Source organism: Micromonospora qiuiae (assembly GCF_016863555.1).
Classification (GTDB): domain Bacteria; phylum Actinomycetota; class Actinomycetes; order Mycobacteriales; family Micromonosporaceae; genus Micromonospora; species Micromonospora qiuiae.
This window is the reverse complement of the sequence record NZ_BOPC01000047.1, coordinates 1-56,331: the sequence shown is the minus strand read 5'-3', so window position 1 is coordinate 56,331 and position 56,331 is coordinate 1. Positions and strand designations below refer to the sequence as shown.

The following is a 56,331-nucleotide window of genomic DNA, read 5'->3' as shown; positions in this document are numbered from 1 at the left end:
GTCGACCACCACCCGGCCACCGGCGAGATCGACCTCGGGAACGATCGCCTTGACGAACGGGATCAGCGCGGTACGCCCCTCGGGGCGACGCAGCACCAGCAGGTCGGAGGCGGGAGCGTGGTCGATCCGGGCCACCTCGCCGAGGCGTTCGCCGTCCGGGGTGACCACCGCCAGCCCGATCAGCTGGTGGTCGTGGAACTCCTCCGGATCCTCCGGCGGAGTCACGTCAGCGCTGTTCACCGCGACCAGGGTGCCGCGCAGCGCCTCCGCGACGTCGCGGTCCAGCACCCCCTCGAAGGCGACCAGCATCCGCCCCTGGTGCCAGCGGGCGGCCTCCACGGTCAACTCGTCGGGCACCTGGAACGGCACGCCGGGACCGGCGGCCGGGGGTGGTGCGCCGCGTCCGGCGTTCGCCCCCGACATGGTGCGCAACACCATGCCGGGGGCGAACCGCGCCTCGGGCTCGTCGGTACGCACCTCCACGGTGACTTCACCGCGGATGCCGTGCGGCTTGCCGATCCGGCCGACGATGAGCAGCATCAGTACGAGTCGACGATGTCGACGCGTACGCCGCGCCCACCGATGGAGCCGATCACCTGGCGCAACGCCTTGGCGGTCCGGCCGGACCGCCCGATCACGGTGCCCAGGTCCTCGGGGTGCACCCGGACCTCCAGCCGCTTGCCCCGCCGCGAGTCGACCATCCGGACGCGTACGTCGTCGGGGTGATCGACGATGCCCTTGACCAGGTGCTCCAGCGCCGGCCGCAGTTCCATGTCAGGCCTGCTCGCCGGAGTCCGCGGCCGGCTCCTCGGCCTTCGGCGCCTCGGCCTCGACCTTGGCGGCCTTCTTCGCCGGCTTGGCCGGGGTGTCGGCCACGCCCGCGGCGGCCTTCGCCTCGGCCTCGTAGGCGGCCGTGCGGTCGGCCCGCTCGGGTGCCACCTTCAGCGGCGGCGGAGCCGGCAGGCCCTTGAACTTCTGCCAGTCACCGGTCAGCTCCAGCAGCCGCTGCACCGCCTCGCTCGGCTGGGCGCCGACGGACAGCCAGTACTGGACCCGCTCCGACTTGACCTCGATCACCGAAGGATCTTCCTTCGGCTGGTAGATCCCGACGAACTCGATCGCCCGGCCGTCGCGCTTGGTGCGCGAGTCGGCGACGACGATACGGTACTGCGGGTTGCGGATCTTGCCCATCCGCAGGAGCCGGATCTTTACGGCCACAGTTGTTTCGCTCCTGTTGCGATCTCACCAGCCCGACAGGGGCGGTGTGCACGGGTGAGCGCCAACCGGCACAGTGGGGTTGGGCCGGAGACCACTCGGGTGGACTGGCGACGTGCCCGGGTTAGAGGGCGCCGGGCACACGCCGGATACCAGCGAGCCATTCTGCCAGATCCACCCGAGATCTCTCACACCGGACCGGCGGCGGTTCATCCGATGTCCTCAGTTGCAGGCGTGGAAGAGCTCGTGATGACCGGAAGGTGAGCGCGGACACAACCGGCTTCAGCGTACGGGCGGGCGGTCCCAGCCCTCCGGCAGCCGCTCGGGCGTGGTCCACTCCGCTGGTGGGACGAACTCGCACCAGGTGCCGTCGAACGGGAACTCGCCGGCCTCCACGAGGGCGATCACCCGCTTTCCCTCGGACCACACGGCGGCCTCGTCGGTCACCCAGTAGTGCTCCGGAAAGGCCAGCCGCTCGACGAACTCCTCCTCGTCCTTCCACTCCCAGCTGCGGTCCGGTCGCACCCACACGTCGAGGTCCTGATCCACCATGTCGACCCCGGCCAGCTCGCCGTCGTCCCACCGGACGCCGGGTTCCTCCAGGTTGACGTACCAGCCGGCGAAGTGCCCCCGCGCGTCCCGGAACCACCAGACGGAATGAGGCGCGTCGGCGGGCAGGAACTTCAGCAACGGGGGGCCGTGCCACCGGCCCTCGGCGAGGCGGTAGGTCGACGTGATCCATTCGCTGAATGGAACGGCACGCATGCCCAACCCGGCCTCGGTCACCTCACTGGCCACCGGTGACCCCTCGGCCACCCAGAGCAGCAGGCCGCGCTCGTCGTCGCTGACCACCCGGGCCGATCGGACCCAACCGATGCGTCCCTGCCGCACGTTGCGGTGCACGATCAACCGCCCCGGCTCGAATCTCACGCACCGACCCTACCGGTCCGCGAACACCGCGCGGCCTCGCGGCATCTCGCCGCCGCAGGTGTTAAGAAGGGGCCCTTTCTCTACCGGAGGCGTTAAGAAGGGGCCCTTCCTTGCATCTCAGTAGGCGCGGGCGAGGATGGCGGTGAGGTCAGGCTCGTCCTCGGTGTCGGGAACCGAGCCGTCGGCGCGCAGCAGGCAGCGGACGCTGACGCCCTGGCCGTTGGCCTTCGCCTCGCCCTCGACGCCGACTGCCGACCACGGCACCCGGGCCCAGCCGGTGGCCGCCGCCTCGATCGCCTCGTCCAGGGTCGCCACGTCGACCGTACGCGACTGGCGGAAGGCGAGCGCCTGGTCGTGCAGGGCCCGCTGGTCGGCGTCCAGGGCGGCGAGCACCGCGCCCACCACGTCGGCCACCGGCGTGGGGGCCTTCGAGCCGTCGGTACGCCGGACCACGACCGCGTTGCCGGTGGCCAGGTCGCGGGGGCCGACCTCGACGCGTACCGGGTAGCCGCGCAGCTCGGCGTCGACGGCCCGGCGGCCGAACGGGGTGTCGGTGCGGTCGTCGAGCGCGACCCGGACCCCGGCGTCCCGCAGCGCGTCGCGCAGCTTGGCCGCCGCCTCGGTGACGCCCTCGCCGTCCTTGACCACCATGACGTACGCCTGCACCGGCGCCAGCTTCGGCGGCACCCGCAGCCCGTTGTCGTCGCCGTGGCACATGATCAGGCCGCCGAGCATCCGGGTCGAGGTGCCCCAGGAGGTGGTCCAGGCATGCTCCCGGCCGCCCTCGGCGGAGGAATAGCTGATGTCGAACGCCTTGGCGAAGTTCTGCCCCAGCTCGTGGCTGGTGCCGAGCTGGAGCGCCTTGCCGTCACCCATCATGCCTTCGCAGGTGTAGGTGGCGGTCGCCCCGGCGAAACGCTCCCGGGCGGTCTTGAGCCCGACCACCACCGGGATGCCGAGCACGCCCACCATCAGGTCCTCGTACGCCTCGTGCAGAATCTTGCGGGCGTAGGCACGGGCGTCTTCGCGGGTGGCGTGCGCGGTGTGTCCCTCCTGCCAGAGGAACTCGCTGGTGCGCAGGAACACCCGCGGGCGCAGCTCCCAGCGGACCACGTTGGCCCACTGGTTGAGCAGCAGCGGCAGGTCGCGGTACGAGTCGATCCACTTGGCCATGAACTCGCCGATGACCGTCTCGCTGGTGGGGCGCACCACGACCGGCTCGGCCAACTGCTTGCCGCCGCCGTGGGTGACCACCGCCAGCTCCGGCGAGAAGCCCTCGACGTGCTCGGCCTCACGCTTGAGGTAGCTCTCCGGAATGAACAGCGGGAAGTACGCGTTCTCCGCGCCGGCCGCCTTGATCCGGTCGTCCATCTCGGCCTGCATCCGCTCCCAGATGGCATAGCCGGCCGGTCGGATCACCATGGTCCCCCGCACCGGCCCGTTGTCGGCCAGCTTCGCCTTGGCGATCAGATCCTGGTACCAGCGGGGAAAGTCCTCCGCCCGGGGAGTGAGCACGCGCGCCATGACCGCACATCCTATGCCCACTCCCCTCCCCCGCCCCTGCCCACCCCGCCCACCCCGCCCGCCGCCCCACCGCGCCGATCTTGCAGTTCTGGTCGCCGAAAAGACACTTGTGGGGTGATTTGCGGCGACGAAAAGTGCAAGATCGCGGGGCGGTCACGGGGTGGGCGGGGCGGTCAGGGGGTGGGCCGGGGCGGCGCGGGCGGGTGGGGCAGCACTAGCATCCGCTGCCATGTATTCCGATGACCCGGGCTCGGGGTCGGATCTGGCCGAGCTGGTCGTCCGCTGGGTGCGCTGGGTGGCCGCCCACCGGCAGCCGAACAACCCGATCGAGGACCGCACCGGTCGGCACGCGGGGCGCCACCAGCCCGACGACGTCTGGTTCCTGGCCGGCACATTGGGCGGCGCGGTGACCCGGCAGTGCGTGGCGCCGGCCGGGCGGCCGCTGTTCTTCCCGGCCTTCTGCTGGTGGGAGGCGGGTCGCACCGCGGAGCCGGCCGAGCCGTGGGCGAAGGCCACCGGATTCGCTCAGCTCGACGGCGCGCAGCTGCCGCTGCACTCGGTGGGTTCACCCGCCTCGTTCCCGGTCCGGGGCTTCTTCAACAACGTCGTCACCGCCTGGCCGTGGCCGATGCAGGTCTCCTGCTGGGGCCTGTGGTGCCTGGTGCCACCACCATCGCCCGGAGCGCATCAACTCAGCTTCGGCGGCACCGACGATCAGCAACTCTGGGTCGAAGCGCAGTACCAGCTCGACGTACGCCAGGTCAGCGGATGACCCGTCCGCGCAGGACGATGCGGGCCGGCTCGCGGACCAGCCGCAGGTCCCGGCGGGGGTCGTCGGGATAGATGGCCAGGTCGGCCAGGCCGCCCTCGACCAGGCCGGGGAGGCCCAGCCACTCTCGGGCGCGCCAGGAGGCGGCGGCGAGCACGTCCATCCGGGACATGCCGGCCTGCTCGTGCAGCAGGAGCATCTCCTCGGCGGCGAGGCCGTGGTCGATGCCGCCGCCGGCGTCCGTTCCGACGTAGATGGGCACTCCGGCCTCGTACGCGGCCCGCACCACCTCGGGGAAGCGGTCGCGCAGGGCGAGCATGTGGTCGGCGTACCCGGGGAACTTGGCTCGGGCCTGATCGGCGATATGACCGAAGGTACGGATGTTGATCATCGTGGGGATCAACGCGGTGCCCTGCCGGGCCATCAGGTCGATCAGGTCCAGGCTCAGCCCGGTGCCGTGCTCGACCGAGTCCACCCCGGCCCGCACCATGATCTCCACAGCCGACTCGCTGAAGGTGTGCACGGCGGCGCGTACCCCGGCGGCGTGCGCGGCGGCGACGGCAGCGCTCATCGTGTCGGCGTCCCAGGCCGGCGCCAGGTCACCGACGCCCCGGTCGATCCAGTCCCCGACCAACTTCACCCAGCCGTTGCCGGCGGCGGCCTGCTCCGCCACGGTCGCCGCCACCTCGGCCGCGCCGACCTCCACACCGATGTTGCGCAGGTACCGCTTCGGCGGGGCGACGTGCCGCCCGGCGCGGAGCAGGCGCGGCAGGTCGGCTTCGTCGTCCAGTTCGGGGTACGGGAAGGGCGAGCCGGCGTCCCGGATCGCGAGTACGCCCGCGTCCCGGTCGGTACGGGCCAACGCGCGCGCCTGGTCCAGCGAGGTGATCGGGGCACCGCCCCGGGCGATGCCGATGTGGCAGTGCGCGTCGACCAGGCCGGGCAGGACGAACCCGCCGTCCGCGACCGTCTCGGCGCCGGGTACCGGTTCGAAGGTGACCCGGTCGCCGACCAACCACAGATCCCGGACCTCGTCGTCCGGCAGAAGCACACCGCGCACATGCAGAGCCATGCGCACAGTCCTACCCGATCACTGCCCGTCGCGCGCGAGAAGCCCGGCCCGCCGTGCGGTCAGCGCCGGCAGGTCGACCGACACCTTCCAGGGCCGCTCGGTGACGAAGAGATCCTCGGTGTGGGTGGCCACCTCGTACTCGCCGGAGGGGCTGAGCGCGTACTCGGTCAGGGTCATCTTCTCGTGCAGCGGGTCGACCACCCAGTAGGTGCGTACGCCGGCATGGGCGTAGACCTTGGCCTTGTCGTACAGGTCGCGGAAGGTCGACGTGGGCGAGATGACCTCGACGGCCAGCAGCGCGTCCTCGACCGGAACCGGCGAGCGGTCAGCGTGCTCACGCCGGATGGCCACCACGTCGGGCCGCGGCTCGTTACGCCGGTCCACCCGCATTGACAGGTCGATACTGACCAGATATTCCGCCGGGCAGTTGACGCGGAGGGCGAGCAGGATCTCGACACAAAGATCTTGGTGCAGTGCGGTGGGGGACGGCACGATCAACCTTCCGTTGATCAGTTCGTACGGAAGGTCCTCCGGCAGGTCGCCGAGGTCGTCGACCGTCCACTCCGACCGCTCGGGCAGGATGGGCGCCACGGTCATGACTCCTCCTTCCAGGGGCAGCATCACCCTAAGCGCCGACGACACCACCCGCCGTCACCGACACGCTCAGCGGGGCTTGTCGCCCTTGCCGAGCTTGTTGAAGTCGATCTTCGGAAGCTTGAAGCCCGGCGGGAGGCCCTGACCGGCCGCCAGGTCCTCCGGGCTCAGCCCCGGTGGCAGCTGCGGCATGCCGCCCGGGAAGCCACCGGGCAGCCCGCCCTGCGCCGCCCGGGTGCCGGCGCCGCTGCGCGGCCGGCCGCCCTTCGTGCCCTTGCGCTTGTTCTTCGGGCTCTTGGTGGCCTTGCGTCGGCCGCCGCCCGGAAGGCCCATCATGCCGCCCATCTGCTTCATCATCTTCTGCGCGTCGGTGAAGCGGTTGAGCAGCTGGTTGACGTCCATCACGGTGACGCCGGAGCCGTTGGCGATGCGGGCCCGCCGGGAACCGTTGATGATCTTCGGGTTGGTGCGTTCGGCCGGGGTCATCGACCGGATGATCGCGGTGATCCGGTCGAAGTGCTTGTCGTCCAGCTCGGCGAGCTGGTCCTTGACCTGCCCCATGCCCGGCATCATGGCCAGCACGTTGGCGATCGGCCCCATCCGGCGTACCGCGATGAGCTGATCGAGGAAGTCCTCCAGGGTGAACTGCTCGCCGCCCATCAGCTTGGCGGTCATCTTCTCCTTCTGATCGGTGTCGAAGGCCGCCTCGGCCTGCTCGATCAGAGTGAGGACGTCGCCCATGCCGAGGATCCGGCTGGCCATCCGGTCGGGGTGGAAGACGTCGAAGTCCTCCAGCTTCTCGCCGGTGGAGGCGAACAGGATCGGCTGCCCGGTCACCTGCCGGACCGACAGCGCCGCACCGCCCCGGGCGTCGCCGTCGAGCTTGGAGAGCACCACGCCGGTGATGCCGACGCCGTCGCGGAACGCCTCGGCGGTGCGTACCGCGTCCTGCCCGACCATCGCGTCGATGACGAAGATGACCTCGTCCGGGTCGACCGCGTCGCGGATGTCGGCGGCCTGCTGCATCATCTCGGTGTCGACACCGAGCCGGCCGGCGGTGTCGACGATGACGACGTCCCGAGCTGTCCGGCGGGCGTGCTCGATCGAGGACTTCGCCACCTGCACCGGATCGCCGACGCCGTTGCCGGGCTCCGGGGCGTACACCTCGACGCCGGCGCGGCCACCGAGCACCTGGAGCTGCCCGACGGCATTGGGACGTTGGAGGTCGGCGGCGACCAGCATCGGCTGGTGCCCCTGGGCCTTGAGCCAGCGGGCCAGCTTGCCGGCGAGGGTGGTCTTGCCGGAGCCCTGGAGGCCGGCAAGCATGATCACGGTCGGCGGCTGCTTGGCGAACTGGAGCCGGCGCCACTCGCCGCCGAGAACGGCGACCAGCTCCTCGTTGACGATCTTGATGATCTGCTGGGCCGGGTTGAGCGCCTGGGAGACCTCCGCGCCGCGGGCGCGTTCCTTGACGTTGGTGATGAAGCCCTTGACGACCGGCAGCGCGACGTCGGCCTCCAGCAGCGCGAGGCGGATCTCGCGCGCCGTGGCGTCGATGTCGGCGTCGGTGAGGCGCCCCTTGCCGCGGAGCTTTGTGAAGATCCCGGAGAGGCGGTCACTCAAGGTGTCAAACACACGAACATCCCGTTTGTCAGTGTCCCGGCGAGCACGAACGCGGCCGGACAGAGGTGTCCAGCCATCGCTAGCGTAGCCCGCCGCACCCAGCCGCGCTCCGCGCCAGCCGCCCGAAAAACTCGGGCACCTGCAGCACCACCTGCCGTACGGTCAGGCCCCGGTCACGGAGACCGTCGAGGATTTCCGCGCGGTGCGCGGGTCCGGGCCTGGAGGGTGCGCGCGGGCCGGCTGTTAAAAGGGGGCCCTTCCTCTACCGCAGGCGTTAAAAGGGTGCCCTTCCTTACACTGGTTCCTACAGGGCGTCCAGGCCGCGCTCGCCGGTGCGGACCCGGACGACCTGTTCGACTCCGGTCACCCAGACCTTGCCGTCACCGATCTTGCCGGTTCGGGCGGCACCGACGATGGCGCTGACGATCTTCTCGACGTCCATCTCGTCGGTGAGCACCTCCACCCGGATCTTGGGCAGGAACTCGACGGTGTACTCGGCGCCCCGGTAGACCTCGGTGTGGCCCTTCTGCCGCCCGTACCCCTGGACCTCGCTCACGGTCAGCCCGGCCACGCCGAGCGTGTGCAGGGCCTCCTTGACGGCGTCCAACTGGTGCGGCTTGATGACGGCGGTCACCAGCTTCATGTCCAACCCCTCCATTCGCGAAACGTTAGCCGGCGACCTTCTCGCCCACCGGTTCGGTGGGCTCCGACTTCGGCGCCGCCGTGGCAGCGATGCCCGCTGCGGCGAACGCGCCGCCGCCACCGGTGGAGCTGAACTCGTACGCGCTCTCCGCGTGCTCGGCGTTGTCGATGCCCTCGACCTCGGCGTCGGTGCTGGTCCGGAAGCCGATCGTCTTCTCGATCGCGAAGCCGATGACGTACGCGACCACGAACGAGTAGACCAGCACCGCGACCACGCCGACCGCCTGAAGGCCGAGCAGCTCGATGCCGCCGCCGTAGAACAGGCCGTCGTTGCCCGCGCCGGCCAGCACCTCGACGGCCAGGAAGCCGATGAGCAGCGAGCCGATGATGCCGCCGACCATGTGCACGGCCACCACGTCGAGCGAGTCGTCGTACTTGAACGTGTACTTCAGGCCGACCGCGAGCGCGCAGACCGCACCGGTGATCGCACCGAGGGCGATCGCGCCCAGTGGCTCCAGGAAGGCGCAGGCCGGGGTGATGCCGACCAGGCCGGCGATGGCGCCGGAGGCCGCACCGAGGGTGGTCGGCCTGCCGTCGCGGAGCCGCTCGACCACGATCCAGCCGAGCACGGCGGCGGCTGCGGCGACCTGCGTGTTGATCAGCGAGACGGCGGCGGCGCCGTCGGCCGCACCCGCCGAGCCGGCGTTGAAGCCGAACCAGCCGAACCACAGCAGCGCCGCGCCGAGCAGCATCATCGGCAGGTTGTGCGGCTTGAACTTGTCCTTCGGCCAGCCCACCCGGCGGCCGAGCACGAGCGCCAGGGCGAGCGCGGCGGCACCGGCGTTGATGTGCACCGCGGTGCCGCCGGCGAAGTCGAGCACACCCAGCTCGCCGATCCAGCCGCCGCCCCAGACCCAGTGCGCGACCGGGAAGTAGACCAGGGTGGCCCACAGGCCGGCGAAGAGCAGCCACGGCCCGAACCTGGCCCGGTCGGCGATCGCGCCGCTGATCAGCGCGACGGTGATCACGGCGAACATCAGCTGGAAGCCGGCGAACAGCAGGTCGGGGAGACCGCCCTCGGTGCCGCTTTCCAGCATGCCGCGCAGACCCAGGGCCGCCAGATCACCGGTGACCCCGCCGAGGTCCCCGCTGAAGGCGATGCTGTAGCCGTAGAACACCCACAGCAGGCTGACCAGACCGATCGCCCCGAAACTCATCATCATCATGTTGAGCACGGACTTCGATCGCGTCATGCCGCCGTAGAACAGCGCCAGGCCGGGCGTCATGAGCAACACCAGCGCGGCAGAAGTCAAAATCCAGGCGGTGGCACCAGAATCCAGCTCCGGCACGCTGCCTCCTCTCGGGTTGTCTTCCCTCCCTCCCGGCCTCGCGCGGCATCGCCCGTACGCCGGTTGCGCGAAGCCTGCTCGGCGGCTGTTTCACCCAGGGTCCCCGGTCGGTTTCCAGACCGTGATGGGTTGTTTCGGACGTGTGAAAAAAGTGGTTCAGCGCAGGGCGTCCTCGAGGACCTGCCGTTCGTAGTCGAGCAGCCGAAGGTCGCGCATCGGCCGGCGCAGGTGCCCCTTGTGCACGATTCGGACGAAGGCCGGTTCCCCGGCGGCGGCCATCCGCCGGATGCCCTCCACGTGGTCCACGATCCGTTTCCGGATGGTCCGGATCAGCCGGTGCCGGTCGCGCGGAATCAGCCCGTACGCGTCGGCGAAGAGACGCAGCCGACGCGGGCGGTCCGGACGCTTCCAACCCAGAGTGATCGAGTCCCGGTCGGAGAAGATCGGCACCCAGGTCCAGGCCGCGTACGCCACGTCGTAGATCCGCGCCCCGGGTGAGGCCAGGTCGAAGTCGATCAGCCCGAGGGTGCCGTCCGGCCGCCAGATGACGTTGTGCGGTGCGGCGTCGTGGTGACAGATGACCTCGGTGTCCGGCGGCGGCGGCCCGAACGAGCGCCACACCGCCTGGGGTGGTGGGGCGAAGCCGTACTGGGCGTCGTGGAACATCCGCAGCATGGTGGCGACGGTGACCAGCGCCTCGTCGGTCACCCAGTGCGGGGCCAGCGGGTATTCCCCGCACTCACCCTCGAGGTACGACAGCACCTCGCGGTTGCGCTCGTCCATGCCGAGCGCGCGGGGAGCGCCGGTGAACCCGACGTACTCCAGGTGGCGGAGCAGGGCGTGCACCGACGGGGTCCAGGGTCCGGCGTTGCGCCGGACCGTGTCGCCCACCCGGACGACGGTGCTGACGTTCCCGCCGTGCAGGGGGATCTCCTGCGAAGTCACGTACGGTCTCCCGAGGCGCTGCGACGGGTGGCTCGGGTCGCGCCAGCCCGCGTACGCGCGGTCTTCTCTGGTCACGCGAGGTTACGCGGTCGGTCCGGGGGCTTCGGTACCCAGTAGCGCGTCGACGAACTGCGCGGCGTCGAACGGCGCCAGGTCGTCCGGCCCCTCGCCGAGGCCGACCAGCTTGACCGGGATGCCGAGCTTGCGCTGCACGGCGATCACGATGCCGCCCTTGGCGGTGCCGTCGAGTTTGGTGAGCACCACCCCGGTGACGTTGACCACCTCGGTGAAGACGCGGGCCTGCTCCAGGCCGTTCTGGCCGGTGGTGGCGTCGAGCACCAGCAGTGTCTCGTCGATCGGGCCGTGCTTCTCCACCACCCGCTTGACCTTGCCCAGCTCGTCCATCAGGCCGACCTTGTTCTGCAGCCGGCCGGCGGTGTCGACGAGCACCGTGTCCACGCCGGTGTCGATGCCGCGCCGGACCGCGTCGAACGCGACACTGGCCGGGTCGGCGCCCTCCGGGCCACGGACGGTCTCCGCGCCGACCCGCCCGGCCCAGGTCTCCAACTGATCGGCGGCGGCGGCCCGGAACGTGTCGGCTGCGCCGAGCAGCACGCTGCGACCGTCGGCGATGAGCACCCGGGCGATCTTGCCGCAGGTGGTGGTCTTGCCGGCGCCGTTGATTCCGACCACCAGCAGCACCGCCGGCACGCCCTCCTTGGGCGCGGTGCGCAGCGAGCGGTCCAGCCCCGGGTCGAGCGCGTTGACCAGCTCGGCGGCGAGCAGGGCGCGCAGCTCCGCGGCCGACCGGGTGCCCAGCACCCTGGTCCGCTCCCGCAGCCGGTCGACGATCTCGCGGGTAGCGTCGATCCCCACGTCCGCGGTGATCAGGTTGTCCTCGATCTCCTCCCAGACGTCCTCGTCGAGCCGGTCGCGGCTGAGCAGGCCGAGCAGCCCCTGACCGAAGACGTTCTGCGAGCGCGCCAGCCGGGACCGCAGCCGCACCAGTCGGCCGGCGGTGGGCTCGGGCACCTCGACGGTCGGTGCGGGTGCCTCGATGACCGGCGGCGGCTCCACCAGGACGCCGGTGGACAGATCGGCCTCCGGTGCCTGCACCGGCGGCCCGGCGAGCTCCTCCTCCGCCCGGGTGTCCACCTCGGTACGCGGCAGCCGTGGCTCCGGCCGCCGGCGCAACCGCGGCACGACCAGCCCGATGCCGCCGAGGATCAGCACGCCGAGCAGGGCGAGAGCGATGAGGAGGTATTCCGTCATGCCGAAATCCTGTCAGATGCCGGCGATCCCGTCTCAGCCACCGCTCCCGCCACGCCAGCCGGCAGTAGTTTCGACCACAGCCAGCGGTGGTGCGACCCGGCGGCTGGGTAGTACAGGATGAAGCTCTTTCGTCTGGAGGTTCGACATGCCCGCGCAGCTGCTCATCGGCCCCCTGCTGCGCCGGGTCGTCGGCACCCGGGCCACCGTGTGGGTCGAGACCACGGCACCCGCGGTGGTCACCGTCCGCACGGCCGGCGGCGCCACCGGCACGGCACCCACCTTCTGCGCGTACGACCACCACTACGCGCTCGTGGTGGTGACGGGACTCACCCCCGAAAGCGCCACGACCTACCAGGTGCTGATCGACGACGAGGTGACCTGGCCGCTGCCCGACGGCCGCTTCCCGCCCAGCGTGATCCGGACCCGCGCCGCCGACGACCGGGACCAGCCGGTGCGGCTGCTCTTCGGGTCCTGCCGGGAGACCACCCAGCACGCCACCACCCGCAGGTTGCCCCCGGACGCGCTCGACGCGTACGCCCGGCGGATCCTGGCCGACCCCGACCCGGCCGGCCTGCCGGACCTGCTGGTGATGCTCGGGGACCAGGTCTACGCCGACGAGACCTCGCCCACCGTGAAACGGCTGCTGCGCCGGCGCCGGCGGCGGCCCGCTGGCGCGCCCAGCGACCAGGTGGTCAGTTTCGACGAGTACACCAAGCTCTACCTGGAATCCTGGGGCGACCCGGAGATCCGGTGGCTGCTCTCCACCGTGCCGAGCGTCATGATCTTCGACGATCACGAGATCATCGACGACTGGAACACCTCGGCCTCCTGGCGAACCGAGATGCGCGCACAGCCGTGGTGGGCCGAGCGGATCGCCAGCGGGCTGGCCTCCTACTGGGTGTACCAGCACCTGGGCAACCTCGACCCGGACGAGATCGCCGCCGACCCGGTCTTCGTCAAGGTACGCGCGGCCGAGGACGCCACCGAGGTGCTGCGCGAGTTCGGCGCGCGGGTCGACACCGAGAGCGGCCCGGCGCACGGCACCGAAGTGAGCAGGTCATCGGCGGATGTGGACTCGTCGCGACCCCCTGAGCGCGCGGACAGCTACCAGTGGAGCTACTCGCTCGACCTCGGCCGCACCCGGCTGGTGATGCTGGACACCCGGTGCAGCCGGGTGTTGCAGCCGGGCCGGCGGGCGATGCTGCCGGCCGGTGAGTGGTCCTGGTTCGTCGACCGCGCTCACGGCGACTACGACCATCTGGTGATCGGCTCGTCGCTGCCCTGGCTGCTGCCGCCCGGCATCCATCACGTGGAGGCGTGGAACGAGCAGCTGGCCGACTCGCCCCGATCGTGGGTGGTCGCGTTGGCGGAGTGGCTGCGCCGCGGGCTCGACCTGGAGCACTGGGGCGCCTTCCGCCGCTCCTTCGACGGGCTCGGCGCACTGTTCGCCCGCATCGGCAGCGGCGCACCGGGTACGCCCGGCGACCGTAAGGGCGCCGGTCCGGCGTACCCCCCACCGGCGTCGATCAACGTGCTCTCCGGGGACGTGCACCACTCGTACGTGGCCCGGGTCCGGTTCGCCGACCCCGGCGTACGCACGCCGGTGCATCAACTCACCTGCTCGCCGTTCCACAACCAGGTGCCGGCCGGGCTGCGCCCGCTGATGCGACTCGGCTGGGCACGCGGGCCGGCCGGGGCGGCCCGGGCACTCGCCCGCGCCGTCGGGGTGCCCCGACCCGCAGTGAAGTGGCGCAAGTTGGCCGGCCCGTACTTCGGCAACGCGGTGGCCACGCTCACCCACGCCGGCCGCGACGCCGAGGTGGTCATGGAGGGCACCACCAGCGACGGCCACCTACGCAAAGTGGCCCACCACCACCTCACCCCCTGATCAGGTGTAAGGAAGGGCCCCTTTTTAACGCCTCGCGTAGTAAAAGGGCCCCTTGTTAACACGCGCCATCCGTTCGCGGAGCGGGACGGCCCGGCGTCGGCGACCAGCGCGGCGCTGCGACCGGCCCGGCGTCGGCGACCGGCCCGGCATCGCGACCGGCCCGGCATCGTGATCGGCGCGGCATCGCGACCGGCCCGGCATCGCGACCGGCCCGGCGTCGCGACCGGCCCGGCGTCGCGACCGGCCCGGCATCGGCAACGGGCTCGGCATCGACCGGCCAGACGCCGACCGGCCGGCGGGTCGGCAGCCCTGCTTCGTACCCTCGTCGGGTGGACGAACAGCTGCCGGAGAGCCTGCGCGAGGTCGAGCACGAGCTGACCGCGCTGCTGCGTCGCGGCCGGGCCATCTCCTGGGAGATCGCCAGCGAGGTGCATCCCAACCTGGAACCGAACGCGTACGGGCTGCTGCTCTGGCTGCGTCGCTCCGGCTCGATCCGGCTCACCGACCTTGCCGCTCGGCTCGGCGTGGGCAAGGGCACACTCAGCCGGCAGATCCAGAGCCTGGAAGGCCTTGGGCTGGTCCGGCGAGACCCGGATCCGAGTGACCGGCGGGCCGCTCAGCTCAGCCTGACCGAGGAGGGCCAGCGTCGGTTCGACGCTGCCCGGGCGTCCCGACTCCGCCAGATCCGGCGAGCCCTCGAGAGCTGGCCGCGCCAGGACGTCGAGGACTTCGCCCGCCTGATGCGCCGGTTCAACGACGCTTGGGGGTGACCCGACGAAGTGGCGGCATCCACGCCAGGTTGATCATGCCCTTTCGGCGGACCGGTGCCGGATGACCAGCGGGCGGCCCGCCGGACGGGCTTAACTCGAAGCGGAACAAGACCACCGCCACACCAGGTTGTTGCTTGAGGCAACCAAGCTTTACGGTTGCCTGCGGCAACACTTTCACTCCGCTTGGAGGCACCCCCGCATGACTCAGGCGAGCCGCCCCGCCCGAGCGATCCCCGTCGCGATGACCCACCGGCAGATCCTGGAGGCTCTCTCCGGCCTGCTGCTGGGCATGTTCGTCGCCATCCTCTCCGGCACGGTCGTGGCGAACGCGCTGCCGAGGATCATCACCGAGTTGCACGGCACCCAGTCCGCGTACACCTGGGTGGTCACCTCGACGCTGCTGGCGACCACCGCGACCACCCCGCTCTGGGGCAAGCTCGCCGACCTCACCAGCAAGAAGGTGCTGGTCCAGGTCGCCCTCGTGATCTTCGTGCTCGGGTCCGTGCTGGCCGGGCTCTCGCAGTCCACCGGGCAACTGATCGCCTGCCGGGTGCTCCAGGGCATCGGCGCCGGCGGCCTCACCGCGCTGGCTCAGGTGATCATGGCGACGATGATCGCGCCCCGCGAGCGCGGACGGTACAGCGGCTATCTCGGGGCGGTCATGGCCGTCGGCACCATCGGCGGTCCGCTGATCGGCGGCGTCCTCGTCGACACCCCCTGGCTGGGCTGGCGCTGGTGCTTCTACGTCGGAGTGCCGTTCGCGCTGCTCACCCTGGTCGTGCTCCAGAAGACCCTCGACCTGCCGGTGGTCAAGCGCAAGGTGCAGATCGACTGGTGGGGCGCCACACTGATCACCGCCGCCGTGTCCCTGCTGCTGATCTGGGTTTCGCTCGCCGGCAGCCGGTACGGCTGGCTCTCCTGGCAGAGCGCGGTCATGGTGCCTGGCGCGCTGCTGCTCGGTGCCGCCGCCGTCCGGGTGGAGACCCGGGCCAGCGAACCACTGATCCCGCCGCGGCTGTTCCGCAACCGCACCATCACCCTCTCGGTGCTGGCCAGCATCGCGGTGGGCGTGGGCATGTTCGGCGCCTCGATCTTCCTCAGCCAGTACTTCCAGATCAGCCGTGGCGTCACCCCCACCATGTCCGGCCTGATGACCCTGCCGATGATCCTCGGCCTGCTGGTCGCCTCCACCACCGTCGGCCGGATCATCACCAACACCGGCCGCTGGAAGCGCTACCTGGTCGCCGGCTCGGCCCTGCTCACCGTCGGTTTCGCGCTGATGGGCACCCTGCGGGCGGACACGCCGTACTGGCGGGTCGGCGTCTTCATGGCGCTGATCGGTGTCGGCGTCGGGATGACCATGCAGAACCTGGTGCTCGCCGTGCAAAACACCGTGGGCGCGCACGAACTCGGCGCGGCCAGCTCCGTGGTGGCCTTCTTCCGCAGCCTCGGCGGCGCCATCGGGGTCAGCGTGCTGGGCGCCCTGCTCGCACACAACGTGAGGCGTTATCTCGCCGACGGGCTGGCCGCGCTCGGCATACCGGCGCCGTCCGGCAGCGGCGACACCCTGCCGGACGTGCACACGCTGCCCGCGCCCATCCGGGCCGTGGTGGAGTCGGCGTACGGCCACGGGGCCGGGGACATCTTCCTGGCCGCCACCCCGTTCGGGCTGATCGCCCTGATCGCCGTCCTGTTCATCAAGGAGGTACCGCTGCTGCGGCACACCGGCGGCCCGCTCGCCGACGAGGTCGAGCAGGAATCGACGGTGGCGGCGGGCGGAGCGACCGCCGTGATCCGTACCGAGAACCGGGACTGACCGACGGCAACTCCGACCGGGTCAGTCGCCACCTGCCTGATCCGCACCGATCCCTGGCGGCGTGCCCTGAGGACGGAAAACGTGTCGCCGGTTGTCGGGGGCACGGGCCAGGATGGCGGGCATGATCTGGAGAGCGCCGGAAATCACCCGAACCCCCGAGCCGTACGTCGGTGACGAGCGCACCATGCTGGAGGGCTGGCTCGACTACCACCGGCAGACCCTGTTGCTCAAGTGCGCCGGCCTGACCGCCGAGCAACTCAAGACCGCGAGTGTCGAGCCGTCCGGGCTGACCCTGCTCGGTCTGGTTCGGCACATGGCCGAGGTGGAGGCCTGGTGGTTCCGGGAGAACTTCCTCGGTGAACGGGTCGACTACCCCTACTTCACCGAGGACGATCCCGACGCGGACTTCGACATCAGCGCGGCCGACGCCGAGGCGGACTTCGCCACCTTCCAGCACCAGGTGGAGCTGGCCCGTGCCGCAGTCGCCGGTCGGTCCCTCGACGAGACGTTCACCTCGGTCGGCCGGAAGGGACGGACGTGCAACCTGCGCTGGATCTACGTTCACATGATCGAGGAGTACGCGCGCCACAACGGGCACGCCGACCTGATCCGGGAACGCATCGACGGGGTGGTCGGCTCGTGACGGCTACGGCCGGACGTCCTCAGTAGGCCAGGGCCGCGCGCAGGTAACGCAGGTCGGCCGGGCCGTTCCAGCGGTACGCGGACAGCCCCGCCACCCGGGCGCCGCTGACGGCCCGATCCTCGTCGTCGATGAAGAGCACCCGGTCCGGCGGAGTCTCCAGCGCCACGCAGGCGGCCTGGAAGTACTCGCGGGCCGGCTTGTGCACCCCGATGGCCGAGGAGTTGACCACCACGTCCAGTTCGTCGGTGAGTTCCAGCGCGGCCAGGTCGGCGTCGAGCAGGTCGGTGGCGTTGGTGCCCAGCCCGACCCGGATGCCGGCGGCCCGCGCCTCGCGGATGAACGCCAGCACCTCCGGGACGACCTCGCCGCGATAGCGCTGCCACTCCTGCACGGCGGCGCGGGCCCTGCTCGGGTCGCCCACCGAGGGAGTCAACGCGTCGGCGACACTCGACACCCACTCGGCATGGCTGACCCGGCCGGTGAGCACCGGCTGGAGCAGCCCCCAGGACATGGCGATCTCACCGAGCACGCCGGTGGAAAGGCCGTACTCCCGTTCCACTTTCGCGGCGACCGCCGGGTCCCACCGGCGCAGTACGCCGTCGAAGTCCACCAGGAGCGCCGTCGCGCGTTCCCGAGCCACTACCCGTTCTCCTCGCCGCGGCCTGGCCGCTCGTCGTCCCCCTCGGCCCGGTTGAGCCGCTGGCTGATCACCTGGGTCACCCCGCCGCGCATGGTCACGCCGTACAGCGCGTCGGCGATTTCCATGGTCCGCTTCTGGTGCGTGATGACGATGAGCTGGCTTTTCTCCCGCAGCTGCGCGAGCAGCGTGATCAGCCGGCCCAGGTTCACGTCGTCGAGGGCGGCCTCGACCTCGTCCATGATGTAGAACGGACTGGGCCGGGCGCGGAAGATCGCCACCAGCATCGCCACCGCGGTCAGCGACCGTTCACCGCCGGAGAGCAGCGACAACCGCTTGATCTTCTTGCCGGGCGGCCGGGCCTCGACCTCGACGCCGGTGGTCAGCAGGTCGTCCGGTTCGGTGAGCACCAGCCGGCCTTCCCCACCGGGGAAGAGGACGGTGAAGACCTGCTCGAACTCCCGGGCGGTGTCGGCGAAGGCGCTGGCGAAGACCTCCAGGATCCGCTCGTCGACATCCTTGACCACGGTCAGCAGGTCCCGCCGGGTCGCCTTGAGGTCCTCCAGCTGCTCGGAGAGGAATTTGTACCGTTCCTCCAGCGCGGCGAACTCCTCCAGGGCCAACGGGTTGACCTTGCCGAGCAGGGCCAGCTCCCGTTCGGCCTTGGCGGCCCGCTTCTCCTGTACCGGCCGTTCGTAGCGGACCGGCTCGGGCACCGGAAGGCCGTCGCGCTCGGCGGCGGCCACCTCGGCCTCGGTGGGCGGCACCGGTTGGCTCGGCCCGTACTCCGCGATGAGGGTCTCCACGGTCAGCCCGAAGTCCTCGGCGGCCTTCGCCTCCAGTTGCTCGATGCGCAGCCGCTGCTCGGCGCGGGCGACCTCGTCGCGGTGCACCTGGCTGGTCAGTCGTTCCAGTTCCGCACCGAGCCGCTTGGCGGCGGCCCGCACCTCCTGCAGTTCCGCCTCGCGGGTGGCCCGCTCGCGGGCCACCGCGTCCCGATGTTCCTCCGCCCGGGCGATGCTGGTGGCCAGCCGGGTCAGCGCCTCCCGCGCACCACCGGCGACGGCCCGGGCGATGCCCGCGCCACGGGTCCGCGCGGCCCGCCGGGCCGCGGCCCGCTCCCGCGCCGCGCGTTCGGCGGTGGCCTGCCGGTGCAGCGAGTCGGCCCGCCCGGCGATGGAGGCCACCCGCTCCTCCGCGGTACGCACCGCGAGCCGGACCTCCATCTCGTTCTGCCGGGCCTGCGGCACCATCGCGGCGAGTTGGTCGCGTTCGTCGGTCGAGGGCTCGGCGTCGATCGGGGTCGCCTCGGCCAGCCGCAGCCGCTCCTCCAGCTCGGCCAGCGCGGTCAGGTCCCGTTCCCGGGCGGCCTCGGCACGCGCCCGGGACTCGCCCAGTCGGTCGGTTTCCGCCTTTGCCGACCGGGCGGCGGCACCCAGCTCGGCCAGCCGGCGGGCGGCGGCGTTGCGGTGGCTCTCCGCCTCCCGTTTGGCGGCGGCGGCGTGCTGTACGCGCTCCTTGGCCTCGGCCACGGCCGCTCGGGCGTCGACCAGTTGTTCGCGCAGCTCGGCGCTGGTCCGCTCGGCGGTGAGCCGGTTGGTGCGGGCCTCCTCGACAGCCGCCTGCACCTCGATGTGGCTGGGTGCCTTGGCCGACCCGCCCGCCGCCGCGTACGCGCCGATGATGTCTCCATCGCGGGTGACCGCCCGCAGCTCGGGGTTGCCGGCGACCACCTCGGCGGCGGCGGCGAGGTCCTCGACCAGCACCACGTCACGCAGCGCACGGTGTACCGCCGGGCGCAGCTGCGCGTCGCAGTCGACCAGGTCGGGAGCCCACTGGGCGCGGTCGGGCAGCTTGGGGCGCAGCGCGTCGGCGGAGCCGGCCATCCCCGGACCGGTGGGGCCGCCGACCAGCAGCTCGGCGCGGCCGGCGTCGGAGATCTTCAGCAGCCGCATCGCCTCCACAGCCTCGTCCACCCCGGTGACCGCGACCGCGTCAGCCAGCCCGCCGAGCGCTGCGGCGAGCGCCGCCTCGTGACCGGGGGCGACCGTGAGCAGGCTGGCGAGGCTCCCCAGCAGGCCGGGCACCTGATCGGCGCGGCCCAGCAGCGCACCGGCACCGTCCTTACGGCGCAGGCCGAGCGCGAGCGCCTCCTCGCGGGCCTTCCAGGTGGCCGCGTCCTTCTCCGCGGCCCGCTCGGCGTCGGACAGCGAACGGACCGTCGCCTGCGCCTGCTCCTGGGCGGCGACCGCCTCGGCGTGCCGGGCGTCCAGGTCGGCGTTGTCCCGGTCGGCCTCGGTGGACTGCTCGGCGACCGCGTCCAGCTCGGCCTGGGCCCGCTCGGCCCGGGCCAGCGCGTCGGCGTGCGCGGCGGCGAGCCGCTCGATCTCCTCACCGGCGCTGGTGGTCCTCGCCTGGGCGGAGTTGACCTGACCGGTCAGCCGGGCCAGCCCTTCCCGCCGGTCGGCGATCGCCTTCGCGGCGGCGACCAGTTCCCGTTCGGCCGCGGCGAGCTGCCGCTCCAGTTCCTGGCGGTGCTCCACCGCCTCGGCGAGGCGGATCTGGTCGTCGGTGAGCGCCGCGCGCAGCTCCTCCTCCTGCTCGCGGACCCGTTCGGCCTCGGCCTCCAACTGCTCCGGGTCCCGGCCCGGGCGCTCGTCGTCCGGCGTGGCGCTCAGGTGCCGCAGCCGCTCCATCGCGAGTTGCTCGATCGAGCGGAACCGCTCCTGCAGGGCGGAGAGCTTGTACCAGGTGTCCTGTGCGGCGGCCAACAGCGGCGCGTCGGAGGCCAGCGCCTCCTCCAGCTCGCCGAGGCGGGACTGCACCTCGGCGTGCTCGGCCTCCGCCTGTTCGCGGCGCTGCCGCAACGCGGTCTCGTCGGCGATCTCCCGGTCCAGCGTGGCACGCAGGGTGGCCAGGTCGTCGGCGAGCAGCCGCAGTCGTGCGTCGCGCAGGCTGGCCTGGATCACGGCGGCCCGCCGGGCCACCTCGGCCTGCCGGCCGAGCGGCTTGAGCTGGCGGCGCAGCTCGGCGGTGAGGTCGGTCAGGCGATTGAGGTTCACCTGCATCGCGTCGAGCTTGCGCAGCGCCTTTTCCTTGCGCTTGCGGTGCTTGAGGACGCCGGCCGCCTCCTCGATGAACGCCCGCCGGTCCTCCGGCTTGGCGTGCAGCATGCCGTCGAGCCGGCCCTGCCCGACGATGATGTGCATCTCCCGGCCGATGCCGGAGTCGGAGAGCAGTTCCTGGATGTCGAGCAGGCGGCAGCCGTCACCGTTGATCTCGTACTCGCTTTCGCCGGAGCGGAACATCCGGCGGGTGATGGAGACCTCGGTGTACTCGATCGGCAGGGCGCCATCGGTGTTGTCGATGGTGAGGGTCACCTCGGCGCGGCCCAGCGGGGCCCGGCCGGCGGTGCCGGCGAAGATGACGTCTTCCATCTTGCCGCCCCGCAGCGCCTTTGCGCCCTGCTCGCCGAGCACCCAGGCGATGGCGTCGACGACGTTGGACTTGCCGGAGCCGTTCGGGCCCACCACGCAGGTGATCCCCGGCTCCAGCTTGAGCGTCGTCGCGGAGGCGAAGGACTTGAAGCCCTTCACCGTCAGGCTCTTGAGATGCACCTTCTCGATCCTCGTCCGGTGGCCGCCGTACCGTCGCCCGGCTGCGCGGACCCTGGTGAACCCGCAGACTAACCCGGAACCGGACCGGTCGCGCCACGCGACCCACCTGCAGCTCACCGCGCGCCGTCCGGTCCGGTTCGCGCGCCGATCGGCCAGACCGAGGGGGTACGCACAGAATCGCGCGCCGGCACATTGTGTCGGCGCGCTCTGGGTGCGGTGGTGCTATTCGGTTGTGGCGGCCAGGTGGGTCAGGTCAAGGCTGGCTCGGTCAGACGGAGCAGATCGTCCGCCTCCGCCGCAGCCGCCGCGAGCCGATCGTTCTCAGCGCGCAGCCGTGTGACCTCGAACTGCAGTGATTGAACCCTGGCACGCAGTCGGGTGACCTCGTCGAGCAGGCGCCGATCGGGCGCCGCACCTACGTGGCCGAAGAGGGCCTTCGCCATGTTGACTCCTTGAATTGCGCTGCCGGAGAGGCCGGCCAACGCGCGCCCATGTGTACGCGACTACCATTCCCACGAAAATCTGGGCATGGCTGGGCGCGACTGGCGACTTCTCCATATTGGGCCGGCAGCCCCTGCTTCGTCAAGTTCACGCAGGCCGTAGATCATCCCGGCGTCGACCCCGACCCGTCGCCGGGGGCCACCACCAAGGCGCGGACACGCTCTGTCCGGACACCCTGACTCTACGCTCGCGAATCGCCGGAACACCTCACCCGGATGGGCAGGGTCCTCTTAACTCTTCCTTAGCCGCATTGCTGCAGGTCAGCCCGGAACGTAGCGTCACCCCGGCCCATACCCGACCCCGTGGAGGCGACAGGCGTGCACGGCTGGAACGATCCGATCGACCCGACGAACGGCCCTCGACGGCCGGAACCGGTCGATGACCCGGCCTGGTTGACCGACCGACCGGCACCACGATCGGCGTACCTGTTCGGCGACGAGCCGGACCGCCCCTCCGACGGGTGGTACCGCGACCAGCCGACCGAGCAGTGGCAGGCCACCACCTCGGAGGCCTCCTGGCGGACGGGCGCGGGCCGGCATCGCGACGATCGGGATGACCACTACGGCGTACCGACTCCCGGCTGGCACGGTGAGACGGGCAGCGAGCATCAGGATCCGGCCGCGATCGACCGGCAGGTTGCCGACCCGGCCCGCAGCGGTCGCCGCCGCCGGCGCTCGCGCCCCCTGGTGATGGGTGGTGCCGCAGCAGTGGCCACCCTCGTGGTGAGCGTCGGCGTCGCCGCTCTCGCCCTGCCCGGCAACGACACCCCCACCAGTACCAGCGCCGGCGAGCTGCCCGTCGCCACCGCGCCGGCGCTGCCCGACGAGGAGCCGGCGATTCCCCTCGACACGATCGAGAGCCCGAGCCCCAGCCCGAGCGTCTTCCCCAGCACTGCCGCGCCCTCCCCGGCGCCGAGCCGGACGGCCAGGACCAGGACGCTGCCCACGCCCGCTCAGTCGCGCAGCACGGCGGCTTCCCGGCAGGGCGCCGAGCGCCAGGGCAGCCTGAACCGGGAAACCACCGCCTCGGCCACGCCGTCGGGTGGCACGACCTCCGAGGCGGCCGAGATCCTCAAACTGGTCAACGCGGAACGGGCCAGGGCGGGTTGCGATGCCTTGAGCATCGACGAGCAGTTGATGACCGTGGCTCAGCGGCACAGCCAGGACCAGGCGGACCACCGGAACATGTCGCACACCGGCAGTGACGGCAGCGATCCCGGCGAGCGGATCGACCGGGTCGGGTACAGGTGGCGTACGTACGGCGAGAACGTGGCCTGGAACCAGCAATCGCCGGCCGCGGTGATGGACGCGTGGATGAACAGCGTCGGGCACCGGGCCAACATCCTGAACTGCAACTTCACCGAGATCGGCGTCGGCGTGGCGAGTAGCAACGGCCCCTACTGGACGCAGGTTTTCGCCACCCCACGCTAGCCCGGCCCTCCGCGTCGTTGACCGCGAGTCCTTGTCGGGTCTGCGCTCGTTTGACCCATTGGGGTACGCCGGGCACACCGGGGTACGGCTCGGGCGGCGCGGACGCCGCCCCGCGACCTGCGGAGCTGGGCCATGCGGAACGGGCTGGACGAGCGGCCCGCGCGCGGGGCGCGCCGGGCACTGCCGGCCTGCCTTGCGCTCGCGGTGCTCGCCACGATGGCGTCCTGCGGGCCCGAACCCCGCCCCGCCCGGCACGCCGTGGCCGGGCGCCTCGGCTCGCCATTGGCAGTGGCAGTGGCAGCTGACCGGCGTGCTGGACCCGACGGTCGAAGCGGACGTGTTCGTGCTCGATCCGGTGGCCACCACCGCGGCGCAGACCACCGAGCTGCGTTCCCGGGGCCGTCGGTTGATCTGCCAGGTGTACGTCGGATCGGTGCACCCCGACGACCCGGACGCCGGCCGCTATCCGGGGCCGGTACGCGGCACCACATCGTCCCGGACCAGTCGCACCTGGCTGGACGTACGCCGCTGGGAAACGCTGCGGCCGGTGCTGGCCGACCGGTTCCGACTCTGTCGCGGCAAGGGGTTCGGCGCGGTGCTGCTCGCCGACGCCGACGGCTACGACCACGGCAGTGGCTTCCCGCTGACGTTCGACGACCAACTGGAGTTCAACCGACGGGTCGCCGCCCTGGCCCGCTCGCTCTCCCTCTCCCCCGGTCTGTTGGGTGCCCTGGCGCAGGTCGCCGCGTTGGCGCCGAACTTCGACTTCGCGGTCAACGAGGAGTGCGTACGGCTCAAGCGGTGCGCCAAGTTGCTGCCCTTCGCCGACGCCAACAAGCCGGTGTTCCACGTCGAGTACACGGGCAGCACCACGGACTTCTGCGTCACCAGCGTCGGGTACGGCTTCGCCTCCATCCGCAAAAACCGCACCCTCGACGCGTGGCGGCAACCCTGCCCACCCCCGCCATAACCCCCCGACACTCCCCGCCGAGGCGGGGAGGGGTCAGCCGCGCGCGGTGGCTCGGGGGCGCGGCTGGCAGCGTGGGCAGCTGTACGAGGACCGGTTCATGAACGCCTCGCGGCGGATCGGTGCGGCACAGCGGCGGCAGGGCTGCCCTTCGCGACCATAGACGTTCAGGGACCGGTCGAAGTAGCCGCTCTCGCCGTTGACGTTGACGTAGAGAGCATCGAAGCTGGTGCCACCCGCGGTGATCGCCTCGCCGAGCACGTCCCGAACATGGCCGAGCAGTCGCCGAGCAGCCGGGCCGGTCAGCGCGTCGGTCGGCCGGGCCCCGTGCAGCCCCGCCCGCCACAGCGCCTCGTCCGCGTAGATGTTGCCCACCCCGGAGATCAGCGTCTGGTCGAGCAACGCGCGCTTGACCTCGGTACGACGCCGGCGCAGCGCAACGCCGAACTGCGCGTCGGAGAACTCCGGGTCCAGCGGGTCCCGGGCAATGTGCGCGATCTCCGAGGGCAGGGTCGCGCCGCCCTCGCTCACCGACAGCCCGCCGAACGTACGCTGGTCGACGAAGCGCAGCTCCGGCCCTTCGTCGGCGAAGCGGAAGCGCACCCGCAGGTGCGTCTCGTCGGGCGCGGCCGCCGGTTGCAGGAGCAGCTGTCCGGACATCCCGAGGTGCCCGATCACCGCGTCCCCGCTGTCCAGCGGCAGCCACAGGTACTTGCCACGCCGGCGTACGTCGAGCACGGTCCGGCCGGCCAGAACGTCGGCGAAGTGGGCGCCACCGAGAAGGTGCCGACGCACCGCCCGGGGATGGCGCACCTCGACCCAGTCGATCCGCCGGCCGGTGACCCAGCGGGCCAACCCCTGCCGAACGGTCTCCACCTCGGGCAGCTCAGGCACGGTGCGCCTGCGCTTCGGCCGGCTCGCCGGTCGGGCCGGGTTGCGCGATTTCGATCGCGGTCGGCTCGGCGGTTCGGCCAGGCTGGGCGGTCGCAATCGCAGGCCGCCCGTCCGTCGTTTCGGGCTGCTCGGTCGTGGTCGGAGGCGACGCGGCCGTCGCCTCGGGCGGCGCGGTCGTTGTCGCGGGCGGCGCGGTCGTCGCCTCCGCCTGGTCGGTCAGCGTGCGCCACGCGGACTCCGCCGCCCGCTGCTCGGCTTCCTTCTTGCTGCGCCCCTCGGCGCCGCCGTACCGGTTGCCGGCGACCACCACCCAGGCGGTGAAGGTTTTCAGATGGTCCGGACCGGTGCCCTCGATCCGGTACTCCGGGACACCGAGACCGAGCGCGGCCGTCAACTCCTGCAGGCTGGTCTTCCAATCCAGCGCGGCACCACGACCGGCCGACTCGGCCATCAGCGGATCGAACAGCCGGTGGATGACGTTGGCGGCGGTGTCCAGCCCGTACTGGAGATAGATCGCGCCGAGCAACGCCTCCAGGGTGTCGGCGAGGATGCTCGCCTTGTCCCGCCCCCCGGTGGTCTCCTCGCCCTTGCCCAGCAGCAGGTAGGGGCCGAGCCCCTCCGGGCCCAGGCCACGGGCCACGTCGGCGAGGGCACGCATGTTGACCACGCTGGCCCGCAACTTGGCCAACTGTCCCTCGGGCAGGTCGGGATGGTTGTGGAACAGCGCCGTGGTGATCACCACGCCGAGCACCGAGTCGCCGAGGAACTCCAGCCGCTCGTTGGTGGGCAGGCCGCCGTTCTCGTACGCGTACGAGCGGTGGGTCAGCGCCCGCTCCAGCAGTTCCGGATCCATTGACACGCCGAAGGCGGCCTCGAGGTGGCCGATGGAGGGCTGCCGCCGCTTGTCGTTGCTCATGATGTGCGTACCTCTATGTCGGTGGTGCAGAGGGTGCGGTTCTCGGCGAGCAGCGCGGCCACCCGCTCGACGGCATCCTGCCGCCAGAGTCGGGCGGCGAGCGCGATGCCGGAGGCGATGTCGTCGGTTCGGGCCGCTCCGTGGCACACCACCACGGTTCCGGCCACGCCGAGCAGGGTGGCGGCCCGGGGTGCGGCCCCGCCGGGCGGCGGTCCGCCGGCCATCGCGTAAGCGCTCTCGACGGCCTTGAGCAGCACGTTACCGGTAAAGCCGTCGGTGACCACCACGTCGGCGCGGGCGCCGAGGCAGATGTCGTACCCCTCGACCAGTCCGACGTAGCGGGCGTCGCCGGGCAGCTCCGCGGCGCTGAGCACCGGGTCGGTCAGCCGGCGGACCCGGTCGCCCTTGCCGGGCTCGGTACCGACGGAAAGCAGCCCCACCCGGGGCGCGGCGAGGCCGTGCGCGACCGCGGCGTAGGCGGCACCGAGCACAGCGTGCCGGGCGAGGGTCGCCGCGCTCGGCTCGAGCGTGCCACCGACATCGAGGAGTACGACCGCTCCGGCGACGGCGGGTAGCGCGGCGACGAGTGCGGGGCGGCGGACCTCGGGCCAACGGCCGAGACCAAGGGCGGCGGCGGTGACGGTGGCGCCGGTGGAGCCGGCGGAGACCAACGCGTCGGCCTGCCCGGATCGGACGGCGGCGACGGCGGCTCGGATGGTGGTGTCGGCCCGGGCCGCAGTGAGATCGTCGGCCATGTCGACGGCGGCCTCTGCCGGACGCACGGTGACCCGGGCGCGTTCGGCCGGGTCGAGGGCGTCGAACAGCGCGCCGGCCGCTTCCGTCGGGCCGACGAGCAGGAGGTGCAGGTCGGGGTCGGCACGCACCGCCTGTAGAGCGCCGCCCACCACGACGGCGGGAGCCTCGTCCCCGCCGAGGAGGTCAACGGCGATCCGTGCGGTGCCCGGCTGCTTCGCGACGCCGGCCGGGAAGGGCCGGCCGGCGTCGGCGGGAGCAGCGGGCGATCGCCGGGGTGTGTGCGTCGCTCGACCCGTGGTCGGAGACGTCACTCGGCGTCCAGGTCAGACCTCGAGGACCTGGCGGCCGTTGTAGGTGCCGCAGACGGAGCAGGCGGTGTGCGGCAGCTTCGGGGACTTGCACTGCGGGCAGGCCACGGTCGCGACCGCCGCGGCCTTCCAGTTCGCCCGGCGCGACCGGGTGTTGCTGCGCGACATCTTGCGCTTGGGGACGGCCACGGTTCTTACTCCTCTTTACGGGTCAGTTGCGACAGGCCCGCCCAACGCGGGTCGATCTGCTGGTGGCTGTGGTCGGCCGGCAGATCGTCCCGGTGCACCCCGCATTCGGGGCACAGGCCAGGGCAGTCCTGCCGGCAGAGCGGGTTGGTCGGCAGCGCCAGCACCACCGCGTCCCGCACCGCCGGTTCCAGGTCGATCAGGTCTCCCTGCATCCGACCGACCTCATCGGGCTCGGTGGTGACGTCCGTGGTGCTGTTCTCGTACGCGTACAGCTCCTGGATCCTCACCGTCACCGAGTCGTTGATCTCGCGCAGGCAGCGACCGCACTCGCCGCGGACCGGACCGCTGACAGTCCCCGAGACGAGCACGCCCTCGGACACCGACTCCATCCGCAGATCGAGGTCGAGGCCCGCGCCCTCCGGCACGCCGATCAACTCCACGCCGAGGTCCGACGGAGCCGGAACCACCCGTTTGACGGCACGCCACACACCAGGCCGGCGCGGAAGTTCCCTCGTGTCGAGGACCAGCGGTGACCTGGGATCGGGTGCGGTGAGTGAGTGTTTGGGCATAGTCAGACTCCGGCCGGTAGAGGGGCCGACAAATGAGGTTACCTGGGTGAGCAGGCCAGCGTCGAACCGGGGGCCTGCCCGTTGCGCCTGCTGGCCTGTTCAGAACGGCAGTGGGCGTTCCGCCTCGTCGCCACCGAAAGTACCGATTTCTCGCAACGCGTGCATCTTGTCCCGCCCGCGCTCGATGGAGGCCAGCGCCCGGGTGAGGAACTGCTCGAAGTTGGCCAGTGCGGTGTCGACGTAGTCATCGACCTCCTCGCGTAGGCGCTGCGCCTCGGCCCGCGCCTCGGCGATGATCCGGGCACCCTCGTGCTCGGCGGAGACGGTGATCTCGTTCACCGACACCAGGCGTGCGTGTTCCGCCTCACCCTCGCTGATGATCCGGTCGGCCTCCCGCTTGCCGGCTTCCATGATCTTGTCCCGCTCCTCTAGCAGGACGGCGGCCCGACGCAGGTCGGCGGGGAGTTCGGCGCGCAGTTCGTCGAGGGCCGCGATCATTTCGCCCCGATCGACCATGCAGTTGTTGCGCGACATCGGGACGGAGCGCGCCTGCTCCACCATGGCGATCAGTTCGTCGATGCGGTCGAGCGGGTCCACTGGTACCTCACTCCTGTCGTTCGTCGGGCCGACCTACATCATGCGGGCTGCGGCCGGGTTCCCGCTTCACCCAATGATGTCGTCCCCACCCCACCCCGGCCCCACCCCTCCCCCCGGCGCGTCGCCCTCACCCCACGCCGCCCGCCCCACCGCGCCCCGGCGAGCCCCGCCCCGCCCTGCCCCACCCTGCCCTGCCCCACCCTGCCCTGCCCCACCCTGCCCTGCCCCACCCTGCCCTGCCCCACCCTGCCCCACCCTGCCCTGCCCCACCCTGCCCCACCCTGCCCTGCCCTGCCCTGCCCTGCCCTGCCCTGCCGATCTTGCACTTTTCGTCGTCAAAAACGTGGATGAGAAGGGCAAAAGGGCGACCGAAAGTGCAAGATCGCGGGATGGTTGCGGGTGGCTGCGGGGCGGGCGGGGTCGGGCGGGCGGGGTCAGGCGGGCGGGGTCAGGCGGGCCTTCAGGGCGTCGCGGACGACGTCGGGGACGTGGGGGGTGACGTCGCCGCCCCACTTGGCCACATCCTTGACGAGGCTGGAGGAGAGGAAGGAATAGAGCGGATTGGTCGGCATGAACAGCGTCTCGACCCCGGCGAGGCCGATGTTCATCTGGGCCATCTGCAACTCGTAGTCGAAGTCGCTGACCGCCCGGATGCCCTTGATCAGCACGGTCGCCTGCTGGGCCCGGCAGAAATCCACCAGCAGGCCGCGGAACGATTCCAGCCGGACGTTGTCGTAGGAGGCGGTCACCTCGCGGAGCATGTCGATGCGCTCCTCGATGCTGAACAGGCCGGTCTTCGATTGATTGATCAATACGCCGACGATCACCTCGTCGAACAGCCGGCTGGCCCGGCCGATGATATCGAGGTGACCGTTGGTGACCGGGTCGAACGAGCCGGGGCACACCGCACGTCTCATGAGCGGCGACCGTACCAAAGGGTGGTCTCGCCATACCGGCGACTGCGCTGGCCAGTGATGCTTTCCACCCATCTGACGGGTGCACCGCGACTGGAGCGCTCCACCACCACCAGCGCCTCGGGCGCCAGCCAGCCGCCGTCGACAAGTGCGGCGAGCATGGCGGCCACCGCGTCGTCCGACACCGTGTACGGCGGATCGGCGAAGACCACGTGGTACGGATCGCCGTCGGGGCCGGCCGCCAGGATCGTGGCGACCTTTCCGGTGACCAGCCGAGCGGCCGGCGCCGCCCGCAGGGCTGCCAGGTTCTCCCGGATCACCCGGGCGGCACGCGGGTCGGATTCCACCAGCAGCACATGTGCTGCCCCTCGGGACAGCGCCTCGAGGCCGACCGCGCCCGACCCGGCATACAGGTCGGCGAAGCGCGCGCCGTCCAGGTCGATCTCCGACTCGAGGGAACTGAAGAGCGCCTCGCGCACCCGGTCGGAGGTCGGTCGGGTGGCGGCCCCCGGGGGTGCGGTGATCCGCCGGCCCCCGAGGCTGCCCGCGACGATCCGGGTCACCGGGCACCCCCGCTCATACCTCGCCCCGTCTTCTTCAGCTCCGCGTGCCGGAGTGGGTTGCCCGCTCGCTGCCGCTCGCTCATGCCCCGACGCTACGCGATGCCCAGCGGGCTGCCGCACAACCGGCGCACGACCACCCCGCAACCATGCGACGACTTTCCGTATACCGAAGATCACGGATTGGCAACATCATTCTTAGGTTTTGCTGAAGACTATGGCGCAACGCCATGGATCGATAATCTCTGCCGGGTGTCGGATGCGGTGTGCGGTTCTTCCCCCGCTCCGACCTAATCTCCGGTTTCCCCTTACAGGAGTAGACGTGAACCGTCTGAACTTCCGGCGTGTCGCGGCGGCTGCCGCTGGTGCGCTGATCGGCCTGGCTGGCGTCGCCGTCGTCGCCTCCCCGGCCAGCGCCCACCACCCGATCATCACGGGTGAGTACTGCAAGCTCGAGAACGGCAACAAGAAGGTCACCTGGACCGTCTCGAACAGCGAGCGAGACCTGACCGGCAAGATCACCCACGTCTCGACGCCAGCGCGCACCGCGATCACCAACATCATCCGCCACGCCGTGCTACCCAAGGCTGGCGAGGGATCGCTGGTCGGCGAGCAGATCGTGCCGAAAAACGTCCCCGACGAGAAGATCACTCTCGCCGTGACGGCCGAGTGGATCAGGCACCGGAAGACGCACACGAGGACCGCGAACGAAAAGGCGACGGACACCGGCGACTGCAAGGAGACGCCGGCGCCGACCACCTCGCCAGAGCCCGAGCCGAGCACCTCGCCAGAGCCCGAGCCGAGCACCTCGCCAGAGCCGGAGCCGAGCACCTCGCCGGAGCCGGAGCCGAGCCCGACGGAGGAGCCGACCACCGAGCCGACTCCGGCACCGGAGCCGACCGACGAGCCGACCACCGAGCCGGTGGTACCGGAGCCGGGCGAGCCGACCTTCGAGCTCATCGAGACCTGCGACGAGCTGATTTTCCAGATCGACAACCCGGCCGACGGCGTTGCCTTCTCGATCACGCTGACCTCGGAGAAGGGCGTGGTCAAGACGCTGGAGGCCGTTCCGGGCAAGACCACCTCGGTCTCCTTCGAGGCGTACGAGGGCCTGGCCGTCACCCCGAGCTTCGAGGGCGAGAAGGGTGACCCGATCGCCTGGGAGCGGCCGGAGGACTGCGAGACCGGTGGGGGCGGCGGCGGCCTGCCGGTCACCGGTGCGGCGACCGGCGGCATCATCGCCGGTGCGGTCGTGCTGCTGGCCGCGGGTGCGGCCCTGTTCGTGGTGACCCGCCGTCGTCGACTGCGCTTCACCGCCTGATCTGACCTGAACGGGTCCTGAAACCGAGGGCGCGTCGACCACCCGGTCGGCGCGCCCTCGGCGCATTTGTCCACGAGGACTTTCACTTCGATACACGGGCCGACACCTTCGATACACGGGCCGACAACTTCGATACAGGGGCCGGGCAAATTCGATGCACGGGCCGACAACGCGGCGCGGCCGCCCCACCCGAGTGACGCAAACCGGACAGAGGCACAGACGGCCCTCGATCGGTGACGATCGGTATATCAATGATCTCGCATTAATAACATCATTCTTAAGCCCGTTTGAAGGCTGTATCGACACTCACGATCTCGCTAAGGTCGGCCCGGTGCCGGCATATGCCGCCGGTTCAACGGCACGGTGGACATTCCCTCTGGCGCGGCGAACTTCGCCGATGCCGTCCGTTGCCACCCACGCCGAACAGACGCTTCTTCACCCCGGGAGTACGCGTGATCCGACCCAAGCTGTCGCTACGGCGACCGCTGGCTGTCCTGGCAGCCGCCCTCATCGGCATGACCGGAGCAGTGGCGGCGGCCACTCCGGCCAGCGCCCACCACACCACCATCACCGGCAAGGTCGTCTGCGACCAGCTCAGCGGCGAGCGGGTGATCACGTGGCAGGTGGTCAACAGCGAGACCAGGACGGCCGCCACCGTCACCAAGGTGACCGCCGAGCCGTCGACCCCGGTCAAGGTTCTCGTCGCCGGTGCCGACCCCGTCGACCTGCAGGGCTTCGCGATCGGCCAGGGCGCCTCCGTCGAGGCCGTTCAGCGCGTGGCGGGCGACACCAGGAGCGCCAAGCTCACCGTCAAAGCCTGGTGGGACAACAACCGCACGCAGACCAACAGCGGCACCATCAAGCTGGACCGCGACGCCCCCTGCGCCCCGTCGCCGAAGTGCATCGATGCCAGCCAGGCGAAGTACAGCCACACGTTCGACGGCGCGAACGGCAAGGCGACCGTGAAGCTGGAGGGCGACCTGCCGCTGTGCGGCGAGGCGAAGCAGTACTTCACCCTGGTGTCGTACTTCGCGCCGCGCCCGCAGTTCTCCACCCCGCAGTACGTCTACGGCACGCCGGACAGCAACTACCTCGGCGGTACCCAGACCGAGATCGAGCTCAACGTCGGTGTGCCGGAATGCCACACCCAGGTCGACCTGATCTGGGGCGGCGTGGAAGAGATCATCGACCCGCTGGTCGAGGGCGGCCCGCTCTACGGCAACAAGAAGCTGGGCGAAAAGGGCGCCCCCGGCAACCGCTCGTCCGGCCCGCCCGGCTGGTACAACGGCGGTGAGAAGAACTGCACCACCCCGACGTCCACCTTCGCCTCCGCCTGCGACGGCACCGTGACCGTCTCGCTGAGCAACGACGGCAAGATCTCCAAGTACCCGGTGGAGTTCGAGGTCCGCGGTGAGAACGGCTGGTCCAAGAAGGTCACCGTCGAGCCGGGCAAGGCCGACAACGAGACCGTGGTGCCCGCCGAGAACGCTGGCAAGATCGAGGTGCTGGTCGACGGCAAGGTGATCGAGAACGGCACGTACTCCTGGGAACGCCCGGAGGACTGCCCGCTGCCGGCGGTGACCACCGACGCCGACTGCGACACGTTCACCCTGACCGCCACCAACCCGGAGGGGAACTCGCCGGTCAAGGTGGAGTTCACCTACGGCGACCAGAGCGAGACCCGTACCGTCGAGCCGGGCAAGTCGGAGACGGTCTCCTTCAAGGCCGGTGACGACGAGGCCGCCCTGGTCGTCCTGCCCGAGCTGGGCCTGGAGCTTGAGGTCATCTACGCGCCCGAGGGCTGCGAGGGTGGTGGCGGCGGCGGTGAGGAGCCGGGGCTGCCGGTGACCGGTGCCGCGGCCGGTGGCATCGCCGCGGGCGCCATCGCACTGCTGGCGGTGGGCGCGGTGCTGTTCGTGATGGCGCGGCGTCGGCGGATCCACTTCACCGCCTGAGCTGAGTCGAGCGAAGCGGAACGTTAAGAAGGGGCCCTTTCTCTACCCAGGGCGTTAATAGGGGGCCCTTCCTTACACCAGCTGAGGGCGTGCCGACTGCGGTCGGCACGCCCTTCAGCCCTTTTCGAGGTACTCGGCGCGGTCGGCGTCGACCAGGGCCGCGACCGAGGCGGCCAGCGCCGGATGCCGGGACAGGTCGGGATCCTCCTCCACCAGGGCGATGGCCTCCGCCCGGGCGTCGCGGATCAGGTCGGCGTCGCGCAGCAGCGACAGCAGCCGCAGATGGGAACGGTGGCCGGACTGGGCGGCACCCAGCACATCGCCCTCCCGCCGCTGTTCCAGGTCGAGCTCGGCAAGCTTGAAGCCGTCCGTGGTGGAGGCGACCGCGTCCAGCCGCTCCCGCGCGCTGCTTCCCTCGGCCGCCTCGGTCACCAGCAGGCAGAGCCCGGCGGCGCTGCCCCGGCCCACCCGGCCCCGCAGCTGATGCAGCTGGGAAACCCCGAAGCGGTCAGCGTCCAGCACCACCATCATGGTCGCATTGGGCACGTCCACGCCGACCTCGACCACCGTGGTGGCCACCAGCACGTCCAGCTCGCCGCCGGCGAAGGAGCGCATCACCGCGTCCTTCTCGTCGGCGGGCAGCCGGCCGTGCAGGACGCCGATGCGCAGCCCGTGCAGCGGCCCCTCGGCCAGCAGCGGGGCGACCTCGGCCACCGCGAGCGGCGGTCGCCGCCCGGTGTCGTCGACGGCCGGCGACTCCTCCTCGGCCGCGCCGGTGGCGTCACCGATGCGCGGGCAGACCACGTACGCCTGGTGGCCGGCGGCGACCTCCTCACGCAGCCGGTGCCAGGCCCGGTCGAGGAAGGCCGGCTTCTCGGCGGCCGGCACCACGTGCGAGGCGATCGGCGACCGGCCGCGCGGCAACTGGGACAGGGTGGAGATCTCCAGGTCGCCGTAGACCGTCATGGCCACCGTACGCGGGATCGGGGTGGCGGTCATCACCAGCACGTGCGGCGGTTGCTCGGCCTTGGCGCGCAACGCGTCGCGCTGCTCCACGCCGAAGCGGTGCTGCTCGTCGACCACCACCAGGCCGAGATCGGCGAAGTCGACTCCCTCGTAGAGCAGAGCGTGGGTGCCGAGCACGATGCCGGCGGCGCCGCTGGCGACCTCGGCCAGCGCCCGCCGCCGGGCCGCCGCGCCGAGCGAGCCGGTGACCAGCTCGACCCGGGTGGCATGCTCGGCGGCACCCAGCTCACCGGCCTGGGCCAGCGGGCCGAGCAGGTCGAGCATGCCCCGGTAGTGCTGGGCGGCGAGCACCTCCGTCGGGGCGAGCAGCGCGGCCTGGCCACCCGCGTCGACCACCTGGAGCATGGCCCGCAGCGCCACCACGGTCTTGCCCGAGCCGACCTCGCCCTGCAACAGGCGGTGCATCGGATGGCCGGTGGCCAGGTCCGCCGCGATCTCACTGCCCACGTCGCGCTGGCCACTGGTCAGCTCGTACGGCAGTCGGGCGTCGAACGCGTCCAGCAGGCCGCCCGCCCGCAGCGGCCGGGGCCGCGCCGGCCAGGCGGCGGCCTGATGCTTGCGCCGCACCAGGGTCAGCTGCACGGCGAACGCCTCGTCCCACTTCAACCGTCGGCGGGCCCGGTAGAGCTCCTCCCGGCTGGACGGGCGGTGGATCTCGCGCAACGCCCCGCCGAGGCCGACCAGCTTCCGGCTGGCCCGCACCGCGGCGGGCAGCGGATCCTCCGGCGGTGCCACGGTGTCCAGCACCACCCGGACGCAACGGGCGATCACCCAGGTCGGCACGGCCGCAGCGGCCGGGTAGACCGGAATGAGCGCCCCGGCGAACTCCTCGATCTGCTCGCTGGCCGCGGCCTCGCCGTCGGTCTGGTCGCCGAGCAGGACGTACTCCGGCCCGTTGAGCTGACGCTTGCCCCGGAACTCGGTGACCTTGCCGGCGAACAGCCCCCACCGGCCGGGGCGCAGCTCCCGCTCGCGCCATGCCTGGTTGCCGAAGAAGGTCAGCGAGAGGGTGCCGCCGGAGCCGTCGCCGACGGTCACCTCCAGCAGGTTGCCCCGGCGCTGGCGCATCGGGCGTACGGCGGTGCGCTGCACCTGGGCCAGCACGGTGACCTGCTCGCCGACGTCGAGCGCCCGGATGTCGGTGTGTTCGCCGCGCTCGTCGTAACGGCGCGGGAAGTGGTAGATCAGGTCACCTGCGGTGTGCAGGTCGAGGTGGCTGGCCAGCGCCTTGGCGGTCTTCTCGCCGACCAGCTTCTTCAGCGGGGTGTCCACGGTGGACGCCTCGGTGGTCATTCGACACCTACCAACAGGGGATAGCGCGGCTGCCCGCCCGGGTACGCCTGCACCTCGACGAAGGGCCAGCGGCGCGCGATGTGGGTCTGCACCGCGTCGGCCAACCCGTCCGGCGCGTCGGCCCCGACGAGCAGGGTGACCAGCTCACCACCGCCGCCGAGCATGCCGTCGACCAGGGCCACGCAGGTGTCGACGAGGTCGTTGCCGATCAGGTGCACCTCCCCCTCGACCAGGGCGAGCACGTCACCGGCGCGACAGGGTCCGGCGACGGTGAGCGCCTCCCGGCCAGCGTGGCACACCTCGGCGTACCGGCAGGCACCCGCGGCCTCGGCCATCGCGATCACGTCGTCGGAGAAGCGGCGACGTGGGTCGCGTACGGCGAGGGCGGCCAGTGCCTGCACCGGCGACCGGGTGGGCACCACGCTGACCGTCACCCCGAGCCGATGCGCCTCCTCGGCGACCTGGTTCGCCACCGCCTGCGCGTCGGGGTCGTTCGGCAGCACCACCACGCGGGCCGCGGCGGTGGCCCGGACGGCTTCCAGCAGCTCTCCCGTGGAGGGGTTGCCGGGCACCGTGACCGCCCCCTCGGCGGCGAAGAGTTCGGCGAGCCCGGAGCCGGCGGCCACCACCACGGCGGCCCGGCCGTCCGGCGACGGGACCGGCGCCGTCTGGTCGGCGAAGCGGGTCACCGAGATCTGGTGCGGGCGGCCCGCCACCACGCCGGCCTCGATCGCCGCACCGACATCGTTGACGTGCACGTGGACCTGCCAGGTGCCGCTGTCGCCGACCACCACCAGGGAGTCACCGAGCGCGGCCAGGGTGTCCTGCATCCGCCGGACGGCCTCGGGTGCGGCGTCGAGCAGGAATTGCACCTCGTAGGCGTACTCCAGGGAGCCGGTCTCCCGGGCGGCGGTGACCGGCGGCGGCACCATCCGGGCAGCCGGCGCGGGACGCTCCGGGCTCTCCCCCGTGACCACCTCGACCAGGGCGTCCAACAGCAGGCAGAGCCCCTGCCCACCGGCGTCGACCACCCCGGCGCGGGCCAGCGCCGGCAACTGCTCGGGCGTGCGGGCCAGGGCCGTCGCCGCGGCGCCCGCCGCCGCCCGGGCCACCGCCCGCAGCTCGTCGCTGCCGGCCCGCTCGGCCGCACCGGCCGCTGCGGAGACCACCGTGAGCACGGTGCCTTCCACCGGCCGGGCGACTGCCGCGTACGCCGCGGTGGTCGCATCGCGCAGCGCGGCGGCCAACTCCCGGCCCCGCACCGCCGGCACCGTGGCCAACGCGTCGGCGAAACCCCGCAGGATCTGCGACAGGATGACGCCGGAGTTGCCCCGCGCGCCGAGCAGGGCGCCCCGGGCCATCAGGCGCAGTGCGTGCCCGTGCGCGGTCGAGGCGCCGTCGGCGAGGGTGTCGAGATCCATCGCCAGGGCCTGCTGCGCCGAGGTGAGGGTGAGCACCAGATTGGTGCCGGTGTCGCCGTCGGGCACCGGGTAGACGTTGAGGTCGTCGATCTCCCCCTGGTGCCGCTTGAGCGCGGCCAGGCCCCTGGCGCACCAGCGGCGCACAGCAGCGGCGTCGAGGGTGTCCAGCACGGTGGAAGCCTACTAACGTACGCTGACACCCGCCGGACCGCCGGGCAGGTGCGGTGGAAGGAAGGGCCCCCTTTTAACTCCTGGTGTATAGGAAGGGTCCCTTTTTAACAGCCCGGCCAGGTGCAGCCCGGCATGCCGGCCAGCGGGCCCGGGAGGGCGAGGGCTGAGCCCGGTTGGGCGGGTGGCTCCGGCATCGGGTAACCTGGCCAGGTTGCCCGGGCAGCGCCTGGCGGCGACCTCATGAACGTTTCAAACTCAGGAGTATCCCGTGGCTAGCGTGTGCGACGTCTGTGGCAAGGGGCCGGGCTTCGGCCACAACGTGTCCCACTCGCACCGGCGGACCAACCGCCGCTGGAACCCGAACATCCAGTCGGTGCGCACCCCGGCCGGTGGCGGCACGACCAAGAAGCTGAAGGTCTGCACGTCCTGCATCAAGGCGGGCAAGGTCGCCCGCGCCTGACGCGGTAACACCCGACACGCCACGATCATCGGTTGCCGGCGGGCCAGGAGGTCCGCCGGCATCGTCTTGTCCGCGTACGGCCGCCAGGCCCCCATACGGCGCACCGGGTCGGCCCGCTCGCTCGCTGCGGATGTTAAAAAGGGGCCCTTCCTATACACCAGGCGTTAAAAAGGGGCCCTTCCTTTCACAGCGTCCGGGCGAAGGAGAGGCAGCCGGGTGCGTCGGCGTAGAAGCCGAAGTTGGGGATCCGCTCGTAGCCGGCCGCGGTGTACAACGCGATCGCCTCGGGCTGGCGGTCGCCGCACTCCAGGATGATCCGCTTGCGGCCGTGCTCGCGGGCCGAGCCTTCGATGGCGGCCAGCACCGTCCGGGCCACCCCGCGCCCCCGGGCCTGCGGTGCGGTGTACATCCGCTTCAGCTCGGCGGTGTCGCCCTCGTCACCGTGGCTGCGCCAGCCGCCGCAGCCGACCGGCTGCCCGTCGAGCCGCGCGACCAGGAACGCCCCGGCCGGCGGTACGAACTCGCTGGGGTCGACCGGGGTGTCGTCGCCGTTGCCGCCGTACCGGGCGCCCAGGTCGGCCAGGGCGGCGGTGATCAACCGCTGCGCCACCGGCGAGTCGAACGGCACCTCGTGGATTTCGATCTCCTGCACCCGAGAAGGTTACGACCTCGACGGCTCCGGACCGGGAAGCGGCCTCAGCGGAAGTGGTCCCAGCCGGCCGGACCGTCGAACGGGGCGCCGTCCACGGTCACACCGGCACCCTCGGTGACCCGGCCGATGACCCCCCAGCCATCGGGCAGCACCGTCGCCGGTGGGAAGGCCGCGGCCAGCGCGTGGTCGTCGCCACCGGTCAGCAGCCAGGCGTACGGGTCGACACCGAGCGCCTGGGCGGCGTCGCGCATCTGCGGCGGCACGTCGAAGGCGTCCCGCTCGACGTCGATGGCCACCCCGCTCGCCGTCGCCACGTGCCCGAGGTCGGCAAGCAGCCCGTCCGAGACGTCGATCATGGCGGTGGCACCGAGCCGGGCTGCCAACGGCCCGGCCGGATAGGGCACCTCGGGCCGGCGGTACGCCTCGACCAGCAGCCGCGGCGTGCGGAACCCGCGGGAGAGCACGGTGAAGCCCGCCGCCGCGTACCCGGTGCGGCCGGCCAGGGCGATCAGGTCGCCGGGACGCGCACCGGCCCGGCTGACCGGCGTCCGGCCCGCCAGGTCGCCGAGAGCGGTGACCGCGATGGTCAGGGTGGGGCTGGCGGACATGTCTCCGCCGACCACGCTGGCACCCACGCCGGACGCCTCCGCACCGATCCCGTCGGCCAGTTCCTCCACCCACCCGGCGGACAGACCGGCCGGTACGCAGAGCGCCACCAGCAGCGCGGTCGGGTCGGCGCCCATCGCCACCACGTCGGCGAGGTTGGCCGCCGCCGCCCGCCGCCCGATGTCGTACGCCCCGGACCAGTCCCGGCGGAAGTGCCGTCCCTCGACCAGCACGTCGGTCGAGGCGACCACCCGGGCGTCCGGCGCGGCGACGACGGCCGCGTCGTCGCCGGGGCCGAGCAACACCTTGGGACCGTACGACAACCGGGCGGTCACCCGGTCGATCAGACCGAACTCCCCGACCCCCGCGACGCTCACGCCGCCTCGCCGCTGAGCCCGATGGATCGCTCACCGTGCTCGCTCACACCGGCGCTCCGTCCCGCTCGCTCACCGCTTCTCCTTGACCACCGATAGGGATCATGCCTGGTCTGTAAGGTACTTTCTCCCTTCGGGCCGCCCTGCGGGCGGCGACGGAGGGAGGTCGAGTCGTGGTGCAGGCATACATCCTCATCCAGACTGAGGTCGGCCGGGCGCGTGACGTGGCCGGTCTCATCGCGGACCTCGCCGGCGTGGTCCGGGTCGACGCGGTCACCGGGCCGTACGACGTGGTCGTGCTCACCGAGGCGAACACCGTCGACGAACTCGGCAAACTCATCGTCAGCAAGGTGCAGATGGTGCCCGGCATCACCCGCACCCTCACATGTTCGGTGGTGCGTTTGTAAGTGGACAAGATCACCCAATCCCCGGTCGCCGAGGCCGAGCGCCCGGCGAAGACCCCTGACCGGTCCAACCGCAGCGCGGCGCTGATCGCCACGGCGGTGGCTCTGCCGGTGACGCTGCTGGTGGGCGCGCTGGCGTTCGCGAATCTCGCCCCGGCCAGCCCGGCCGCCGCGCCGGACCCCTCGCCGACCGCGGCCCAGCCGCACTCCACCGCGCCGGTCGAGATGGCCGCCCCTACGCTGGCCGAGCGCCCGGCGATCGTCTGCCGTGCCCTGCTGTCCCAGCTGCCCGCCTCGATCCGCGACCTGCCGCAGCGACCGGTCACCGCCGGGCCCGAGCAGAACGCCGCGTACGGCGACCCGGCGCTGACGGTGGCCTGCGGCGGCGCCGAGCCCGAGGTGCAGGCCACCGACCACGTCTACGTGGTCAACGCGGTCTGCTGGCACGCGACGGAGCAGGCCGACGTCACGGAGTTGACGACGGTCGACCGGGAGACCGCGGTCACCGTCCGGGTGCCGCATTTCTACGGCGAAGGGCTACAATGGGTGGCCCCGATCTCCGAGACGATCGTCGAATCGGTCCCTTCGGCGGGCCCGGTGCCCTCCGGCTGCACTTCCTGACCGCCGGCCGGTGGTCAGTGCTGCACCTTTTGACCGCCGGCCGGTGGTCAGTGCTGCACCTTTTGACCGCCGGCCGCGCCGGCTGGTGGTCAGTGCTGGCCGTGACCCCGGGTCAGGGCGGTACGGATGAGCCGGTCGACCAGCTTCGGGTACTCCAGTCCGGCGGCCGCCCACATGCGGGGGAACATCGACGTCGGGGTGAAGCCGGGCATCGTGTTGATCTCGTTGAGGTAGACGTCCAGCTCGGGAGTGACGAAGAAGTCGACCCGGGCCAGCCCGGCGCAGTCCAGCGCGGTGAAGGCGCGGACAGCGTAGTCGCGCACCTGCCGGGTGACCCGCTCCGGCAGGTCGGCCGGGATGTCGTACTCGCAGGCCGACTCCGCGTCGATGTACTTGGCCTCGAAGTCGTAGAAGTCGTAGTCGCCGATCACGCGCACCTCGGCGAGCACGGACGCCTCCGGCGCCCCGCCGGTCTCGCCCTCCAGCACGCCGCACTCGATTTCCCGGCCGACGATCGCGCCCTCGACCAGCACCTTGCTGTCGATCTCGCGGGCCACGGCGATGGCCGCGTCCAGCTCCGCCCAGTCCTTGACCTTGGTGATGCCGAAGGATGACCCGGCCCGGGACGGTTTGACGAAGACCGGCAGGCCGAGCCGCTGCTTCTCCGCCTCGCTCAGCGTCATCCCGCTGCGCAGCACCGCGTACGGGCCGACCGGGATGCCCTCGGCCGCGCAGAGCTTCTTGGTGAACTCCTTGTCCATGGCGGCGGACGAGGCGAACACCTTCGCCCCCACGTACGGGATGCCGGCCATCTCCAGCATGCCCTGGATGGTGCCGTCCTCGCCGTAGGCGCCGTGCAGCACGGGGAAGACCACGTCCACATCGGCCAGTGCCCGGGGACCCTCGGTCGGGTCGAGCACCAGCAGCCCGTTGCCGGTCGGGTCGGCCCGCAGCACGATGTCGGTGCCCGAGTCGGCGGTGATTTCCGGCAGCCGGCGGGCGTCGATCGCCAACCGGCCCGGATCACCGTCGGTCAGTACCCACTGACCGGCGCGGGTGATGCCCACCGGCACCACCTCGAACTCATCCGGATCGAGTGCGCCGAGCACACTGCCGGCGCTGACGCAGGAGATGCCGTGCTCCGGGCTGCGGCCGCCGAAGACGATCGCGACACGGGTCTTTCCTGGGGTGGTCACTGCGGTCACCTTTCCGGGACGCACTACTGGCGCTCTCCCGGATGACCTTACTGTGGGTGGCGAGAACGGGTAGTCGATACCCTGCGAGAACACGGGAAGGCCTATTCCGCCGACAATGCGCATACGGAGCGTAACCGGACAACTCAGCTAGCCCGCCGCCTCCCGCTCCCCGTACGCATGTCGTCGGCCGATGGCGATCACCTTGACCCGCTGCCGACCGGCCCGCACCATGCCCAGCGCCATGAACGCCCCGGCGATCCGCTCGGCCGCTTCCCGGCTGCTCGCGCCGACCACCTGGCGGCGGCGCTCGGGCGAGGTCCGCTCGTTGCGGCCTCCCCCCTCGTAGGGGCGGACGTCGGTCAGCACCACCAGGAAGCGCGTCATCGCAGGCCACCGGGGTGACAGTCTTCGAACACGTCGCTTTCCTTCCGGTCCGGCGACTATGGCGTGGGCACGCGGCGGCCGAGCACGGGGGAAAACCCGACCGCCGCGCGCCCCATCCCCTCCGGTCGCTCACCACCACCGTCGCCACGACAACCGGCGGTGAGGACGCACCAACAGGTTGACATCCTGATGGGCGTGAATGCAACTCTCACCAACGTTTTCTCATGTACAGAGTCCCAAATACGTGCGACCATCAATGCATGGCACCGAAGACCGCACGGTCCCGTCGGCTGGGCATCGCCCTGCGTCTCCACCGGGAGGCAGCCGGCCTCACCCTGGAGGCCGCGGCGGACGAGATCAACAGCACCCGCAGCACGTTGTCCCGCTACGAGAACGCGCAGACCCTGGTCAACCCGGCCACCGTACGCGCGCTGCTCACCCTCTACGGCGCCAGCGCGGACGAGGTCGCGGCGGCCGTCGCGCTGGCCAAGGACGCCCGCAAACCCGGATGGTGGGTTTCCTACTCGTACCTGCTCGACCGCCGCACCATCGACTTCATCTCGCTCGAGGCCGAGGCGACCGGCATCTTCAACTTCGAGCCCTCGGTGGTGCCCGGGCTGTTGCAGACCGCCGACTACATCCGCGGCGTGATGCGGGGCGGTCCGCACACCCTCAGCGACAACGACGTCGAGGATCGGGTGCACCTGCGGCTGGACCGGCAGCAACGGCTCGCCGGAGAGGATCCGCCGATCTTCGACGCGATCCTCGACGAGGCCGCCCTGCTCCGCCCGGTCGGTGACGACTCGGCGATGCAGGGGCAACTACGCCACCTGCTCAAAATGAGTGAGCTGCCGAACATCACCGTTCAGGTCATCCCGTTGGCCGCCGGCTACCACCGCGGCACCCGGGGCTCACTGCACATCCTCGAGTTCGCCGACCCGGAGGACCCGATCATCGCCTCGGTGGAAACGGTCGCCGGTCAGATGATTCTCGACCGCCCCGGTGACCTGCGCACCTGCACCAAGATCATGGAACACCTGCGGACCGTCGCGCTCAGCCCGGCGGACAGCCGCGACGCAATCGCCAACATTCTGAAGGGACGGTACCTGGCATGACACCGACGATCAGCGCGGCGGTGGCCGTGGTCGGATGGCGCAAGAGCAGCCACAGCGGTGACGAGGGAGCCTGCGTGGAGGTGGCGGTCGTCCCCGGGGCGGTGGCCGTGCGCGACTCCAAGGACCCGAGCGGTCCGCTGCTGTCCTTCCCACCGGCCGCCTGGAGTGCCTTCGCCCAGGCACCGCCGACCCGCTGACCCGCACCACGACCGGCACACCCCAGAGCCGCTGACCGGGCCGGTAAGGGCACCGCCGGCCCGGTCAGCTTCATCCCGCCCGCCAACACCTGGCGAAAACGGCGCCGACTCAACCGCCGACCAGCGGGGGCGGCGGCGCCGGCTCGGCGCGTACCGCCTCCAGGGCGGCGAGCGCCACGCCGCGCGCGCCGGCCATGTCCCGGTCCGGCACCAGCGCGAAGGTCGCCAGAGCCGCCTGCTCCGCGCGGAGCCGGGTGTGCTGGCGCACCGCCGCCAGGAACCAGTCGCGGAACTCCGGCGCCGTCTCCATCACCCCACCGCCGACGAAGTACGCGTGCGGATCGGTGAAGTTGGCCGCGATGGTGAACAACGCTCCGAGCGCCCGCGCCTGCTGGGCGAAGATCTCCCGGGCCAGTTCGTCGCCGCGCTCGCCGTGGTCGCGGACCAGCTTCGCCGCCCGCGCTGGCGACACACCGGCCAGCGGGTGCTCCGGGAACCGGGTCAGCCAGTACGGCAGCAGGTTGCGCTCGATCCCGGTCAGCGAGGCGACGCTCTCCACGTCACCGACGAAACCGCAGGCGCAGACCGGCACCGGCTGTAGTGGAGCCAGCACCTCCGTCAGCGGAATGTGGACATGTCCCAGTTCGCCGGCCATTCCCGCGGCACCGGCGATCACCCGGCCATCCTGGATCAGGCCGCCGCCCAGCCCGGTGCCGACGATCGCGGAGACCGAGGACCGTCGCATCGCGTCGGCGCCGAAGTGAACGTGGTGGGCGTAGAGCGCCGCCGCGTTGCCGTCGTTGTGGTAGAACACCGGCAGCCCGAGCCGACGCTCCAGCGCGCCCCGGATGTCGTAGCCGCGCCAGGCCGGCTGAGAGAAGTTCGTCGAGCCCTTCGACGAGATCACCCCGGTGGCGCTGGCCGGGCCGGGCGTGTCCAGCCCGACTGCGCGTACCTGCTCGCGGAGCACCCCGGTCAGGGCCAGCACACCGTCGAAGGCGCGGGCCATCGCCTCGACCGCCGCCTCCGGGCCCGCCAGCACCTCGCTGGGCGTCTCCACCAGCCGGTCGACCAGGAACCGCCCGTCGAGCGTGAGCACGGTGGCGTTGTTGCTCGTACCGCCGTTGTCGATCCCGACGACCACCGGCACCGCTGCGCTACCCATCCGACATCCGCCTCCCGCCGTCTGACCTGTGGTGAGGCTAATTCTCGCGCCGCCGACCCGCCATGCCGCTCGGCCGCCGACCCGCGACTCCGGTCGGCCGCCGCGCCGTCATCGCGGTGGCGTCAAGCGCCTCGTCCCGGATCACTTCCGCGACCAGTCCGATCTCGGTCAGCACCGCCCGCAGTTCGTCGACCTGGACCGCGCCGACCTCCACCACCAGGTGCCCGCCGGGCGCGAGCCAGCTCAGCGCGGCAACGGCGATCCGGCGCAGCACCGCCAACCCGTTCGACCCGCCGTCCAGCGCCACCGGTGCCTCGTACCGGCGGGACTCCGCCGGCAGCAGGGTCAGCTCCCCCGTCGGCACGTACGGGGCGTTCGCCACCACCAGGTCAAGGTTGCCGCGCCAGGCGACCGGCAGCGGGTCGAAGAGGTCACCGGCGAAGACCGGCACGGCCAGGTCGGCCAGGTTGCGCCGCGCGCAGGACACCGCCGCCGGGTCCAGGTCGACTGCGGCGAGCAGGCGTGGCGCGACGAGCCGACGGGCCAGGGCCCGGGTGAGCGCGCCGGTGCCGCAGCAGAGCTCGACCACCGCCGCCGCTGGCCCGGTCACCGCGGCGGCTGCCGTGACCAGCAGGGCGGTACGCGCACGCGGCACGAACACCCCGGGCTCGACGACGATCCGCTCACCGCAGAACTCCGCCCAACCGAGCAGGTACTCCAGCGGCTCTCCGGCGACCCGTCGATCCACCAGGCCGGCGAGCATCTCCGGACCGGTGGCGGCCTCGACGAGCAGCCGGGCCTCGTCCTCGGCCCAGACGCAGCCGGCGGCCCGCAGCCGGGCGACCACGGCGGCCCGCTCGACCGGGGAGTCGGGCGCCATCAGACGACGGCGCCCAGTGCGGCCGTGACGTCCGCGACGAGGTCCACGGTGTCCTCCACCCCACAGGAGAGCCGGACGAAACCCGGGGCGGTGTCGTCGCCCCACTGCGCCCGCCGGTCTGCGGTGGTGTGCAGGCCACCGAAGGAGGTCGCCGCCGCAACCAGCCGGGACGCCTCCAGGAACCGGGCGACCCGCTCGGCGCTGCCGAGGTCGAAGGAGAGCACCCCGGGCATCCGCCGTAGCTGGCGCGACGCCACCGGGTACGCCGGATCGTCCGCCCGTCCCGGCCAGCGCAGCCCGGACACGTCGGCGCGCGCCGCCAGCATCCGGGCGAGCGCCTCGGCGTTGGCGCTCTGCCGCCCGAGCCGCAGATCGAGCGTGGCCAGCGAGCGGTGAGCCAGCCAGGCGTCGAAGGCACCAGGCACCGCCCCGGTGGCGGTCCGCCAGGCGGTGAGCTTGTCCAGCAGCTCCGTCGATCGGGTGGCGAGGTAGCCGAGCAGCAGGTCGGAGTGGCCGGTCAACGCCTTGGTGCCGGAGGCGACCACCAGGTCCGCACCGAGGTCCAGCGGACGCTGCCCGAGGGGCGTCGCGGTGGTGTTGTCCACCGCCAGCAGAGCTCCCGTCGAGCGGGCACGCTCGGCCAGCGCGGGCAGGTCGACCACGTCCAGTCCCGGGTTGGCCAGCGTCTCCACCAGCACCAGGCGTACCCCCTCGAAGGACGGGTACGGGCCGGCGGTCGGGGCCAGCAGCACCCGTACGCCGTTGCCGGCCAGGGTCTCGGTGGCGAACGCCCGCACCGCGAAGTAGCCGTCGGCGGGAAGCACCACGGTGTCGCCCGGACGCAGCATCGCCAGCAGCAGGCCGGTGATCGCCGCCTGCCCGCTGGCGAAGACCCGGCACTCACCCCCCTCCAACTCGCCGATCGCCGCCTCCAGCAGCCGACGGGTGGGGTTGTCCGGGCGGCCGTACCAGTTCGGCGGCGTCGCCGACCCCTGCGCGGGGTCGAGGTGGTACGGCGCGGCGAAGACCGGGCCGGGCAGGAAGGGCGCGCCCGGTACGGGCTCAGGCAGGCCGGCGTGCGCACATCGGGTGCCGTCGCCCTGCTCGGGGAAGCGGCCGCCGAGAGACCGGGACTCGTTCACCAGTTCACTCCGGTTTCGTGGTGCGGCTCATCAGGGCCCGTACCGCGACGCGGGGGTCGACGCCCTCGTGGCAGACCAGTTCGACCTGCTCGGTGATCGGCATCTCCACCCTCCGGGCGCGGGCCAGGTCCCGGATCGCCAGAGCGCTCTTCACGCCCTCGGCGGTCTGCCGGGTGGCCACCCGCGCCTCCTCCAGGGTGGCGCCCCGGCCCAGGTGTTCCCCGAAGGTGCGGTTGCGCGCCGACGGTGAGGAGCAGGAGGCGACCAGGTCGCCCATGCCGGCCAGGCCGGCGAAGGTGAGCGGATCCGCGCCGAGGGCCACGCCCAGCCGGGCGGTCTCGGCCAGGCCGCGGGTGACCAACGTCGCCCGGGTGTTGTGGCCGAAGCCCATCGCGGTGGCGATGCCGTACGCCAGGGCGATCACGTTCTTCACCGCCCCGCCCAACTCGCAGCCGATCACGTCGTCGTTGGTGTAGGGGCGGAAGTACGGCGTGGTGATGGCCCGCTGCACCTGCGCGGCCCGGTCGGGGTCGGTGCAGGCGACCACGGTGGCGGCCGGTTGCCCGGCGGCGATCTCCGGTGCCAGGTTGGGGCCGGAGACCACCACCACGCGGTCCGCCGCCACCCCGGCGGTCTCGACGATCACCTCGCTCATCCGCTTGGTGGTGCCGAGTTCGATGCCCTTCATCAGGGAGACCAGCGTGGCATCGGGATGCAGGTGCTCGACCCAGCCGGCGAGGTTGCCACGGAGCGTCTGGGACGGCACCGCCAGCACCACCATCTCCGCACCCGTGATCGCCTCGGCGGCGTCGCCGGTGCCGGTGACCCGCTGCGGCAGCACCGCCCCGGGCAGGTACTCCGGGTTGCTCCGCTGCGCTCGGATGGTGTCGGCGATCGACTGTCGCCGGGCCCAGACGGTGACGTCCCGCCCGGCGTCGGCCAGGATCTTCGCGAACGCCGTACCCCAGGAGCCGGCCCCCAGCACCGCCACATGCCCACTCATGCCAGCGCTCCACGGCGCTCCGCGCGGCCGTCGGGCAGCACCGCACCGCGTTGCTGGACTGCTCGCCCACGCTCGTTCATGCGGTCGCCTCCGGGCGCTGCCCTTCGGCGCTGCCTCGGCCGGCCCGCTGCCACAGGGGCGGAGGCGTGCCGCCCCGGATCTCGGCCAGCATGTCGCGCAGCCGCAGCATGATCACGTCGGTCATCTCCTCAAGCACCTGTCGGCTCGGTGTGGCGCCGGCCCAGCGACTCAGGTCGATCGGCGGCCCGGCCACCACGGTCACCGGGATCCGGGGCCGCAGGTTGAGTCGGTTCCGGCGCGGCTCGAAGATGCGCTCCGGCCCCCACATGGCCACCGGGACCACCGGGGCACCGGTGGCGAGCGCCAGCCGGGCGGCACCGGTCTTGCCCTTCATCGGCCACAGGTTCGGCTCGCGGCTGATGGTGCCCTCCGGGTAGATGATCACCGCACCACCCTCGTCGAGCGCCTTGACCAGGGCGTCCAGCGATCTCGCCGCGTCCACCGAGCCCCGTTCCACGGGAATCTGCCGGCACCGGTGCAGGATCCAGCCGATCACCGGCACCTTGAACACGCTCGCCTTGCCGAGGAACTGCGGCCACCGCCCGGCGTCGTAGACGTAGTGGGCACAGACCAGCGGGTCGGCGTGCGAGATGTGGTTCGGCACGATGATCACCGGGCCGTGGCGCAGGTGCTCCATGCCCCGCCAGGTACGCCGTGTCCAGACGGTCATCACCGGCTTGACCAGCACCACGGCGAGCCATTGCCAGAACCCCAGCCTCCGTCGCCCCACCCTGCCTCCTCGTGCCCGCCCCGATCCGCCCACCGGAAGAGCCCGGTGACACCCGCAGCCGAAATCATGCCTGCTCGCCCCTGGTACGGCCAGTGAGGGTACCGGTGCCGGACTGGCAGGATGGCAGATGTGAGTCAGCCATGGACGGTGGTGGTGCCGGTCAAGCGCCTGACCGCCGCGAAGACCCGGCTGCGCGGCGGAATGCCCGACGTACCGCACGAGGAACTGGCGCTGGCCCTGGCCGCCGACACGCTCGAAGCGGTGCAATCCTGCTCCGAGGTGGCCGAGGTGCGGGTGGTCACGGCCGACCCACGGGTGGCCGACACGGCCCGTCGGGCGGGTGCCCGGATCCTGCCGGAGGTCGCGGGCACCGGCCTGAACGCCGCGTTCCGGAACGGCGCGGCCGGCGTCGCCGGCTGGGTGGCCGGGCTCACCGCCGACCTGCCCGCGCTGCGCCCGGCCGAACTGGCGGCGGCGCTGCGGGCGGCCCAGGCCGACCCTCCGGGCGTACGCCGCTTCGTGGCCGACGCGCCGGGAACCGGCACCGTGCTGCTGGCCGCGCCGCCGGGCGTACCCCTGCAACCCCGGTTCGGGCCCGGCTCGGCCGCCGCGCACGCGGCCGGCGGCGCCCACCCGCTCACCGGCGACTGGCCCAGCCTGCGACGCGACGTGGACACCGCGGCCGACCTGGCTGCGGCGGCCCGGCTCGGGCTCGGGCCGCGCACCACGGCGCTGACCGTCGGCTGCCGCACCGGGGCGACGCGGAGGCGACGGTGTACCGTGCTGGGCATGCAGGGCACGGTGGCGACCTTCGACGCGGCGACGCGCACCGGCCTGCTGCTGCTCGACGACGGCACTGAGCTGTCGTTCCCCGCGCGGGCCTTCGACGCCTCCGGGCTGCGGCTGCTCCGGCTCGGCCAGCGCGTCCGGGTCGAGACCGACGCCGACGGCGACGTCGTCCGGGTGACGCTTCCGACGATGTCCTGAGGTACCCAGCCGAAGTTCATTCGGCGTTAACCCTGATCGGGTGATTATGAGCGGGTGAGCACCCCCCGCGAACGCCCCGACAGCCCCGCCGTCACCGACGACCTGGCCAACGGCGACGGCGGCCGGTCGCGGGGGCCCGACGGGCGGTTCCGTTCGACCCGACCGACCCCCGACGATGTGGCCGGCACCGATCCGGCGGCCGCCTCCGCCGGGCTGGACGAGGTGCTCGATCCGGTCGCCGAGCCCGGGTTGCCGGAGCTGGCCACCGAGGAACCCCCGGCCGCCCAACCCCTGCCCGAGGAGCGGTTCCGCAACCGGGAACTGTCCTGGCTCGACTTCAACGCCCGGGTGCTGGCGCTGGCCGAGGACCCGGGTACGCCTCTGCTGGAGCGGGCCAAGTTCCTGGCCATCTTCGCCAGCAACCTCGACGAGTTCTACATGGTGCGGGTGGCCGGGCTGAAGCGGCGACTCTCCGCCGGCCTGCCGGTACGCGGCGGCGACGGGCTTCCGCTACGCACCCAGCTCGAGATGGTGGCCGAGAAGGCCGCCGCCCTGGTGACCCGGCACGCCGCCTGCTTCGTCGACGACGTACTGCCGAAGCTGGCCGCCGAGGGCATCCAGGTGCTGCGCTGGTCCGACCTCGGCGAGGCCGAACAGGAGCGGCTGCGCAGCTACTTCCGGGACCAGATTTTTCCGGTGCTCACGCCGCTCGCGGTCGACCCGGCCCACCCCTTCCCGTACATCTCGGGCCGGTCGCTCAACCTGGCCGTGTCGGTGCGCGATCCGGACGGCGGGCCGGAGCTGTTCGCGCGGGTGAAGGTGCCCAACAACGTGCCGCGGTTCGTCCGGGTCGACCGGGACCAGCCCGGGGTCCGGATGCTGCCGGTGGAGGACCTCATCTCGGTGCACCTCGGGCAGCTCTTCTCCGGCATGCAGGTGGTCGAGTGCCACCTGTTCCGGGTCACCCGCAACGCCGAGGTGGAGGTCGACGAGGACCGCGACGAGGATCTGCTCCAGGCCCTGGAGCGGGAGCTGGCCCGACGCCGGTTCGGCCCGCCGGTCCGGCTGGAGGTGGCCGCGTCGATCTCCGACCACATGCTCGAACTGCTGGTCCGCGAACTGGACATGGACACCCAGGACGTGCTGCGGGTCCGGGGACTGCTCGACCTTTCCGCGCTGTGGCAGTTGTACGGCGAAGCCGACCGGCCCGACCTGAAGGACCCGCCGTTCGTCCCGGCCACCCATCCGCGACTCACCGAGGGTGAGGTGCCGCGCAGCGTCTTCGCCACGCTGCGCGACGGGGACGTGCTGGTGCACCATCCGTACCACTCGTTCGCCACCAGCGTGCAGCGCTTCATCGAGCAGGCCGCCGCCGACCCTGACGTGCTGGCCATCAAGCAGACCCTCTACCGGACCAGCGGCGACTCACCGATTGTGGACGCGCTGGTCGAGGCCGCCGCCGCCGGCAAGCAGGTGGTGGTGCTGGTCGAGTTGAAGGCGCGCTTCGACGAGGTGGCCAACATCGGCTGGGCGCGCACCCTGGAACGCGCCGGCTGCCACGTGGTCTACGGCCTGGTCGGTCTGAAGACCCACTGCAAGACCGCCCTGGTGGTACGCCAGGAGGGCAACCAGATCCGGCGCTACTGCCACATCGGCACCGGCAACTACCACCCCAAGACCGCGCGGCTCTACGAGGACTTCGGCATGCTCACCGCCGACCCGGAGATCGGCGCCGACCTGACCGACCTGTTCAACGTGCTCACCGGCTACAGCCGGCAGACCGCGTACCGGCGATTGCTGGTGGCGCCGCAGGGCATCCGCAGTGGCCTGATCGAACGGATCCAGCGCGAGATCGCCCACGTCCGGCTCGGCCAGCCGGGGCTCGTGCAGTTCAAGGTGAACGCGCTGGTCGACGAGGAAATCACCGACGCGCTGTACCGAGCGTCCCAGGCCGGGGTGCACGTCGACCTGATCATCCGGGGCATGTGCATGCTGCGCCCGGGGGTGCCGGGGCTGTCGGAGAACATCCGGGTCCGCTCGATCCTCGGCCGCTTTCTGGAACACTCCCGGATCTTCCGCTTCGGCAACAACGGCGACGCCGAGTTCTGGATCGGCTCGGCCGATCTGATGCACCGCAACCTGGACCGGCGGGTCGAGGCGCTGGTCCAGGTCAGCGATCCGGTGGCCCGGGCCGAGCTGGATCACGTGCTCGGCGCGGCGATGAGCCCCGACGTCGAGGCGTTCGAGTTGGGCGCCGACGGCGAGTGGACCCGGCGTACCGGCTCGCCGGAGGCACCCCTGGCTCACCTGCAGGATCTGTTGCTCCGTCGGGTCGGCGGCAAGACCGGCTGAGGGCGCGGGCATAGGCTGAGCAGATGGTGGAGGCGATCCGGGCGGCCGGCGGCGTGGTGTGGCGGCCGGTGCCGGACGGCGGCGTCCAGGTCTGCCTGGTGCACCGTCCCCGCTACGGGGACTGGACGTTGCCGAAGGGCAAGCTGGAAGCGGGTGAGCATGCCCTGATCGCCGCCGCGCGGGAGGTCGCCGAGGAGGCCGACGCCCAAGCGGTACCGCAGGTCCGGCTGCCCAGCGCGCAGTACCGCAGCGAGGGCCGGTCCAAGACGGTCGACTACTGGTCCATGCGGGCGGTGGGCACCGGCGGGTTCCAGCCCGACACCGAGGTCGACGCGGTGCGCTGGCTGAAGGTGGACGAGGCGGTGGCTCTGGTCAGCTATCCGCACGACGCGGAGGTGCTGGCCGCGTTCGCCGCACTGCCGCCGGTCACCACGACGATGATGCTGGTCCGGCACGGGCACGCGGGGAAGCGGCTGAGCTGGTCCGGTCCGGACAGGGGACGGCCGCTGGACGCACGCGGCTGGTCCGAGGCGTACGCCTTGGCGCCACTGATAGAGCTGATCCGCCCCGTACGCCTGCTCTCCGCCTCGCCCCGTCGGTGCGTGCAGACCCTGGACCCGGCCGCTGCGGCGCTGGGCCTGCCGATCGAGGTGTGCGGCGACCTGGACGAGCCGCTCGCGGGCCAGCAGCCCGACGAGTGCGTGCTGGCCGCAGCGGGGCGGCTGGCGATGCTGGCCGCTGCCGGCGAGACGGTTGCGGTGTGCAGCCAGGGCAAGGTGATCCCGGGGGCGTTGGAACGGCTCGCCGGGCGGTGCGGCGACTACCGCACCGACAAGGGCGGCGGTTGGCTGCTCGCCTTCGCCGGCGACAGACTGCTCGCCGCCGACCGCCTCTGAGCGATCGCGCCGCCTCTGAGCGACCGTGGCGTCACCCGCTCACCGGCATAGCAGTATCCCCAACGCGCAGCCTTTGCTCTGCTTCAACCCACGCAACGGTTCGCCGCCGAAACCGGTGCGTCCGGTGAAGCAGAGCAAAGGCTGCCGCGCCTCTACCCTGGGCTGCCGTGGGGCTGGGTGAATGGCTGCATTCAGCGGTCAGCCTGCCGGCCCACGGGTGGCGGCGGGCCGGAAGGCCGGGCCGGCCGGTGAGCAGGGTGTGGGTGCCGGCTCGCGCGGTACATGGTGAGGGCGCCCACCGTGGTGGCGGGCGCCCTCGTCGTACGGCCGGCTCAGCGCCGGGTCGCTGCCTTCCTGGCCGGGGCCTTCTTCGCCGGGGCCTTCTTCGCCGTCGCGGTCTTCTTGGCCGCGGTGGCCTTGGTCGCCGCGGCGGTCTTCTTCGCCGGCGCAGCCTTCTTCGCGGCAGCCTTCTTCGCCGGCGCGGCCTTCTTCGCGGCAGCCTTCTTCGCTGGCGCGGCCTTCTTGGCCGTGGTCTTGGTGGCCTTGGCCGTGGTGGTCTTCTTGGCCGCCGTGGTCTTCGCCGCCGCCGTCTTCTTCGCCGCCGCCTTCGCACCGGTCGCCTTCGCACCGGTGGTCTTGGCGGTGGCCGCAGCGGCCTTCTTCGCCGCCGCCGTGGCCCTCGGCACCTTGCCGCTGGCCACCATTTCCTTGAACCCGGCGCCCGGGCGGAAGGTCGGCACAGAGGTCTTCTTGACCTTCACCGCCTCACCCGTACGCGGGTTGCGCGCTGTTCGCGCCCCCCGTACGCGCTTCTCGAACGCTCCGAAACCGGTGATCGCCACCTTCTCGCCCTTGGTGACCGCCGCCTGGACCTCAGCGAGGACCGCGTCGAGCGCTGCCGTCGCCGTCTTCCGGTCCCCCAGGCGAACGGCGAGCGCCTCGATGAGCTCGGCCTTGTTCACTACTTCCTCCTGATTGTGCAACTGACTCGACGCGAGCCATTCTGCGCGCACGGTATGCCCTGTGCTGCCGGGACACAAACATTCTGTCGAAAAAAGCCCTTGTGTCGTAACGAATTCGCCCCCACCGGTGGCACCGGTGGGGGCGAAATCGGCTGTGCGAAGCGCGAAGGGCTAGGCGACCCGGGGCAGGAACGTCGGTCGGGCGGCCTCGAAGGCGGTGATCCGGTCGGCATGCCGGAGGGTGAGTCCAATGTCGTCCAAGCCCTCCATCAGCCGCCAACGGCTGAAGTCGTCGAGCGGGAACGACCACGTGGAGGAGCCGGCGTGGACCTGCCGGGAGGTCAGGTCGACGGTGATCGCGGCGGTCGGGTCGGATTCGACCAGATCCCAGATCTCCTCGACGGCTTTCAATTCCAACTCGACCGGCAGCAGACCTTCCTTGAGGGCATTGCCCCGGAAGATGTCACCGAAGCGTGGCGAGATCACCACGCGGAATCCGTAGTCGCGCAGCGCCCATACGGCATGCTCCCGGGACGATCCGGTGCCGAACTCCGGCCCCGCCACGAGAATCGACGCACCGGAATATGATTCATCATTGAGTACGAATTCCGGGTCCTCGCGCCACGCGCTGAACAACCCGTCGGCGAAGCCGGTACGGGTCACCCGCTTGAGGTACACGGCCGGGATGATCTGGTCGGTGTCCACGTCGGACCGACGCAGCGGCACGGCGGTGCCGGTGTGCACGGTGAACTTTTCCATCTCTCGCAGCCCTTCTACAGGTCGGCGGGGGCGGCCAGCCGGCCGACGACGGCAGTGGCGGCGGCCACCGGCGGGCTGACCAGGTGGGTACGCCCACCCCGGCCCTGGCGGCCCTCGAAGTTGCGGTTGGAGGTCGAGGCGGAGCGCTGCCCCGGGGAGAGCGTGTCCGGGTTCATGCCCAGGCACATGGAGCAGCCGGCGAAGCGCCACTCGGCACCGGCATCGGTGAAGACCTTGTCCAACCCTTCCGCCTCGGCCGCCTCCCGGACGGCGGCGGAACCGGGCACCACCAGCATGCGTACGCCGTCGGCCACCCGGTGGCCGCGCAGCACGTCGGCGGCGGCCCGCAGGTCCTCCAGCCGCCCGTTGGTGCAGGAGCCGACGAAGACCACGTCGACGGAAAGGTCCCGCAGCGGCGTGCCCGGCCGCAGGTCCATGTACTCCAGCGCGCGCCGGGCGGCCGCCCGCTCCGGCTCGGTGTCGAAGGACTCCGGGGCCGGAACCGTCGCACCCAGCGGTACGCCCTGACCGGGGTTGGTGCCCCAGGTCACGAACGGCGTGATCTCAGCGGCGTCGAGGGTGACCTCGGCGTCGAAGGCCGCTCCTTCGTCGGTCGGCAGCGTCCGCCAGTAGGCCAGCGCCGCGTCCCAGTCCGCGCCGGTCGGCGCGTTAGGCCGCCCCTTCAGGTACGCGAACGTGGTCTCGTCCGGCGCGATCATGCCGGCCTTGGCGCCCCACTCGATGGACATGTTGGCGATGGTCATCCGGCCTTCCATGGACAGCGCCCGGATCGCCTCACCGCGGTACTCCACGATGTGCCCGCGCCCACCGCCGGTGCCCACCTTGGCGATCAGCGCGAGCACCAGGTCCTTCGCGGTGACGCCGGGGCCGAGCTGACCGTTGACGGTGACCGCCATCGTCTTCGGCCGGGCCTGCGGCAGCGTCTGGGTGGCCAGCACGTGTTCAACCTCACTGGTGCCGATGCCGAACGCCAGTGCCCCGAATGCGCCGTGGGTGGCGGTGTGCGAGTCGCCGCAGACGATGGTCATGCCGGGCTGGGTGAGCCCGAGCTGCGGACCGATGACGTGCACGATGCCCTGGTTCTCGTCGCCCAGCGGGTGCAGCTTCACGCCGAACTCGGCGCAGTTGCGCCGCAGCGTCTCGATCTGGGTGCGCGAGGTGGGATCGGCGATGGTGAGCAGATCGCCACGACGCTGCTGGAAGGAGGGATCGGCGTACCCGGTCGGGGTGTTGTGGTCCTCGGTCGCGAGGGTGAGGTCGGTACGGCGCACCCGGCGGCCGGCGAGCCGCAGCCCGTCGAACGCCTGCGGGCTGGTCACCTCGTGCAGCAGGTGCAGGTCGATGAAGAGCAGATCGGGCTCACCATCGGCGGACCGGACGACGTGCGCGTCCCAGACCTTCTCGGCCAGGGTCCTGGGTTCAGGAGTAGCTCCCACCATCTGGACTTCCTAAATTCTGGGAGGTAAATTTCGGCTTGTGGGACACAGTATGAGCGGTGTCGGCGTTCTCGACAAGGCGGTGGTCATCCTGGCCGCCTGTGTCGACGGCGCCAGCCTGGCCGAACTCGTTGAACGCACCAAGCTGCCCCGGGCCACAGCGCACCGGCTGGCGCAGGCGCTCGAGATCCATCGGATGCTGGTCCGGGACACCCAGGGGCGCTGGCGCCCCGGTCCACGCCTGGGCGAACTGGCCAACGCCGCGCCGGACGTGCTGCTGACCGCGGCCGAGCCGCTGCTGGCCGCCCTGCGCGACGCCACCGGCGAGAGCGCCCAGCTCTACCTGCGCCGGGCGGACGAACGGATCTGCGTGGCCGCCGCCGAACGGGCCAGTGGTCTGCGCGACACCGTCCCGGTCGGCTCGGTGCTGCCGATGACCGCCGGATCGGCGGCACAGATCCTGCTCGCCTGGGAGCCGCCCGAGGCGGTGATGCCGCTGCTGCCCCGGTCGAAGTTCACCGGCCGCACCCTGGCCGAGGTACGCCGCCGCGGCTGGGCGCAGAGCGTCGCCGAACGCGAGGCCGGTGTGGCGAGCGTCTCCGCCCCCATCCGCGACCGCACCGGCCGAGTCATCGCCGCCATCAGCATCTCCGGCCCGATCGAGCGCCTGGGCCGACGCCCCGGCGAACGCCACGCCATGGCCGTAGTTAGAGCCGGCCAACGCCTCTCCGGCCTCTGACCCGTCCCTGGGAGAGGGGCGGGGATGGGATGGGATGGAAAGGCCCGTCTCGCGGAGGCGAGACGGGCCTGGTGT

Annotated in this window: 54 protein-coding genes and 1 pseudogene (1 of these 55 only partly in view); 18 read left to right on the top strand and 37 right to left on the bottom strand. The window is 71.6% G+C overall.

From position 1 onward, the window contains the following. The 5 genes from rimM to proS form a co-directional block, all read right to left on the bottom strand. On the bottom strand, positions 1–537 hold the 5' portion of the coding sequence (gene rimM, locus Vqi01_RS17705) for a ribosome maturation factor RimM (protein ID WP_204035915.1). It extends 27 nt beyond the left edge of the window; only the first 537 of its 564 coding nucleotides appear in the window; it begins with the start codon at positions 535–537; the stop codon falls past the left edge of the window. Positions 538–539: 2 nt separating this feature from the next. After that, on the bottom strand, positions 540–773 hold the full coding sequence (locus Vqi01_RS17700; protein ID WP_137782272.1) for an RNA-binding protein: 234 nt from the start codon (positions 771–773) through the stop codon (positions 540–542). 1 nt (position 774) lies between these two features. Next, the gene (rpsP, locus tag Vqi01_RS17695) at positions 775–1,218 is read right to left on the bottom strand and encodes a 30S ribosomal protein S16 (protein WP_204035909.1); all 444 of its coding nucleotides are present in this window, start codon (positions 1,216–1,218) and stop codon (positions 775–777) included. 279 nt (positions 1,219–1,497) lie between these two features. Beyond that, complete coding sequence (locus tag Vqi01_RS17690; RefSeq protein ID WP_204035908.1) at positions 1,498–2,145, bottom strand: ribonuclease FAU-1 family protein; 648 nt, start codon at positions 2,143–2,145, stop codon at positions 1,498–1,500. 117 nt (positions 2,146–2,262) lie between these two features. Further along, complete coding sequence (proS, locus tag Vqi01_RS17685; protein WP_204035907.1) at positions 2,263–3,669, bottom strand: proline--tRNA ligase; 1,407 nt, start codon at positions 3,667–3,669, stop codon at positions 2,263–2,265. Between the two features lie 229 nt (positions 3,670–3,898). Between proS and Vqi01_RS17680 the strand changes: the two genes are divergently transcribed. Next, positions 3,899–4,441, top strand: coding sequence for a hypothetical protein (locus Vqi01_RS17680; RefSeq protein WP_204035906.1), 543 nt, complete (start codon positions 3,899–3,901; stop codon positions 4,439–4,441). Here Vqi01_RS17680 and Vqi01_RS17675 read toward each other — a convergent pair. The 7 genes from Vqi01_RS17675 to ftsY all read right to left on the bottom strand — a co-directional run bounded on the left by Vqi01_RS17675 (position 4,431) and on the right by ftsY (position 11,935). Then, positions 4,431–5,510: an amidohydrolase family protein gene (locus tag Vqi01_RS17675; RefSeq protein ID WP_204035905.1), complete on the bottom strand. Its 1,080-nt coding sequence runs from the start codon at positions 5,508–5,510 to the stop codon at positions 4,431–4,433. The genes Vqi01_RS17680 and Vqi01_RS17675 overlap by 11 nt on opposite strands. Positions 5,511–5,528: 18 nt before the next feature. Beyond that, positions 5,529–6,107, bottom strand: coding sequence for a Uma2 family endonuclease (locus Vqi01_RS17670; protein WP_204035904.1), 579 nt, complete (start codon positions 6,105–6,107; stop codon positions 5,529–5,531). 66 nt (positions 6,108–6,173) lie between these two features. Beyond that, on the bottom strand, positions 6,174–7,739 hold the full coding sequence (gene ffh / locus Vqi01_RS17665; RefSeq protein WP_204035903.1) for a signal recognition particle protein: 1,566 nt from the start codon (positions 7,737–7,739) through the stop codon (positions 6,174–6,176). Positions 7,740–8,031: 292 nt separating this feature from the next. Next, positions 8,032–8,370: a P-II family nitrogen regulator gene (locus Vqi01_RS17660; protein WP_204035914.1), complete on the bottom strand. Its 339-nt coding sequence runs from the start codon at positions 8,368–8,370 to the stop codon at positions 8,032–8,034. Positions 8,371–8,395: 25 nt separating this feature from the next. Beyond that, positions 8,396–9,718: an ammonium transporter gene (locus Vqi01_RS17655; protein WP_204035902.1), complete on the bottom strand. Its 1,323-nt coding sequence runs from the start codon at positions 9,716–9,718 to the stop codon at positions 8,396–8,398. A 156-nt stretch (positions 9,719–9,874) separates the two neighbouring features. Next, on the bottom strand, positions 9,875–10,738 hold the full coding sequence (locus Vqi01_RS17650; RefSeq protein WP_204035901.1) for an aminoglycoside phosphotransferase family protein: 864 nt from the start codon (positions 10,736–10,738) through the stop codon (positions 9,875–9,877). Positions 10,739–10,744: 6 nt separating this feature from the next. Continuing rightward, entirely contained in the window at positions 10,745–11,935 is a 1,191-nt protein-coding gene (ftsY, locus tag Vqi01_RS17645) for a signal recognition particle-docking protein FtsY (RefSeq protein WP_204035900.1), read from the bottom strand. A 145-nt stretch (positions 11,936–12,080) separates the two neighbouring features. Here ftsY and Vqi01_RS17640 point away from each other — a divergent pair, with 145 nt between their 5' ends. From Vqi01_RS17640 to Vqi01_RS17625, 4 genes are all read left to right on the top strand, one after another. After that, entirely contained in the window at positions 12,081–13,823 is a 1,743-nt protein-coding gene (locus Vqi01_RS17640) for an alkaline phosphatase D family protein (protein WP_204035899.1), read from the top strand. Between the two features lie 329 nt (positions 13,824–14,152). Next, positions 14,153–14,593: a MarR family winged helix-turn-helix transcriptional regulator gene (locus tag Vqi01_RS17635; protein WP_239098466.1), complete on the top strand. Its 441-nt coding sequence runs from the start codon at positions 14,153–14,155 to the stop codon at positions 14,591–14,593. A 199-nt stretch (positions 14,594–14,792) separates the two neighbouring features. Next, a complete protein-coding gene (locus Vqi01_RS17630; RefSeq protein ID WP_204035898.1) occupies positions 14,793–16,409 on the top strand; it encodes an MDR family MFS transporter in 1,617 nt (538 codons plus the stop codon). Between the two features lie 121 nt (positions 16,410–16,530). Then, positions 16,531–17,052, top strand: a complete 522-nt coding sequence (locus Vqi01_RS17625; protein WP_204035897.1) for a DinB family protein — start codon at positions 16,531–16,533, stop codon at positions 17,050–17,052. 19 nt (positions 17,053–17,071) lie between these two features. On the opposite strand, the gene Vqi01_RS17620 is transcribed toward Vqi01_RS17625, so the two are convergent. From Vqi01_RS17620 to Vqi01_RS17610, 3 genes are all read right to left on the bottom strand, one after another. Continuing rightward, positions 17,072–17,692, bottom strand: a complete 621-nt coding sequence (locus Vqi01_RS17620) for an HAD-IA family hydrolase (protein ID WP_204035896.1) — start codon at positions 17,690–17,692, stop codon at positions 17,072–17,074. Beyond that, complete coding sequence (smc, locus tag Vqi01_RS17615; RefSeq protein ID WP_204035895.1) at positions 17,692–21,306, bottom strand: chromosome segregation protein SMC; 3,615 nt, start codon at positions 21,304–21,306, stop codon at positions 17,692–17,694. Before smc ends, Vqi01_RS17620 begins: the two co-directional genes overlap by 1 nt. Positions 21,307–21,554: 248 nt before the next feature. Next, entirely contained in the window at positions 21,555–21,749 is a 195-nt protein-coding gene (locus Vqi01_RS17610) for a hypothetical protein (RefSeq protein WP_189043158.1), read from the bottom strand. A gap of 360 nt (positions 21,750–22,109) precedes the next feature. Here Vqi01_RS17610 and Vqi01_RS17605 point away from each other — a divergent pair, with 360 nt between their 5' ends. Beyond that, entirely contained in the window at positions 22,110–23,237 is a 1,128-nt protein-coding gene (locus Vqi01_RS17605; protein ID WP_239098465.1) for a CAP domain-containing protein, read from the top strand. A 310-nt stretch (positions 23,238–23,547) separates the two neighbouring features. Further along, on the top strand, positions 23,548–24,207 hold the full coding sequence (locus tag Vqi01_RS17600; protein WP_239098464.1) for an endo alpha-1,4 polygalactosaminidase: 660 nt from the start codon (positions 23,548–23,550) through the stop codon (positions 24,205–24,207). Positions 24,208–24,240: 33 nt separating this feature from the next. Here the strand turns inward: Vqi01_RS17600 and mutM are convergent, their stop codons facing one another. From mutM to rsmD, 8 genes are all read right to left on the bottom strand, one after another. Beyond that, positions 24,241–25,098 carry a bifunctional DNA-formamidopyrimidine glycosylase/DNA-(apurinic or apyrimidinic site) lyase gene (gene mutM, locus Vqi01_RS17595; protein ID WP_204035894.1) on the bottom strand — a complete coding sequence of 286 codons (858 nt, stop codon included), beginning with the start codon at positions 25,096–25,098 and terminating at the stop codon, positions 24,241–24,243. Further along, complete coding sequence (gene rnc, locus Vqi01_RS17590) at positions 25,091–26,014, bottom strand: ribonuclease III (protein ID WP_239098463.1); 924 nt, start codon at positions 26,012–26,014, stop codon at positions 25,091–25,093. Before rnc ends, mutM begins: the two co-directional genes overlap by 8 nt. Next, positions 26,011–26,964 (bottom strand): phosphate acyltransferase PlsX, encoded by a 954-nt coding sequence (locus tag Vqi01_RS17585; RefSeq protein WP_239098468.1) that lies wholly within the window; start codon positions 26,962–26,964, stop codon positions 26,011–26,013. The genes rnc and Vqi01_RS17585 overlap by 4 nt, the downstream gene beginning before the upstream one ends. A 129-nt stretch (positions 26,965–27,093) precedes the next feature. Beyond that, complete coding sequence (gene rpmF, locus Vqi01_RS17580; RefSeq protein ID WP_204035892.1) at positions 27,094–27,267, bottom strand: 50S ribosomal protein L32; 174 nt, start codon at positions 27,265–27,267, stop codon at positions 27,094–27,096. 5 nt (positions 27,268–27,272) lie between these two features. Then, complete coding sequence (locus tag Vqi01_RS17575) at positions 27,273–27,836, bottom strand: YceD family protein (protein ID WP_204035891.1); 564 nt, start codon at positions 27,834–27,836, stop codon at positions 27,273–27,275. A 99-nt stretch (positions 27,837–27,935) separates the two neighbouring features. After that, positions 27,936–28,433, bottom strand: a complete 498-nt coding sequence (locus Vqi01_RS17570; protein WP_204035890.1) for an SPFH domain-containing protein — start codon at positions 28,431–28,433, stop codon at positions 27,936–27,938. Positions 28,434–28,867: 434 nt separating this feature from the next. Beyond that, on the bottom strand, positions 28,868–29,350 hold the full coding sequence (coaD, locus tag Vqi01_RS17565; protein WP_204035889.1) for a pantetheine-phosphate adenylyltransferase: 483 nt from the start codon (positions 29,348–29,350) through the stop codon (positions 28,868–28,870). Then, a complete protein-coding gene (rsmD, locus tag Vqi01_RS17560) occupies positions 29,347–29,910 on the bottom strand; it encodes a 16S rRNA (guanine(966)-N(2))-methyltransferase RsmD (RefSeq protein WP_204035888.1) in 564 nt (187 codons plus the stop codon). Before rsmD ends, coaD begins: the two co-directional genes overlap by 4 nt. Positions 29,911–30,229: 319 nt before the next feature. Between rsmD and Vqi01_RS17555 the strand changes: the two genes are divergently transcribed. Then, positions 30,230–31,228: a cell wall anchor protein gene (locus tag Vqi01_RS17555; RefSeq protein ID WP_204035887.1), complete on the top strand. Its 999-nt coding sequence runs from the start codon at positions 30,230–30,232 to the stop codon at positions 31,226–31,228. Between the two features lie 452 nt (positions 31,229–31,680). Continuing rightward, entirely contained in the window at positions 31,681–33,183 is a 1,503-nt protein-coding gene (locus Vqi01_RS17550) for a cell wall anchor protein (RefSeq protein ID WP_204035886.1), read from the top strand. Positions 33,184–33,297: 114 nt separating this feature from the next. On the opposite strand, the gene recG is transcribed toward Vqi01_RS17550, so the two are convergent. Together recG and Vqi01_RS17540 are read right to left on the bottom strand one after the other, a co-directional pair. Continuing rightward, a complete protein-coding gene (recG, locus tag Vqi01_RS17545; RefSeq protein WP_204035885.1) occupies positions 33,298–35,502 on the bottom strand; it encodes an ATP-dependent DNA helicase RecG in 2,205 nt (734 codons plus the stop codon). After that, a complete protein-coding gene (locus tag Vqi01_RS17540; protein ID WP_204035884.1) occupies positions 35,499–37,094 on the bottom strand; it encodes a DAK2 domain-containing protein in 1,596 nt (531 codons plus the stop codon). Before Vqi01_RS17540 ends, recG begins: the two co-directional genes overlap by 4 nt. Positions 37,095–37,362: 268 nt before the next feature. Here Vqi01_RS17540 and rpmB point away from each other — a divergent pair, with 268 nt between their 5' ends. After that, positions 37,363–37,554, top strand: a complete 192-nt coding sequence (rpmB, locus tag Vqi01_RS17535) for a 50S ribosomal protein L28 (RefSeq protein ID WP_093401721.1) — start codon at positions 37,363–37,365, stop codon at positions 37,552–37,554. 184 nt (positions 37,555–37,738) lie between these two features. Here the strand turns inward: rpmB and Vqi01_RS17530 are convergent, their stop codons facing one another. Both Vqi01_RS17530 and Vqi01_RS17525 read right to left on the bottom strand, forming a co-directional pair. Further along, a complete protein-coding gene (locus Vqi01_RS17530) occupies positions 37,739–38,206 on the bottom strand; it encodes a GNAT family N-acetyltransferase (protein ID WP_204035883.1) in 468 nt (155 codons plus the stop codon). 44 nt (positions 38,207–38,250) lie between these two features. Next, positions 38,251–39,189: a thiamine-phosphate kinase gene (locus tag Vqi01_RS17525; protein ID WP_204035882.1), complete on the bottom strand. Its 939-nt coding sequence runs from the start codon at positions 39,187–39,189 to the stop codon at positions 38,251–38,253. Between the two features lie 170 nt (positions 39,190–39,359). Between Vqi01_RS17525 and Vqi01_RS17520 the strand changes: the two genes are divergently transcribed. Continuing rightward, a complete protein-coding gene (locus Vqi01_RS17520; protein WP_013284547.1) occupies positions 39,360–39,593 on the top strand; it encodes an Lrp/AsnC ligand binding domain-containing protein in 234 nt (77 codons plus the stop codon). After that, positions 39,594–40,211: a DUF3515 family protein gene (locus Vqi01_RS17515; RefSeq protein ID WP_204035881.1), complete on the top strand. Its 618-nt coding sequence runs from the start codon at positions 39,594–39,596 to the stop codon at positions 40,209–40,211. A gap of 89 nt (positions 40,212–40,300) precedes the next feature. Here Vqi01_RS17515 and Vqi01_RS17510 read toward each other — a convergent pair whose 3' ends face one another. Further along, positions 40,301–41,407: a D-alanine--D-alanine ligase family protein gene (locus tag Vqi01_RS17510; RefSeq protein ID WP_204035880.1), complete on the bottom strand. Its 1,107-nt coding sequence runs from the start codon at positions 41,405–41,407 to the stop codon at positions 40,301–40,303. Positions 41,408–41,554: 147 nt separating this feature from the next. Beyond that, positions 41,555–41,791 carry a hypothetical protein gene (locus Vqi01_RS17505; RefSeq protein ID WP_204035879.1) on the bottom strand — a complete coding sequence of 79 codons (237 nt, stop codon included), beginning with the start codon at positions 41,789–41,791 and terminating at the stop codon, positions 41,555–41,557. A gap of 260 nt (positions 41,792–42,051) precedes the next feature. On the opposite strand from Vqi01_RS17505, the gene Vqi01_RS17500 reads away from it, so the two are divergent. Continuing rightward, the gene (locus Vqi01_RS17500) at positions 42,052–42,906 is read left to right on the top strand and encodes a helix-turn-helix domain-containing protein (protein WP_204035878.1); all 855 of its coding nucleotides are present in this window, start codon (positions 42,052–42,054) and stop codon (positions 42,904–42,906) included. Then, the gene (locus Vqi01_RS17495; protein ID WP_204035877.1) at positions 42,903–43,103 is read left to right on the top strand and encodes a DUF397 domain-containing protein; all 201 of its coding nucleotides are present in this window, start codon (positions 42,903–42,905) and stop codon (positions 43,101–43,103) included. The genes Vqi01_RS17500 and Vqi01_RS17495 overlap by 4 nt, the downstream gene beginning before the upstream one ends. A 109-nt stretch (positions 43,104–43,212) precedes the next feature. Here the strand turns inward: Vqi01_RS17495 and Vqi01_RS17490 are convergent, their stop codons facing one another. The 5 genes from Vqi01_RS17490 to Vqi01_RS17470 all read right to left on the bottom strand — a co-directional run bounded on the left by Vqi01_RS17490 (position 43,213) and on the right by Vqi01_RS17470 (position 48,104). Next, a complete protein-coding gene (locus Vqi01_RS17490; protein ID WP_204035876.1) occupies positions 43,213–44,268 on the bottom strand; it encodes an ROK family protein in 1,056 nt (351 codons plus the stop codon). Between the two features lie 37 nt (positions 44,269–44,305). Beyond that, the gene (locus Vqi01_RS17485) at positions 44,306–45,148 is read right to left on the bottom strand and encodes a putative protein N(5)-glutamine methyltransferase (RefSeq protein ID WP_204035875.1); all 843 of its coding nucleotides are present in this window, start codon (positions 45,146–45,148) and stop codon (positions 44,306–44,308) included. Beyond that, a complete protein-coding gene (locus Vqi01_RS17480; RefSeq protein ID WP_204035874.1) occupies positions 45,148–46,290 on the bottom strand; it encodes a cystathionine gamma-lyase in 1,143 nt (380 codons plus the stop codon). The genes Vqi01_RS17485 and Vqi01_RS17480 overlap by 1 nt, the downstream gene beginning before the upstream one ends. Positions 46,291–46,294: 4 nt before the next feature. Continuing rightward, positions 46,295–47,293: an NAD(P)H-dependent glycerol-3-phosphate dehydrogenase gene (locus Vqi01_RS17475; protein WP_204035873.1), complete on the bottom strand. Its 999-nt coding sequence runs from the start codon at positions 47,291–47,293 to the stop codon at positions 46,295–46,297. Positions 47,294–47,369: 76 nt separating this feature from the next. Continuing rightward, positions 47,370–48,104 carry a lysophospholipid acyltransferase family protein gene (locus tag Vqi01_RS17470; RefSeq protein WP_204035872.1) on the bottom strand — a complete coding sequence of 245 codons (735 nt, stop codon included), beginning with the start codon at positions 48,102–48,104 and terminating at the stop codon, positions 47,370–47,372. A 129-nt stretch (positions 48,105–48,233) separates the two neighbouring features. Between Vqi01_RS17470 and cofC the strand changes: the two are divergent. The 3 genes and pseudogenes from cofC to Vqi01_RS17455 form a co-directional block, all read left to right on the top strand. Continuing rightward, positions 48,234–48,863, top strand: a pseudogene (cofC, locus tag Vqi01_RS30810) (2-phospho-L-lactate guanylyltransferase); the annotation flags it as partial. Positions 48,864–49,145: 282 nt separating this feature from the next. Continuing rightward, complete coding sequence (locus tag Vqi01_RS17460) at positions 49,146–51,443, top strand: RNA degradosome polyphosphate kinase (RefSeq protein WP_204035870.1); 2,298 nt, start codon at positions 49,146–49,148, stop codon at positions 51,441–51,443. A 23-nt stretch (positions 51,444–51,466) separates the two neighbouring features. Continuing rightward, positions 51,467–52,339 (top strand): NUDIX hydrolase, encoded by an 873-nt coding sequence (locus Vqi01_RS17455; RefSeq protein ID WP_204035869.1) that lies wholly within the window; start codon positions 51,467–51,469, stop codon positions 52,337–52,339. Between the two features lie 332 nt (positions 52,340–52,671). On the opposite strand, the gene Vqi01_RS17450 is transcribed toward Vqi01_RS17455, so the two are convergent. The 3 genes from Vqi01_RS17450 to leuC form a co-directional block, all read right to left on the bottom strand. Continuing rightward, entirely contained in the window at positions 52,672–53,301 is a 630-nt protein-coding gene (locus tag Vqi01_RS17450; RefSeq protein ID WP_204035868.1) for an HU family DNA-binding protein, read from the bottom strand. A 171-nt stretch (positions 53,302–53,472) separates the two neighbouring features. Beyond that, positions 53,473–54,060: a 3-isopropylmalate dehydratase small subunit gene (leuD, locus tag Vqi01_RS17445; RefSeq protein WP_204035867.1), complete on the bottom strand. Its 588-nt coding sequence runs from the start codon at positions 54,058–54,060 to the stop codon at positions 53,473–53,475. A gap of 14 nt (positions 54,061–54,074) precedes the next feature. Continuing rightward, complete coding sequence (leuC, locus tag Vqi01_RS17440; RefSeq protein ID WP_204035866.1) at positions 54,075–55,520, bottom strand: 3-isopropylmalate dehydratase large subunit; 1,446 nt, start codon at positions 55,518–55,520, stop codon at positions 54,075–54,077. Between the two features lie 49 nt (positions 55,521–55,569). On the opposite strand from leuC, the gene Vqi01_RS17435 reads away from it, so the two are divergent. Continuing rightward, positions 55,570–56,256: an IclR family transcriptional regulator gene (locus tag Vqi01_RS17435; protein WP_013284529.1), complete on the top strand. Its 687-nt coding sequence runs from the start codon at positions 55,570–55,572 to the stop codon at positions 56,254–56,256. Positions 56,257–56,331: the final 75 nt, after the last annotated feature.

Coding starts and splice junctions, on each gene's coding strand:
- Vqi01_RS17700 (WP_137782272.1), bottom strand. CDS start 773: ATGGAACTGCGGCCGGCGCTGGAGCACCTGGTCAAGGGCATCGTCGAT.
- proS (WP_204035907.1), bottom strand. CDS start 3,669: ATGGCGCGCGTGCTCACTCCCCGGGCGGAGGACTTTCCCCGCTGGTAC.
- Vqi01_RS17680 (WP_204035906.1), top strand. CDS start 3,899: ATGTATTCCGATGACCCGGGCTCGGGGTCGGATCTGGCCGAGCTGGTC.
- Vqi01_RS17675 (WP_204035905.1), bottom strand. CDS start 5,510: ATGGCTCTGCATGTGCGCGGTGTGCTTCTGCCGGACGACGAGGTCCGG.
- Vqi01_RS17670 (WP_204035904.1), bottom strand. CDS start 6,107: ATGACCGTGGCGCCCATCCTGCCCGAGCGGTCGGAGTGGACGGTCGAC.
- Vqi01_RS17660 (WP_204035914.1), bottom strand. CDS start 8,370: ATGAAGCTGGTGACCGCCGTCATCAAGCCGCACCAGTTGGACGCCGTC.
- ftsY (WP_204035900.1), bottom strand. CDS start 11,935: ATGACGGAATACCTCCTCATCGCTCTCGCCCTGCTCGGCGTGCTGATC.
- Vqi01_RS17640 (WP_204035899.1), top strand. CDS start 12,081: ATGCCCGCGCAGCTGCTCATCGGCCCCCTGCTGCGCCGGGTCGTCGGC.
- Vqi01_RS17630 (WP_204035898.1), top strand. CDS start 14,793: ATGACTCAGGCGAGCCGCCCCGCCCGAGCGATCCCCGTCGCGATGACC.
- Vqi01_RS17625 (WP_204035897.1), top strand. CDS start 16,531: ATGATCTGGAGAGCGCCGGAAATCACCCGAACCCCCGAGCCGTACGTC.
- Vqi01_RS17610 (WP_189043158.1), bottom strand. CDS start 21,749: ATGGCGAAGGCCCTCTTCGGCCACGTAGGTGCGGCGCCCGATCGGCGC.
- rnc (WP_239098463.1), bottom strand. CDS start 26,014: ATGAGCAACGACAAGCGGCGGCAGCCCTCCATCGGCCACCTCGAGGCC.
- Vqi01_RS17575 (WP_204035891.1), bottom strand. CDS start 27,836: ATGCCCAAACACTCACTCACCGCACCCGATCCCAGGTCACCGCTGGTC.
- coaD (WP_204035889.1), bottom strand. CDS start 29,350: ATGAGACGTGCGGTGTGCCCCGGCTCGTTCGACCCGGTCACCAACGGT.
- recG (WP_204035885.1), bottom strand. CDS start 35,502: ATGACCACCGAGGCGTCCACCGTGGACACCCCGCTGAAGAAGCTGGTC.
- Vqi01_RS17505 (WP_204035879.1), bottom strand. CDS start 41,791: ATGACGCGCTTCCTGGTGGTGCTGACCGACGTCCGCCCCTACGAGGGG.
- Vqi01_RS17500 (WP_204035878.1), top strand. CDS start 42,052: ATGGCACCGAAGACCGCACGGTCCCGTCGGCTGGGCATCGCCCTGCGT.
- Vqi01_RS17495 (WP_204035877.1), top strand. CDS start 42,903: ATGACACCGACGATCAGCGCGGCGGTGGCCGTGGTCGGATGGCGCAAG.
- Vqi01_RS17490 (WP_204035876.1), bottom strand. CDS start 44,268: ATGGGTAGCGCAGCGGTGCCGGTGGTCGTCGGGATCGACAACGGCGGT.
- Vqi01_RS17485 (WP_204035875.1), bottom strand. CDS start 45,148: ATGGCGCCCGACTCCCCGGTCGAGCGGGCCGCCGTGGTCGCCCGGCTG.
- Vqi01_RS17475 (WP_204035873.1), bottom strand. CDS start 47,293: ATGAGTGGGCATGTGGCGGTGCTGGGGGCCGGCTCCTGGGGTACGGCG.
- Vqi01_RS17455 (WP_204035869.1), top strand. CDS start 51,467: ATGGTGGAGGCGATCCGGGCGGCCGGCGGCGTGGTGTGGCGGCCGGTG.
- leuD (WP_204035867.1), bottom strand. CDS start 54,060: ATGGAAAAGTTCACCGTGCACACCGGCACCGCCGTGCCGCTGCGTCGG.
- leuC (WP_204035866.1), bottom strand. CDS start 55,520: ATGGTGGGAGCTACTCCTGAACCCAGGACCCTGGCCGAGAAGGTCTGG.
- Vqi01_RS17435 (WP_013284529.1), top strand. CDS start 55,570: ATGAGCGGTGTCGGCGTTCTCGACAAGGCGGTGGTCATCCTGGCCGCC.